Raw genomic sequence first — 55,588 nt, 5'->3', positions numbered from 1 at the left:
CTCTGGTACACGAACGTACTGGCGGAGCGGACGGCGGACGGGGCGGCCGGCTCGCTGCGGCAGAACTGGGAACGGAACCCGGGCGGGGCCGCCGCCCCGCAGGTCTCGGCGTTCGAACCCGGGGAGGGCTTCGCGATCCTCCACATCCCGAAGCTGGACGTGAAGGTGCCGGTGGCCGAGGGCGTCAGCAAGCCGAAGGTGCTCGACAAGGGCATGGTCGGGCACTACGCGGACGGCGCGCTGAAGTCGGCGATGCCGACCGACAAGCAGGGCAATTTCGCGCTGGCGGGCCACCGCAACACCCATGGCGAACCGTTCCGCTTCATCAACCGGCTGGTGCCGGGGGACCCGGTCGTGGTCGAGACGCGGGACGCCTACTACACGTACGAGATCACCTCGTCGCTGGCGCAGACCCCGCCGGCGAACGTCTCGGTGATCAAACCGGTGCCGGTGGGTTCGGGTTTCACCGCCCCGGGCCGGTACATCACGCTGACGACCTGCACCCCCGAGTTCACCAGCACCTACCGGATGATCGTATGGGGCAGGATGACCGACGAACGCCCCCGCAGCCAGGGTGCTCCGCCCGCGCTGGCCACCCCGTAAGGACGAACAAGCAGTGTCACGTGCCGCGTCGCCGCCCCAGAACCGCAGTGTGCTCGCCGGCTTCCTGAGCCTGCTGGGCGAGTTCCTGATCACCGTGGGCCTCGTCCTCGGCCTGTTCGTCGCGTACTCGCTGTGGTGGACGAACGTGCTCGCCGACCGGCAGGCGGCGGCGCGCGGCAACGAGATCCGCCAGCAGTGGCAGACGGCCCCGGGGGCGAACGGGTCCGCGGCGCCGGGGGCGCTGGACACCAAGGACGGCATCGGCTTCCTGCACGTACCGGCGATGAAGAACGGCGAGGTCCTGGTCAAGAAGGGCACGGCGCCGGACGTCCTCGACGACGGCGTGGCCGGGTACTACACGGACCCCGTGAAGGCGGCCCTGCCGTGGGAGGCGTCGGGGAACTTCTCCCTCGCGGCGCACCGGGACGGGCACGGCGCCAAGTTCCACAACATCGACAAGGTGAAGAACGGGGACGCGGTCGTCTTCGAGACGCGGGACACCTGGTACGTGTACAAGGTCTTCGCGGAGCTGCGCCAGACGTCGAAGTACAACGTGGACGTGATCTCGGCGGTCCCGAAGGAGTCGGGGCGGACGGCGCCGGGCCGCTTCATCACGCTGACGACCTGCACGCCGGTGTACACGTCGAAGTTCCGGTACATCGTGTGGGGCGAGCTGGTGCGCACGGAGAAGGTGGACGCGCAGCGGACCCTCCCGGCGGAGCTGCGCTGACGCACCGCTGGGACGGCTGGGACGGCTGACACGGAAAAGCCCCCGTGAGCGGCCCTGAGGCCGCCCACAGGGGCTTTTCCGTGTCTCTGCGGGAAGGAGCGCCGACTAGCGCCGCCCGCCGCCCGACAGGCCGCCGAAGAGCGTCCCGCCGTCGTTGCCGCCGTTCTGCTGGCCGCCCAGTGTCTGGACGTTGATGACCCGGCCCCCTTCGACGGGGGTGCCCGCCGGGGGATCGGTCGCCACGATGACCGCCTTGTCGTCCGTCGAGCCCGCGATGACCTGGAGGCTCAGGCCCCGGCTCGCGAGGTCCGCCTTGGCCTGGGCGACCGTCTTGCCGATCAGCTGCGGGACCTGGGTCTGCTGCGAGGCCTTGGCGATCTGGACGTTGACCGTCGTGCCCACCGCGAGCTGCTCGCCCGCCGGGTACTGCTGCTGGACGATCGTCTTCGGCGCGGCTCCCGGGGAGTCGATCTCCGTCTGGCTGCCGAGTTTGAGCTTGGCGTCGTTCAGCGCCTTGATCGCCTGCTCCCGGGTCTTCCCGAGGAGGTCCGGCATCTCGGACTTGGCCTGCTCCTTGGCGACCGTCAGCGTGACCGTCGAGCCCTTCTGGGCCTGGCCGCTCTTCGGGTCCTGGTCCAGGACGGTGCCGGCGGGCCGCTCGGACTCCTGGGTCTTCTTCTCGACGGCGAAGCCCTTGTCCTTGAGCGCCTTCTCCGCGTCCTCGAACTTCAGGTTGACGACGTTGGGCACCGGCAGGTTCGGGGCGCCCGAGGAGATCTTGACCTTGACCGTCGAACCCTTGTCGGCCTTGGTGTCGGGCTCCGGGTTCTGCGAGCAGATGTTGCCCTTGGGCTGGTTGTCGCAGGCCTCGTCGGCTTCCTTCTCGACCTTGAGGCCGACGTTGTCGCCGGTCTTCTGGGCCTGCTCGAGGGTCTGGCCGATGAGCTTGGGCACGTTGGGCCGGTTGTCGGCGTTGTTGCTGAAGAGGGAGCGGCCGATGAGGATCGCGCCGACCAGGACGAGGATGCCGGCCGTGACCAGCAAGATCGTCGAGGCCTTGCTCTTCTTCTGCTGGCGGCGGCCGTGCCCGCCCTGGTCGTAGCCGCCCTGGCCCTGGTCCCCGTAGCCGTATCCGCCGTCGCCCGGGGGCATCGGCGGGAGCATGGAGGTCTGGCCGGAGTCGGCGGGGCGCAAAGCGGTGGTGGGCTGGTCGTAGCCCTGGTGTCCGTACCCGTGGCCCTGGTCGGGGTAGCCGTAGCCGGGCGCGCCCATCGCGGCCGCGGCCGCGACGGGCTGGCCGTCGAGGCAGGCCTCGATGTCGGCGCGCATCTCGTCGGCGGACTGGTAGCGGTAGTCGGGGTCCTTGACCAGCGCCTTCAACACGATCGCGTCCATCTCGGGCGTGATCTCGGGGTCGAAGTTCGACGGCGGCTGCGGTTCTTCCCGTACGTGCTGGTACGCGACGGCGACCGGGGAGTCACCGATGAACGGCGGCCGGACGCTGAGGAGTTCGTACAGCAGGCAGCCCGCGGAGTAGAGGTCGGAGCGCGCGTCGACCTGCTCGCCCTTGGCCTGCTCGGGGGAGAGGTACTGGGCGGTGCCGATGACGGCCGCGGTCTGCGTCATGGTCATGCCGGAGTCGCCCATGGCGCGGGCGATGCCGAAGTCCATGACCTTGACCTGGCCGGTGCGGGTGAGCATCACGTTGGCGGGCTTGATGTCACGGTGCACGATGCCGGCGCGGTGCGAGTACTCGAGGGCCTGGAGGATGCCGATGGTCATTTCCAGGGTGCGCTCGGGCAGCAGCTTGCGCCCGGAGTGCAGGAGCTCGCGCAGGGTGGAGCCGTCGACGTACTCCATCACGATGTACGGGATGGAGATGTTGTCGACGTAGTCCTCGCCGGTGTCGTAGACCGCGACGATCGCCGGGTGGTTGAGCGACGCGGCCGACTGGGCCTCGCGACGGAACCGGGCCTGGAAGGACGGGTCGCGGGCGAGGTCGGCGCGCAGGGTCTTGACGGCGACGGTACGGCCGAGCCGGGTGTCGTGGGCGAGGTAGACCTCGGCCATGCCACCGCGGCCGAGCACGTGGCTCAGCTCGTACCGGCCGCCGAGGCGACGCGGCTCTTCCATAACGTTGCAGCCCTCTCCGTCAGTCCCGACCGCACCCGTGTGTGGTCCGGCGGTGTGCTGTTCGCGCAAAGGCTACCGGCCGATCGTCGGTGATCGGTTCGTGACCACAGCCTGATACCGGACCGGTACCGTACGCTCGGATCCGGGCGGGAACAGTGATGTGGATCACTCCGGTTCGGCTCTCGCGCCGCTGTCGGCCCCTTGCGTCCCTTCCGTCAGCCCTTGTTCTGGTTCTTGAGCACGGCTTCCATGACGGCCTTCGCGACGGGGGCCGCGAGACCGCCGCCGCTGATGTCCTCACGGTCGGCGTCGCTGTCCTCGATGACGACGGCGACGGCGACCGGGGAGCCCTTGTCGGTCTTGGCGTAGGCGATGAACCAGGCGTAGGGGCGCTTGGCGTTCTTCTCGCCGTGCTGCGCGGTGCCGGTCTTGCCGCCGACGGTGACGTCCTTGATCTTGGCCTTGCCGCCGGTGCCGTTCTCGTTCTCGACGACGTTGACCATCATCTGCTGGAGCTTCTGCGCGTTGGCGGGCGAGAGCGGGCGGCTCATCTCCTGCGGCTCGTGCTTCTCGATGACGTCGAGGTTCGGCGCGGTGAGCTGGTCGACCATGTACGGCTTCATCAGCTTGCCGTCGTTGGCGACGGCCGCGGCGACCATCGCCATCTGCAGCGGGGTGGCGGCGGTGTTGAACTGGCCGATCGCGGAGAGCGAGTTGCCCGGACGGTCCATGTTCTTGTCGTAGACGCTGGCGAACGCGCGGACCGGGGTGTCGATCTTGTCGTTGTTGAAGCCGAACTTCTGCGCCGTCTCCAGCATCTTGTCCTTGGTCACCTTGTCGGCGACGTTGGCGAAGACGGAGTTGCAGGAGACCTGGAGCGCGAAGTTGAGCGTCGCCTTCTCGCAGCCCTTGGCGTGGTTGACCATCGGGGTCTTGGTCGTCGGCAGGAAGAACGGCTCGGGGGTGTCCGTCGGCGCGTTGATGTCGGTGACGACACCGTGCTCCAGCGCGGCTGCGGCGGTGACGACCTTGAAGGTCGAGCCGGGCGGGTAGGTCTCGCGCAGGGCGCGGTTGACGAGCTTCTTCTCCGGGCTGTCCTTCAGCTCGACCCAGTTCTTCTCGTCGGTCTTGGAGTTGCCGGCGAAGAGGGAGGGGTCGTACGAGGGGGTGCTGACCAGCGCGAGGATGGCGCCGGTGCGCGGGTCGATCGCGGCGACGGCGCCCGTCTTGTCGCCGAGCTTCTCGTACGCGGCCTTCTGCGCGTCGGGCATCAGCGTGGTGACGACGTTGCCGCCGGCCTTCTTCTCGCCGGTGAACATGCCGATGGTGCGGTCGAAGAACAGCCGGTCGTCGTTGCCGGTGAGGATCTTGTCTTCCAGGGACTCCAGCTGGGTGGAGCCGAAGGCCTGGGAGGCGTACCCGGTCACCGGTGCCCAGAGGGCGCCCTCGTTGTAGACCCGCTTGTACTTGTAGTCGCTGCCGTCGGTGGCGGCGGACCCCGTGATGGCCTGGCCGCCCGCGACGATGATGTTGCCGCGCTGGGTGGCGTACTGGGCGATCTGGACCCGGCGGTTCTCCTTGCGGGTGCTGAGGTCCTCGGCCTGGACGTACTGGAGCCAGTTGGTCCGGATCAGCAGCGCGAGGACGAGCAGCCCGCAGAAGATCGAGATGCGGCGCAGGGGCTTGTTCATGACGGACGGACCACCTGGGTCATCTCGGAGTCGGGGGACGGTGCCGGTGCCGGGGCGGGGCGGCGTGCGGTGTCGCTGATCCGGATGAGGATCCCGATGAGGGCCCAGTTCGCGAGGACGGACGAACCGCCGGACGCGAGGAAGGGCATGGTCATGCCGGTCAGGGGGATGAGGCCCATGACTCCGCCGGCGACCACGAAGATCTGCAGGGCGAAGGCACCGGAGAGACCGATGGCGAAGAGCTTGCCGAAGGGGTCGCGGGCGGCGAGGGCGGTGCGCACACCGCGCTCGATGATCAGGCCGTAGAGCAGGAGGAAGGCCATGACGCCCGCGAGGCCGAGCTCCTCGCCGACCGTGGAGAAGATGAAGTCGGAGTTGGCGGCGAAGCCGATGAGGTCGGAGTTGCCCTGGCCCCAGCCGGTGCCGAGGACCCCGCCGGAGCCGAAGCTCATGATCGACTGGCCGACCTGCTCGCAGGCGCCCGACTTGGTGTAGCAGGCGAAGGGGTCGAGCCAGGCGGTGACACGGGCCTTGACGTGGCTGGCGGTCGCGCCGACGACGGCTGCGCCGGCCACGCTCATGACCAGGCCGATGACGATCCAGCTGGTGCGCTCGGTGGCCACGTACAGCATGATCACGAACATGCCGAAGAAGAGCAGCGAGGTGCCGAGGTCGTTCTCGAAGACGAGGACGAGCAGGCTCATCGCCCAGATCATCAGGATCGGGCCGAGGTCGCGGCCGCGCGGCAGGTAGAGGCCCATGAAGCGGCGGCTGGCCAGTGCGAGGGCGTCGCGCTTCACCATCAGGTAGCCGGCGAAGAAGATCGCGATGACGATCTTCGCGAACTCACCGGGCTGGATGGAGAAGCCGGCGACGCTGATCCAGATCTTCGCGCCGAAGACGTCGGCGCCGAGGCCCGGGATGACGGGCAGGATCAGCAGCACCAGCGAGGCGGCCATGGAGATGTACGTGAAGCGCTGCAGCGTGCGGTGGTCCTTGAGGAGCAGCAGCACGGCGGCGAACAGGGCGATGGCGAGTGCCGTGTACATCATCTGCCGGGGGGCCGACTCGGAGAACTGGCCGAACTGGCGCTTGGCCAGGTTCTGCAGCCGCTCCGACTGGTCGAGCCGCCAGATCAGGACGCAGCCGAGCCCGTTGAGCAGCGTGCCGATCGGCAGCAGCAGCGGGTCGGCGTACTTCGCGTAGCGGCGCACCACGAGGTGGGCGATGCCGGCGAGGACGGCCAGGCCGCCTCCGTACGCGACCATGCCCGGCGGCAGCTTGCCGTGGATCGACAGGCCCACGTTGGCGTAGGCGAAGATCGGGATGACCACGGCGAACGCGAGCAGCAGGAGCTCGGTGTTCCGCCGGCTCGGCAGCTCGATGGCGCCGATGGTGGTCGTGTTGGTGACAACGCTCATGGTGTGGCAGGCCCCCTGCGCCCGCGGGTGTGTACTACTGCTTGCCGCAGAGGCCGACCAGCGACTGCTCCGTGGGAGACAGGCTGGGGCCGAGTGCCGGTGGGTTCTGCGCTTCCGCGGCGCGGCGCTCCTCGTCCTTCTTGCACGCGGTGACCTGGACGCCGAGCTCGTCGATCTTCTGACGGGCGCCGTCGAGGCTGGTCTCGGTGATGGTGGCCTCGACCAGCTTCCGCTTGAAGGGCGGCAGGTACTTCAGTTCGATGTCGGTGCGATCGGTCTCCACCTTGGAGAGCTCCAGCGGCCCGAGATTCTGGCTGATGCCGCGGAAGAGCGCCACGTGCTCGCCCTTGACGCCGATGTAGTACTGCGTCTGGGTCCAGCGGTGGGCTGCGTAGAGACCGCCTCCGGCCACACCGGCGACGATCAGCAGGATCAGGGTGCGGGTGGTCCACTTGCGCCCTTTGCTGCGGCGCCGGCGGGGGCGGTCGTACGTGTCCTCGTAGCGCGAGTCGTCCTCGTACGGGTCGGGTTCGCCGAAGCTGCCGTACGTGCCGCCGCCGCCCTGGCTCTGGTCGGGGTATCCGTAGCCGGGTGCCTCGCCGCTTCCGGGGGGCCCGAAGGCGCCCGGCGGGGGGGCCTGGCGGCCCAGGCCGGAGGCGCGGCCCGCCGGGGTCTGCATGGCGTTGCCGTCGAAGAGCTGGTGCTGGTTCTCGGCGACCGCGCCGACGACGACCGGGGTGTCGTTCAGCTGGGCGGCGAGGGTGTCGCCGCTGTCGGTGTCGAGGACGTCCGCGACGATGCAGGTGATGTTGTCCGGTCCGCCGCCGCGCAGGGCGAGCTGGATCAGGGCCTGCACGGTCTCGTGGGGGCCGTGGTAGTCGGCGAGGGTCTCTTCCAGGGTCTGGTGGGAGACGACGCCGGACAGCCCGTCGGAGCAGATGAGGTAGCGGTCGCCGGTGCGGACCTCGCGGATGGAGAGATCGGGCTCGACGGTGTCACCGCTGCCGAGCGCCCGCATGAGGAGGGAGCGCTGCGGATGGGTGGTGGCTTCCTCTTCGGTGATGCGGCCCTCGTCGACGAGGCGCTGCACCCAGGTGTGGTCCTGGGTGATCTGCGTGAGGACGCCGTCGCGGAGCAGGTAGGCGCGGGAGTCGCCGACGTGGACGAGGCCGAGGCGCTGGCCGGTCCACAGGAGCGCGGTCAGGGTGGTGCCCATGCCCTCGAGCTGGGCGTCCTCCTCGACCATGACGCGCAGTTGGTCGTTCGCTCGCTGCACGGCGGTGGCGAGCGACGTGAGGATGTCGGAACCCGGGACGTCGTCGTCGAGCTGCACGAGGGAGGAGATCACCTCGGAGCTGGCGACCTCGCCGGCGGCCTGGCCGCCCATGCCGTCGGCGACCGCGAGGAGACGGGGACCGGCATAGCCGGAGTCCTCGTTGCCCTCGCGGATCATGCCCTTGTGGGATCCGGCGGCGAACCGCAGGGACAGACTCATGCGCACCTGCCCAGTCGATTCCTCCGGGTACAACCGGTCTCGAGCCACACTGCCCACCCTCCGGTCGGGAGCGCGCTCGGGTCCGTGTCCTGGGTGGTCCGGACTGCCGCGGCTCGCTCGCTCCGCTCGCTCATTCTCGTACTACTTCCGCAGCTCGATGACGGTCTTGCCGATGCGGATCGGGGCGCCCGGCGGAATGGGCGTCGGGGTGGTCAGCCGGGTCCGGTCGAGATACGTGCCGTTGGTGGACCCGAGATCCTCGACGATCCACTGGCCGTCACGGTCGGGGTAGATCCTGGCATGGCGGCTGGACGCGTAGTCGTCGTCCAGCACGATCGTTGAGTCATGTGCCCGGCCGAGCGTGATCGTCTGCCCGGCGAGGGCGACCGTGGTGCCCGTGAGGGTGCCCTCGGAGACGACGAGTTTGGTCGGCGCTCCGCGGCGCTGGCGCTGCTGTGGCGGCGCGGCGGCCTGGCGGCCGCCTTGCGCCGGCGCTCCGGACGCGTTCCCGCCGCGGCGTGAGCCGCGCTGCGTGACGCGCGTACCGAAGAGGTCGCTGCGGATGACCTGGACGGCCACGATGACGAACAGCCACAGAACGGCCAGGAAACCCAACCGCATGACCGTCAGGGTCAGCTCTGACATTGCCCCCGCTTCACCCTTCGGCTTGCCGGTAAATGATGGTGGTGCTGCCCACGACGATCCGCGAGCCGTCGCGGAGCGTAGCGCGGGTGGTGTGCTGCCCGTCCACCACGATGCCGTTGGTGGACCCGAGATCCTGGATCGTCGAGGGCGTTCCGGTCCGGATCTCACAGTGCCGGCGCGAGACGCCGGGGTCGTCGATCCGCACGTCGGCTTCGGTGCTTCGGCCGAGTACGAGCGTGGCGCGCGAGATCTGGTGGCGGGTGCCGTTGATCTCGATCCAGTGGCGCCGGGTGGCGCCTGCGGCGGGTACGGGGGCCGGTCCGGCGGCGCCCGGCCGGCGCGCGGCGGCGCCCGGGGGCGGTCCGGCCGGCATCGGCGGTGCGGAGACCGGCGGGTAGCCGTAGCCGCCCTGCTGGTTCTGGGGGGCTGCCTGCGGCGGCGCCTGGGAGGTGCTGGAGGCGAGCGTGCGGCTGCGGACCCGGTAGAGACCGGTGTCGAGGTCGTCGGCCTTCTCCAGGTGGACCTTGATCGGGCCCATGAAGCTGTAGCGCTGCTGCTTGGCGTAGTCGCGGACGAGGCCCGCGAGCTCGTCGCCGAGCTGCCCGGAGTAGGGGCTCAGACGCTCGTAGTCGCCGGTGCTGAGCTCGACGATGAAGTCGTTCGGGACGACCGTCCGCTCCCGGTTCCAGATCGTCGCGTTGTTGTCGCACTCGCGTTGGAGGGCGCCGGCGATCTCGACGGGCTGGACCTCGGACTTGAACACCTTGGCGAAGGTGCCGTTCACCAGACCTTCGAGTCGCTGCTCGAACCGCTTCAGGACTCCCATGGGGCACCTCCTCCGTCGTTGTCGCCCTGTACTGCTTACTGATCGTATCCACGCGTGGCGGATTCGGCTGGTTCCCCCTGGGTCCCATGCGCATGAGTGTTGGTACTCACAAGGGATCGTAGGGGCGCTCAGAGGACAGTGTCCCGCACCGGGAGCGCGGTGCGGGAGGGGCAATCGGACCCGGGCTCGGAGGTGCCGGGAAAGCGATGTGAATCCACCCTGTCCGACGTGCTAATCTTTCGACGTCGCCAGGGGAACGGCCCGAAAGGGAAGATCCACTGGAGAGCTGCTCGGGCGAGTGGCGGAACGGCAGACGCGCTGGCTTCAGGTGCCAGTGTCCTTCGGGACGTGGGGGTTCAAATCCCCCCTCGCCCACATCGACGAAACGGTCGTCATCGCGAAAGCGGTGGCGGCCGTTTCGCATTTCCCGTGCCCCGGTGGGGTGTTGATCGCGTGCGCGGCGATCCCGGGCCGTACGCGGGGAATTGGGGTGGCCCCGGAGTCCGCCGGACGACTTTCGTCGGGGAGGGCGCGACGAAAGAGGGCGGTCCTGCGGGGGCGGCGGTGTCTAGGGTCGGGCGCGTGGATGCGACGGCGAGGATGCGAGCGGGCTGGGACTGGCTGAAGGGGCCCGAGCCGTGGACCCCGCGGATGCTGGCGGGCGACCTGGTGCTCGCCGGGGTGATCGCGCTGCTCGGGCTGGGGGTCGAAGAGCTCGACAACGGCAGCGTGAAACGGATGGCGGCCAGCGCCGCGGTTGTGGTGCTGCTCACGTTGGGGCGGCGCCGGCTGCCGGCGACGACCCTGATCGTCGCGTCGGCGATCTCCCCGTTCCTGCCCGGCTCGTTCCTGGTCGCCATCCTGCTGGGCTGGTCGGCGGGGCGCCGGATCGTCGGGGTGGGCCGGGCGCTGACCGCGTTCACCGTGGCCTTCCTCGCCGCCGTGGGCTTCGGCGTGGCGCAGGCGTGGTCCGAACAACGGCCCGTGCTCGTCATCGTGTTCTCCACGCTGATGTTCCTCGCGATGACGGTCATGCCGGGTCTGGCCAGCCGCTACTGGTCGCAGCGCCGGACCCTGCTCCAGGCGCTCCAGGAGCGCAACGGGCAGCTGATGCGGGAGCGCGTGATGGTCGCCGGACAGGCCCGGCTGCGGGAGCGCCAGCGGATCGCCCAGGACATGCACGACAGCCTGGGGCACCAGCTGGCGCTGATCGCGGTGCACACCGGAGCCCTGGAAGTGGATCCGCACCTCACCGAGCGCCAGCGCGAGGCGGTGGGGGTGCTGCGGCAGGCCTCGGTCGCGGCGATGCACGAGCTGCGCGAGGTCGTCGGGATCCTGCGGGACGGCGTCGAGGCGCCGGCCCCGGCCGAGGAGGCGCAGCCGGCGGCGCGCGGGGTGGCCGGGATCGCGGGGATCGTGGAGGCGGCGCGGAGCGCGGGGACCGACGTGCGGATGGCCGTGTCGGGGCGGCCGAGGCCGCTGGTGGCGGCCTGTGACCACGCGGCGTACCGGATCGTGCAGGAGGCGCTGACCAACGCGTACAAGCACGCCCCGGGGGCGCCGATCACGGTGGAACTGCGGTACGAGGACGACTCGCTGGTGGTGGAGATCGCCAACGGGCCGGCGGCCGGGCCGGGCGTCGGCGCGGCGGTCTCGGGCGGGCAGGGACTGACCGGTCTGCGGGAGCGGGCCCGGCTCGTCGGCGGGATGGTGCACGCGAGCGGGACCGAGGACGGCGGCTTCCGGGTGGCCGGCGTGCTCCCGTACGGGGCCGAGCCGGCCGGGGTGGAGGACATCGCCGACGACTTCGGGCAGCAGGCACAGGCACAGGCGCAGGTCCAGGGGTTCGCGGTGGCGCCGCCGCCGATGGACTGGGCCGCCGTGGACCGGGAGCTGGCCGTACGGGGCCGCAGCCGGGTCGGGGGCGTCGCGATGGGCTGCGGGATCGCCGTCGCGGCGGTGGTGCTGCTGGTGATCGTGATCGGGGCAGGGGTGGTGCTGCTCGTGGGCTCGGCGGGCAGCGCGATGATCAGCCAGGCCGACTACGACAAGGTCCGGGTGGGCGAGTCGGAGGAGGCGGTCCGCAAGAAACTGCCCGACGGCGACAGCTTCATGACCGAGGGCCTGGACCGCAAGGGCCCGGAGCGGCCCGCGGGTACGGACTGTCTGGCCCTGCTGTCGTCGGACGATTCCAGGCTGGCCACCAGTACTGTTTTCCGGTTCTGCTTCAAGGACGGCAAGCTCGTCGACAAGCAGGCGTACGAGTCCGAGTAGTAGGAGCACGGGTGACAGCCAAGGTGATCCGCGTGGTGATCGCTGACGACGAGCCGCTGATCCGGGCGGGGATCAGGATGATCCTGACCTCGGCCCCGGACATCGAAGTCGTCGCTGAGGCGGCGAACGGCCGCGAGGCCGTGGACCTGGCCCGCGCGCACACGCCGGACGTGATGCTGCTCGACATCCAGATGCCGGTGATGGACGGGCTCACCGCACTCGGCGAGCTGGGGCGGGCGGCGCCTGAGGTCAGGGCGCTGATCCTGACCACGTTCGGGGAGAAGGAGAACGTGCTGCGGGCGCTGGGCTCGGGCGGCGCGGGGTTCCTGCTGAAGGACTCGGCGCCGGGCGAGCTGATCGGCGCGGTCCGGGCGGCCGCGGCGGGGGACGCGTACCTCTCGCCGGGCGCGACCCGGCACGTGGTCGACCAGCTGGCTTCGGGCCGGGGCGCTGCGCGCGGCGAGGAGGCCCGGCGGCGGGTGGCGGAGCTGAGCGAGCGGGAGCGCGGGGTGCTGGCGCTGCTGGGCGAGGGGCTGTCGAACGCGGAGGCGGGCAGGCGGCTGCACATGAGCGAGGCGACGGTGAAGACGTACGTGAGCCGGATCCTCTCGAAGCTGGGCTGCGAGAACCGGGTTCAGGCCGCCCTGCTGTCCAGGGACGCCGGGCTGTAGATACGGTCAGGCCGGATTGATGTTGTCCGGCCGGGCGAATTCATGTGGTCAGGCCGAAAAGCACGACGGGTACGGGCGGGGGCGGCACGGATGGTGGCGGTACCGGAGCAGCGGGTTGCGGAGCCGGACGGGGCGACGGGCCGGACGGCTTTCAGAGCGGCGGGAGCGCCGTCCGGTGGGCGAATACCGGCCGTCGGCGGGTTCGCGGCGCGGGTCGTCGCCGGCTCGCCCAAGGAGGCGGGCAAGGCCCTGCGCCTGCGGGTGCCGCGCTCGGCGCACGCTCACTTCGAGGCCCCGGCCGGACGGCCGGACGCGGTGCGGGCGGTCGAGGAGTCCAACGTCGGCCGGGTCCCCGAGCTGGCGCCGATCCGGGTCGGCCGGATGGCCGCCAACCCCTTCGCGTTCCTGCGCGGGGCGGCCGGGCTGATGGCGCACGACCTGTCCGGCGGCCCGGTGACCGGTGTCGGCGCACAGATCTGCGGCGATGCCCACGCGGCCAACTTCGGCCTCTACGGGGACGCCCGCGGCCGGCTCGTCATCGACCTGAACGACTTCGACGAGACCGTGTTCGGCCCGTGGGAGTGGGACCTGAAGCGGCTCGCGACCTCGCTGGTCCTGGCCGGACGGGTGGCCGGCGCCGACGAGGACACCTGCCGGGCCGCCGCGCACGACACCGTCGGTGCGTACCGCCGGACCATGCGGCTGCTGGCCAAGCTGCCGGCGCTGGACGCCTGGAACGCCATCGCGGACGAGGAGCTCGTCTCGCACACCGACGCCCGCGACCTGCTGGGCACCCTGGAGCGGGTCTCGGAGAAGGCCCGCAACAACACCTCGGCACGGTTCGCCGCCAAGTCCACCGAGGCCGGTGCGGACGGCGCCCGTCGCTTCGTGGACGCGCTGCCGGTGCTGCGCCGGGTCGGCGACGGGGAGGCGGCGGCCGTCGCGGCCGCGCTGGGCCCGTACCTGGAGACCCTCCAGGGGGACCGGCTGCCGCTGCTGGCCCGGTACGCGATCCATGACGTGGCCTTCCGGGTGGTGGGCACCGGGAGCGTCGGCACCCGCTCGTACGTGGTGCTGCTGCTGGACCACCGGGGCGAGCCGCTCGTGCTCCAGGTGAAGGAGGCGCGGCCGTCGGTGCTGCTGCCGTACCTGCCCGCGCTGGGCTTCGAGAGCGCGGCCGAGGAGCACGAGGGCCGCCGGGTGGTGGCCGGGCAGAAGCGGATGCAGGTGGTTTCGGACATCCTGCTGGGCTGGACCACGGTGGAGGGGCGTCCGTACCAGGTGCGGCAGTTCCGCAACCGCAAGGGCAGCGTGGACCCGGCGGCACTGGCCCCGGAGCAGATCGACGACTACGGGCGGATGACCGGCGCCCTGCTGGCCCGGGCGCACGCGCACAGCGCCGATCCGCGGCTGCTGGCCGGGTACTGCGGCAAGAACGACGAGCTGGACGAGGCGATGGCCACCTTCGCGGTGGCGTACGCCGACCGGAGCGAGGCGGACCACGCGGACCTGGTCGCGGCGGTGAAGTCCGGGCGGATCGAGGCGGAGGCCGGGGTCTGAGCGGGTCGGGGCGGTGGGCCTGGGGGCCCTGGGCAGGGGCACGTTCGCGGGTCACGTTGCGGGTCACGTTCGCGGGTCGATGTTTCACGTGAAACATCGGCCCAGGCCGACCGGCCTTAGGCTGGCCGGGTGAGCGAGCAGCAGACTGAAGAGACGGGCGACGAGCGACCCGAGGCGCGCCTGGAGCGAGCCGTCCGGGCCGCCGAGCAGGCGCTGATCGAGTTCGAGATCGCGGTGGAGACCTTCCGGGTGGAGGTGGAGAACTTCTCCCGGCTGCACCACCAGAAGCTCGGCCCGATGTACTCGCGGCTCGACGAGCTGGATGCGCTGATCGCCGAAGCGAAGGCGGAGCGCAGCGGTGATCCCGAGGATCTGCGACGGGCCCGGGACGCCCGCTCGCTGGTGATGCCGATGCCCGGGGTGGACGAGCTGTTCCACGACTGGATGGATACGGAGGGCATCTCCGACGACGCGTCCGCGATGCTCACCGACCGCCCGGTGCGGCCCCCGCAGCGGGTACGGCCGACGGAGGAGGTACGCCGCATCTACCGCGAGCTGGTCCGCCAGGCGCACCCGGACCTCGCCCGGGACGAAGCCGAGCGGGAACGCCGCGATGCTTTCATCGCGCGGGTCAACGCGGCGTACGGGCGGGGCGAGGAGCAGCTGCTGCGCCAGCTGGCCGAGGAGTGGGCGGCGGGTCCCGTTCCGGAGGCCGTACGGCAGCTCGACGAGAGCGAGGAGCTCTACGCCCGGCTGGAGTGGCTGGCACGGCGCAAGGAGCTGCTGTCGACGGTGGCACGCGAGCTGGAGGACAGCGCGATCGGATCGATGCTGCGGATGGCTCCGGAGGACCCGGACCGGCTGCTGGAGGAGATCGCGGAGCAGCTGCTCGCGGATGTCGCGAAGCGTGAGGCGGAGCTCGCCGCGCTCGTTGGATAGGTTTGGGAAACAGATCTGCGATGAGAGAAGGCGACGTATGAACTTCGGACCGCTTCCCTCGGTGGACGCCGCCGCGGTGCCCTCCGAAGGTTTTGTCCTCGACGTCCGTGAGGACGACGAATGGGCTGCCGGACACGTGGAAGGTGCCCTGCACATCCCGATGAGCGACTTCGTGGCCCGCTTCGGTGAGGTGACGGTGGCCGTCGAGGACGGCCGCCGTGTGCACGTGATGTGCCGGGTCGGCGGGCGCTCCGCGCAGGTCACCCAGTACCTGGTGCGCCAGGGCATCGACGCCGTGAACATCGACGGCGGCATGCAGGCCTGGGACGGCGCCGGGCGCCCGATGGTGACCGACAACGGGAACCCGGCCTTCGTGCTCTAGCTCCGTACGTCAGGCGAGGGCGTGGGCGGCCAGCAGGTCGCCCAGCGCCTCCTCGTGGGCTGCGGCCGGGCCCAGCTGGAGCTCCAGCTGCTTGGCCCACGCGTGGTAGCGGTGCAGCGCGTAGTCGGTGTCGGCGCCGAAGCCGCCGTGCAGGTGCTGTGCGGTCTGCACGACCCGGCGTACCCCCTCGGAGGCCCAGATCTTGGCGACGGCGACGTCCCCCGCGCTCGGCAGCGGGCCGCCGGCTCCGCCGGTCGCCGCGTCGATCCGCCAGGCGGCCTGCCAGAGGGTGACCTCCATGGCACGCAGGTCGATGTAGCGGTCGGCGGCCTGGACGGCGACGGCCTGGAAGGTGGCCACCGGGAAGCCGAACTGCTCCCGCTTGCCGGTGTACTGGCTGGTCATGGCGAGGACGTTCTCGCCGAGGCCGAGCGCCAGGGCGCAGGTCCCGGTGGCGAGGAGCTGCCGCAGCCGCTCCCAGACGCCCGGGGTCTCGATGAGGTGGCTCGCGGGCACCCGTACCCCGTCCAGGGCGAGTTCGGCGAGCCGTTCCCCGCTGGTGGAGACCTGGTCGGCCAGGGTGAGCCCCTCGGCGGTGCGCGGGACGAGCGCCAGGACGGCCTCCCCCTCGCCGGTGTGGGCCGGTACGGCGATCCAGTCGGCGCCGTGCGCCCACGGGACGGCCGTCTGCACCCCGTCGAGGGTCCACCGCGTGCCCTCGCGGCGGGCGGTGACGGCGAGTTCGGCGGGATCGTGGCCGCTGCGGCCGTGCGCGGCGGCGGTGAGGACGAGCGTCCCGCGCCCCGCACCGGGCAGCAGGGCGGCGGCCAGTTCGGGGCTGCCGTGAGCCTGGACGGCCATGGCGGTGGCGCAGTGCTCCAGCAGCGGAACCCGGGCCAGCACCTTCGCCGCCTCGCGCAGCACCAGGCACAGGGCGATCGCGTCGAGGCCGGCGCCGCCGTGTTCCTCCGCGAGGACCAGGCTCAGCAGGTCGGACGCGGCGAGCTTGGCCCACAGCGGCCGGTCGAAGTCCTCGGCGACGGCCCCCGGGGTCAGCGCGGGGCTGGGCACGCCGTCCGGGGCGACGTCCGCGAAGACGGCCTTCGCCGCCTCGACGGCGGCCTGCTGCTCCTCGGTGAAGGTGAAGTCCACTGCCTGTCCTCCCGCGCGCACCGGTCCCGGTCAGGCCCGGTCCGGACCTGACGGTGCGTCAAGATAGAGCAGGACGAGGGAAATGGACAGCGTGGGAGGACCACGGCCTCAGCGGTCGAAGTCGATCTCCACTTCCTCGGTCACCGCGTGCGACTGGCAGGCCAGCACGAATCCGGCCTCCGTCTCCTCCGACTCCAGCGCGAAGTTCCGGTCCATCCGGACCTCGCCCGTGACCAGGAACGCCCGGCAGGTACCGCAGACCCCGCCCTTGCAGGCGTACGGGGCGTCCGCGCGGTTGCGCAGCACGGCGTCCAGCAGGGACTCGCCGTCCTGGACCGGCCAGGTCCCGGAGCGGCCGTCGAGGCGGGCCGTGACCCGCACGTGGGACGGGGCCGCGGCAGGAGCCGGTGCGGCCGTGTCCTCGACGTGGAAGATCTCCTCGTGGATCCGGGTCCGGACCACGCCGAGCGCGCCCAGTGCCCGCTCCGCGCCCATGACCAGCCCGTACGGGCCGCACAGGTACCAGCCCGTCACCTCCGCGACCGGCAGCAGCGCGGGCAGCAGCGCCTTCAGCCGCTCCTCGTCGAGGCGGCCGGACGGCAGCCCGGCCTCCTGCTCCTCACGGGAGAGGACGGTCACCAGCTGGAAGCGGTCGGGGAAGCGGTCCTTGAGGTCGGCGACCTCGTCCAGGAACATCGTCGACGCGGCCGTACGGTCGCTGCGGACCAGGCAGAACCGGGCCTCGGGCCGCGCCGCCAGCAGCGAGGCGGCGATCGACAGCACCGGGGTGATCCCGCTGCCGCCGACGATCGCCGCGTAGTGCCCGCCGGCCGGGGCGGCGTCCGGCTCCAGGACGAACCGCCCGGCCGGGACCATCACGTCCAGCACGTCGCCGGCGGCGATCTCCTTGTGGGCGAACGTGGAGAACTCGCCGCCCTCCACCAGCCGCACGCCCACCCGCAGCACCGCCGGGCCCGGGCCCGCGGGGGCCGGGGCGGGCGAGCAGATCGAGTACGTACGGCGGACTTCCGTGCCCTCGGGGGTGCGGCGGCGCAGGGTGAGGTGCTGGCCGGGGGCGTGCAGGTACTCGCCGCGCAGCTCCTCGGGGACGCTCAGGGTCAGCGCCACGGAGTCGTCGGTGAGCCGGTCGACCGCCGCCACCGTCAGCGGGTGGAAGGCGCCGTGGCGCGCGGGGCGCCCGGAGCCCGACGTGGGCGACGGCGTGGACGCGGCCATCTACAGCTCCTTGAAGTGGTCGAACGGTTCACGGCAGGCGGTGCAGCGGCGCAGCGCCTTGCATGCGGTGGAGGAGAACCGGCTGAGCAGCTCGGTGTCGGTCGATCCGCAGTTCGGGCAGCGGACCGAGAGGGTGACCGGGACCGGTCCCCCGGCCGCGTGGGGGCGGGGCGGGGCGATGCCGAACTCGGCGAGCTTGCGCCGCCCCTCGGCGCTGATGTCGTCGGTGGACCAGGCCGGGGCCAGGACCGTGCGCACCCGCACGTCCGCGATGCCGTGGCCGGTCAGGACCCGCTCGATGTCGGCGGACATGGCCTCGATGGCGGGGCAGCCGGTGTAGGTCGGGGTCAGGGTGACCTCGACGTGGCCGTCCTCGTACATCCGCACCCCGCGCATCACGCCCAGCTCGGCGAGGCTGATGACGGGCAGCTCGGGGTCGGGGACGGAGCCGGCGAGCTCGGCCAGCTCCGCCTCCAGGCGGGTCGTGGCCTCGGGGGCCTCGGGCGCCTCGGGCCCGGCCGCGGGGGCCGCGGTGCGCGGCCGGTCCGTCACCATGACGCCCCCGGATGGCTGCGGTGCAGGTGCTGCATCTCGGCGAGCAGCCGGCCGAAGGACTCGGTGTGCAGGCCCTGGCGGCCCGCCCCGGCGGCCCAGGCGCCGGAGCGCGGGCCTTCGGGGAGCGTGAGCCCGGCCCGTTCCAGTACGCCGCCCACGGCGGCCAGCCAGCGGTCCTCCAGGGTGGCCCAGTCCACGCCGTCGACTCCGTCCACCGGCTGGAACATCTCGCCGGTGTACTTCCACAGCGCGTCGAGGGCGGCCCGCATGCGGGCGCGGCTCTCCTGCGTGCCGTCGCCGAGCCGCAGGGTCCACTGCTCGGCGTGGTCGCGGTGGTACGCGGTCTCTTTGACGGCCTTGGCAGCGAGCGGGGCGAACGGGCCGTCGCCGGCCGCGAGTTCCGCGTAGAGCTCGTGCTGGTGGAAGGAGAAGTAGAGCTGGCGGGCGATGGTGTGCGCGAAGTCCCCGTTCGGCTGCTCGACCAGCTGGAGGTTGCGGAAGGACCGCTCCTCGCGCAGGAAGGCCATCTCGTCCTCGTCGCCGGCCATGGACAGCAGGACGCGTGCCTGGCCGAGCAGGTCGAGCGCGATGTTCGCGAGGGCGACCTCCTCCTCCAGGACGGGGGCGTGCCCCGCCCACTCGCCGAGGCGGTGGGAGAGGATCAGCGCGTCGTCCCCGAGCGCGAGGGCCGCCGACGCCGTGACGTCGAAAGAAGTGGCATCGGTGTTGCTCACAGGTGGTGCACCCCCTCGGGGATCTCGTAGAAGGTCGGGTGCCGGTACGGCTTGTCGGCCGAGGGGGCGAAGAACGGGTCCCGCTCGTCCGGCGAGGACGCGGTGATCTCGGTGGAGGGCACCACCCAGATCGAGATGCCCTCGTTCCGCCGGGTGTAGAGGTCGCGGGCGTTGCGCAGGGCCATCTCGGCGTCGGGTGCGTGCAGGCTGCCCGCGTGCGTGTGCGAGAGGCCGCGGCGCGAGCGCACGAACACCTCCCACAGTGGCCAGTTCTGCGTCATACCCCTGCCTCCTCGTTCGTCGCCGTGCTCTGTACGGCGTGGTGTGCGCTGTGCTTTTCCGCGTACGCCGCGGCCGCCTCGCGGACCCAGGCGCCTTCCTCGTGGGCCCGGCGCCGCTGGCCGATCCGCTGCTCGTTGCACGGGCCGTTGCCCTTGAGCACGTCCCAGAACTCGGCCCAGTCGATCGCGCCGAAGTCGTGGTGCCCGCGCTCCTCGTTCCACTTCAGGTCCGGGTCGGGCAGGGTCAGGCCCAGTGCCTCGGCCTGCGGAACGGCGATGTCCACGAAGCGCTGGCGCAGCTCGTCGTTGGAGTGCCGCTTGATCCGCCAGGCCATGGACTGCGCGGAGTGCGCCGATTCGTCGTCCGGCGGGCCGAACATCATCAGCGAGGGCCACCACCAGCGGTCCACGGCGTCCTGAGCCATCGCGTGCTGCGCCTCGGTGCCCTTGGACAGGGCCATGAGGAGCTCGAAGCCCTGGCGCTGGTGGAAGGACTCCTCCTTGCAGATCCGGACCATCGCGCGGGCGTACGGCCCGTACGAGCAGCGGCAGATCGGCACCTGGTTGGTGATCGCCGCGCCGTCCACGAGCCAGCCGATCGCGCCGACATCGGCCCAGGTCAGGGTGGGATAGTTGAAGATCGAGGAGTACTTCTGCTTGCCGGAGTGGAGCTTGTCGAGCAGCTCGTCGCGGCTGGTACCGAGGGTCTCGGCGGCGCTGTACAGGTAGAGGCCGTGACCGGCCTCGTCCTGGACCTTGGCCATGAGGATCGCCTTGCGGCGCAGCGAGGGCGCGCGAGTGATCCAGTTGGCCTCGGGCTGCATTCCGATGATCTCGGAGTGGGCGTGCTGGGCCATCTGGCGGACCAGCGAGGCGCGGTACGCCTCGGGCATCCAGTCCCGCGGCTCGACGCGCTCCTCGGCCGCCACCGCGGCGTCGAAGGCCGCCGCGAGCTGTGCCCCGAGGTCAGCCTCGAGGCCTGAGTCCTGCCCCGTCTCCGGGGTCACTGCCACCATCCCGGCCCCCTGCCAGAGATTGTTGACCGCCCGACCGACCGATCGTTCGGTTCGTACTCTTCAATGGTGGGTCGGCGGCCCGTAGGGTGTCAACCTCTGAGGTCAACCCTGTGGACACCGGATGATCGGGGCGGGATGGAATCGAACGAGCGCGAGCCAGCGGAAGCAGCCGTTCCGCCGGCCGTTCCGCCGATCGATCCACCGGTCGCCACCGCGGCGGCCGCCCCCGTCCCGGCAGCCCGTCCGCCGGCGGATCCGCCGGTCGAGCCCGCTGCCGAGCCCGCTGCCGAGCCGCCCGCCGAAACGGCCGTCGAGCCCCCCGCCGAACGGGCGACGCCGCCGCGGGCTCCCGGGATCGCGGGCCTGTCCGCCCCGTACCGCGTCGTCACGTCCCTCGCCCTGGCCGCCGTGGGCCTCGCCGCCTGCGGTCACCTGGCGCTGGTCTTCCTGCACGTCGCCCCGTCCAACACGGTGAGCAAGCAGCACGCGCGGACGGTCGACGACTGGATCTACCCCGAGTTCGAACAGAACTGGAAGCTCTTCGCCCCCAACCCGCTGCAGCAGAACATCGCGGTGGAGGTACGGGCCGAGGTCCGCTCCGGCCTCGGCGGCGAGCTGGTCCCCGTCGGCTGGCGGGACCTGTCGGCCGAGGACGGCGCGGCCATCCGGCACAGCCTGCTGCCGAGCCATACCCGGCAGAACGAGCTGCGCCGGGCCTGGGACTTCTTCACCGGCTCGCACGACGAGGACAACAAGCCGATCGGCGAGCGCGGCGAACTGTCGGAGCGGTACCTGCGCCGGATCGCGCTGAACCGGCTCACGGACGACGGGACCGGCGCGCGGGGCGAGATCGTACGGATCCAGCTGCGCTCGGCGACGCGGGCGGTGCAGGCGCCGCCGTGGAGCGACGAGAAGACCGACACCCAGACGTACTACCGGGAGCTGCCGTGGTGGACGCTGTGAGGCGGGCACCGGCGGCCGCGCGTGCGGTCGCCGGTGCCCGCGCCGCCGGCGGGCGGGCGGTCGCCCGGGTCAGCGGGCGGGCACTGGGCCCGTACCAGAGCGCCGTCGTCCGGATCGGCTTCTCGGCGACCTGGTTGTTCTTCCTGCTGCGGGAGTTCCCGCACCGCGGCGAGCTGTACGGGCCGGACGGGCCCTGGAGCTTCGGTCTGGCGGAGCGCCTGGTCGCCTCGAACCACGCCTTCTCGGTGCTGATGTGGTCGGACTCGGGGCTGTGGTTCCAGACCGTCTACGCGGTGTCGGTGCTGTCGAGCCTGATGCTGATGCTGGGCTGGCGGACGCGGGCGACGTCCGTGGTGTTCATGGTCGGGGTGCTGTCGCTGCAGAACCGCAGCGTGTTCATGGGCGACGGCGGGGACAACGTCATCCACCTGATGGCGATCTACCTGGTGCTGACGCGGTGCGCGCGGGTGTGGTCCCTGGACGCGCGGCGCGCGCGGCTTCGGGGGTCGGCCTCTGCGGGGGCGGCCGGACCGGTGCTGTGGGGTGTGCTGGGCGCGGTGTTCGCGTACGGGGCGGTGACGGAGCGGTTCAGCCATGGCTGGCTGGCTGCGTTCGCTGCGCTGTGGACCGTGTGCGCGCTGTGGTGGATGGTGGACCGGTACGAGCCGGAGGGCGAGGGACGGGCCGTCCTGGACGTCCTGGCGAACCTGGTGCACAACGCGGGGCTGCTGGTGATCATGGCGGAGGTCTGCCTGATCTACGCGACGGCCGGCTGGTACAAGATCCAGGGGTCGCGGTGGCAGGACGGCACCGCGCTGTACTACCCGCTCGGGCTGGACTACTTCTCGCCGTGGCCGGGACTGTCCGGGGTCCTGGCGGGGAGCGGGACGATGGTGATGCTGCTGTCGTACGGGACGGTGGCGGTACAGGTCGCGTTCCCGTTCACGGTGTTCAACCGGCGGATCAAGAACGTGCTGCTGGCGTTGATGATGCTGGAGCACGCGGGGATCGCGGTGCTGCTGGGGCTGCCGTTCTTTTCTCTGGCGATGATCGCCGCTGACGCGGTGTTCCTGCCGACGGCGTTTCTGGTCTGGCTGGGAGCCAGGGCCTCCGGCGGGGTGCCCCGGGTGGTTCCCGCGCCGGACGCCGCGAGCCCGGCCTGATCCACAAGACACCCCCCGGGGGCAAGGGCGGGCAGGGGGCGGAACGCCCGGGCCGCGGCCCGTACGCTCGGCGGTATGACTGAGCAGCACGGGAGTCCCGACGAGACCGCACGGCAGTGGCGGGAGGCCGCCGGGCGGGAGGACCTCGTACTCCTCGACGGGTTTCACGCGCTGAAGCACGCGCTGCGGTTCGGGGCCGACGTGCGCATGGTCGTGGCCGACGATCCCGACGGCGTACGGGCGCTGGCCGCCGAGCTGGCTCCGGACGTGGCGGCGGACGTGGCCCGGCTCGTGCGCGCGGGGGAGCTGCGGACGCTCGTGAACCGGGTGCATCCCACCGGGGTCGCGGCGCTGGCCGTGCGGCCCGACCGGGCCGAGGGGCGGGCCCGGCTCGACCGGCGGCCGCGGACCGCGCCCGTGGTCGTACTCGACAACCCCCGCAACCTCGGCAACGTCGGCGCCGTCGTCCGGCTCGCCGCGGGCTTCGGCGCCACCGGCGTCGTCACCCGCGGCGACCTCGACCCCTGGCACCCCAACGTGGTCCGCGCCGGAGCCGGTCTGCACTACGCCACCACCGTGGACCGGGTGGACCTCGACACCCTGCCCGCCGGGCCGGTGTACGCGCTCGACCCGGAGGGCGAGGACATCCGCGCCCTCACCCTCCCGGACGACGCCCTGCTCGCCTTCGGCTCGGAGCGCCACGGCATCTCACCCGAGCTGCGCGAACGGGCCGACCATCTGGTCTCCCTCCCGATGCGTCCGCAGGTCTCCAGCTACAACCTGGCCACCAGCGTGGCGATGACCCTCTTCCACTGGGGCGGGCCGAAGGTCATGCCTCAAGACTGACCGGCATCAGGAGCGAGAAGGCGTCCTCGACGTCGGGGCGCAGCAGGACGAGCGGGGCCTTGGGCCCGATGTACTCCAGCAGCAGTTCGTCCCCGGCGGCCAGCGCGTCGAGCAGGAAGGCGGGATTGACCCCCACCCGGTCCCCGGCCGAGTCTTCGTCGCCGACGGCCACCGTGTCCGTGAGGACGAGGACGCACACCTCGCCGTCCTGCTCGCCGAGGGCCTGCCGCAGGGCCGGTACGTCCAGGGTGAGGCGGCGGCCCTCGGGCAGCCGGGTGAGGCGGCGGTAGTCGGGGAACTCCTCGCCGAGGCTCTGCCCGGCGGCCTGGCGGCCCTGGGTCTCCAGCTCCACCGTGCCCCCGTCCACGGTGAGGCGGGCCGGGGCTTCGCCGGTCAGCAGGGCGCGCATCGCGTCGGCGAGCGGGGTGGGCACGGTCACCTGGACCCGGCCGCCGGCGTGGCCGGCGGTGGGCGTACGGGCGACGGACATCCGGTAGCGGTCCGTGGCCACGAGGTGCAGGGCGTCGCCCTCGATGTCGAAGTGGATCCCGCCGAGCACCGGCAGCTCGGGGTCGGTTCCGGCGGCGTGGCGTACGGCGTCCAGGGCGGCCGCGAGCTCGCTGCCCGGCACCGTCAGCCGGGTGCCGGTGGTGGCGGTGGTCATGGAGGTCTCCTTGTGTCCGAGTAGGGCTCGTACCGTGGAGAGTTCCTCGCGGGCGTCGGCCAGCCCGCGTTCGAGCCGCCGCAGATGCCCGTCGAGCAGCCGGGGCACCAGGCCGGTGTCCCCGCCGGCCCAGCCGGCCAGCACCAGCCGGATGTCCGCGAGCGGCATTCCGGAGCGCCGCAGCCGGGCCAGCAGCCGGGCCTCGCCGAACTGCTCGGGCGCGTACCAGCGGTACCCGGTCACCGGATCCACCCACGCCGGTACGAGGACGCCCGCGCGGTCGTAGAACCGCAGGGCGCTCACCCCCAGCCCGCTGTCCCGGCCCATCTCGCCGATGCTGCGCATGTCGCTCTCCACACCCACGACTCTGGGACCTCCACCAGGTCGAGGGTCAAGCGGGCCCGGCGCCGCCACGCCGGGCCCGCTCCTGCCGTGGCCGTCAGGCCTGGCGGCGGATCTCCACCATGCGGAAGCGGTTCGAGACGAAGGCTCCGTCACACAGGGCCGCGTTGGCCGCCGGGTTGCCGCCCGAGCCGTGGAAGTCCGAGAAGGCCGCGGTCTGGTTGACGTAGACCCCGCCCGTCAGGTTCAGGGAGAGCTGAGCCGACTCCTCCAGGCAGACCTCCTCGATGGCCCGCTCGGTGTCCGCCGACGTGGTGTAGGCGCCGACCGTCATCGCACCCTTCTCGCGCACCGTGCGGCGCAGGAGGTCCAGGGCGTCCGCCGTGGAGTCCACGGCCACCGCGAAGGACACCGGGCCGAAGCACTCCGACAGGTACGGGGCTTCCGGGTCCGGCTTGGACGCGTCCAGCTTGACCATCACCGGGGTGCGGACCACCGCGTCCGGGAATTCCGGGTTCACCACCTCGCGCGAGGCCAGTGCCACCTCGCCGAGGCCGGCCGCCGCCTCCAGGCGGGTCTTGACGTCCGGATTGACCAGGGCGCCGAGCAGCGCGTTGGCCCGGGCGTCGTCGCCCAGCAGGCCGCCGACCGAGGCCGCGAGGTCGGCGACGACCTCGTCGTACGACTTGTGGCCGGCGTCCGTCTCGATGCCGTCGCGCGGGATCAGCAGGTTCTGCGGGGTGGTGCACATCTGGCCGCTGTACAGGGACAGCGAGAACGCCAGGTTGGAGAGCATCCCCTTGTAGTTCGAGGTCGAGTCGACGAGGACCGTGTTGACGCCGGCCTTCTCCGTGTAGACCTGCGCCTGTCGGGCGTTGGTCTCCAGCCAGTCGCCGAACTCGGTCGAGCCGGTGTAGTCGATCAGCTTGATCTCGGGGCGGACGGCCAGGGTCTTGGCGATGCCCTCGCCCGGCCGCTCCACGGCCAGCGCCACCAGGTTCGGGTCGAAGCCCGCCTCGGCGAGGACCTCGCGGGCCGTCTTCACGGTCAGCGCCAGCGGGAGCACGGCGCGCGGGTGCGGCTTGACCAGCACCGCGTTGCCCGTGGCCAGGGAGGCGAAGAGGCCCGGGTAGCCGTTCCAGGTCGGGAAGGTGTTGCAGCCGATCATCAGAGAGATGCCGCGCGGGACGGCGGTGAAGGTCTTGCCGATCTCCAGCGGGTCCTTCTTGCCCTGCGGCTTCGACCAGTCGGCCTGGCCGGGGACGCGGGTCTGCTCCTCGTACGCGTACGCCACCGCCTCCAGGCCGCGGTCCTGCGCGTGCGGGCCGCCCGCCTGGAACGCCATCATGAAGGCCTGGCCGCTGGTGTGCATGACCGCGTGCGCGAACTCGTGCGTCCGCGCGCCGATCCGGGCCAGGATCTCGATGCAGACCAGGGCGCGCGCCTCGGGCCCGGCGTCCCGCCAGGCGCCCATGCCGGCCTTCATCGCGGGCAGCAGTACGTCCGGGTCGGCGTGCGGGTACTCGACGCCCAGCTCGGGGCCGTACGGGGACACCTCTGCGCCGGTCCAGCCGTCGGTTCCGGGCTGGTCCAGGTCGAACCGGGTGCCGCGGACGGCCTCGAAGGCGGCCAGCCCGTCGGCCGGGGCGGTATCGCCGTAGGCCTTGGGGTGCTCCGGATGCGGGGACCAGTAGGCGCGGCTGCGGATGGCCGCCAGGGCCTGGTCCAGTGTGGACCGGTGCTTGTCGGACAGCTGGGGGACGGTGAGCTCGGCGGCCATCAGGGACCAACTCCTCGTTGAGCCGGGCAAGATCAGGCTGGGTCACAGACTGAGATCAGGCAGGGGCGGGTGAAGAAGAGCAGACTGGAGTTAGAGTAACCGAACGATCGGTCGGGACAAGAGGGCCCGGCAGGCCTGTGGATAACCCGGTGCGGGAGGATCAGGACATGACAGCAATCGAGCGGTCCCTCACTGTGGCGGTCGTCGGCGCCGGCACCATGGGGCAGGGCATCGCCCAGGTCGCCCTCCTCGCAGGTCACCGGGTGCTGATCTACGACATCAACGCCGGGCTCGCCGCCGGCGGTGTCGGGATCGTCCAGGACCGCGTCGACCGCATGGCAGCGAAGGGCCGCCTCGATCGCGCCGACGCCGAGGACGCGATCGGCCGGATCGAGGCGGCCTCCGCCCTCGCCGACCTCGCGGACGCCGCGCTCGTCATCGAGGCCGTCGTCGAGGACGCCACCATCAAGCGCGCGCTCTTCGAAACCCTCGAAGAGGTGGTTTCGCCGGACGCCCTGCTGGCGACCAACACCTCCTCCCTCTCCGTCACCGAGCTCGCCGCCGGTCTCGCGCACCCCGGCCGCTTCCTCGGCCTGCACTTCTTCAACCCGGCCCCGCTGCTCCCGCTCGTCGAGGTGGTCAGCGGTTTCGCGACCGACCCGGCCGCCGCCGAGCGCGCGTACCGCACCGTGCTGGGCTGGGGGAAGACGCCGGTCCGCTGCGCCGACACCCCCGGCTTCATCGTCAACCGGATCGCCCGCCCCTTCTACGCCGAGGCCTTCGCGGTGTACGAGGAGCAGGGTGCCGACCCGGCCACCATCGACGCCGTTCTCCGCGAGAGCGGCGGCTTCAAGATGGGCCCGTTCCAGCTGACCGACCTGATCGGCCAGGACGTCAACGAGGCCGTCACCCGCTCCGTGTGGGAGTCGTTCTTCCGCAGCCCCAAGTTCACCCCGTCCCTCGCGCAGCGCCGGCTGGTCCAGTCGGGCCGCCTGGGCCGCAAATCGGGGCACGGCTGGTTCCCGTACGGCCCGGACGCCGAGGCCGCGGCCCCGCACACCGCCGGTCCCGAGGAGGCCCCGGAGAAGGTCACCGTGGTCGGCGACCTCGGTCCCGCCGCCGGGCTCGTCGAGCTGCTGGAGGAGGCCGGGATCGCGGTCACCTCCACCGGGCACGGGGGTCCGTACATCCAGCTGCCCGGCGAGGGCCAGCTGGTGCTCGCGGACGGCAAGACCTCGATCGAGTTCGCCGACGTCGTCTACTTCGACCTCGCGCTCGACTACCGCGGGGCCACCCGGATCGCGCTCTCCACCGGCGGGGACACCAGCGAGCGGACGCTCGCCGAGGCGGTCGGCCTCTTCCAGAAGCTCGGCAAGAAGGTCTCCGTCATCGGCGACGTGCCCGGCATGATCGTGGCCCGCACCGTCGCGATGCTGATCGACCTGACCGCCGACGCCGTCGCGCGCGGCGCGGCCACCGCCGAGGACGTCGACACGGCGATGCGGCTCGGCGTCAACTACCCGCTGGGTCCGTCCGAATGGCACGACCGGCTCGGCCGCGACTGGGCGTACGACCTGCTGCACCACCTCGACGAGCGCTGTCCCGGCGGCCGCTACGCGCCCTCGCTGGCGCTGTTCAAGCTCGGCTACACCGAGGGCGAAGAAGGCGACGACAGCGACGAGCGCGACGAGGGCGCCGCGGAGGAGACTGCATGACCACCGCCAAGCGGGACACCTACACCCCCGAGACGCTCCTGTCCGTCGCCGTCCAGGTCTTCAACGAGCGCGGGTACGACGGCACCTCCATGGAGCACCTCTCCAAGGCGGCGGGCATCTCGAAGTCCTCGATCTACCACCACGTGGCGGGCAAGGAGGAGCTCCTGCAGCGGGCCGTCAGCCGCGCGCTCGACGGGCTCTTCTCCGTACTGGAGGAGCCGGGCGCGGTACGCGGCCGGGCGGTCGAGCGGGTCGAGTACGTCACGCGCCGCACGGTCGAGGTCCTGCTCGCCGAGCTCCCGTACGTGACGCTGCTGCTGCGGGTACGGGGCAACACGCGGACCGAGCGCTGGGCCCTGGAGCGCCGCCGCGAGTTCGACCACCAGGTCGCGGAGCTCCTGAAGGCCGCGGCGGCGGACGGGGACCTGCGGGCGGACGTGGACATCCGGCTGGCCACCCGCCTGCTGTTCGGGATGGTGAACTCGCTGGTCGAGTGGTACCGCCCGCACCCCGGTACGACGGTGGACCAGCTGGCCGACGCGGTGGTCCACATGGCCCTGGACGGTCTGCGGACAGTGCGCGGCTAGTTCCCCGTCATGATGCGTACGATCTTGCCGAATATTTTCTGATGAACTGCTGTGCGAATTCTGTACGATGAGCGAGCTTTCGAACGCGTTCAAGCAGTAACAGAAAATGGGGGGCCGGTGCGCAGTCGCCGTCTTGTAGTTTCCGCTGCCGTTGTCGTCGCGGCCAGCGTTGGTTTCATCCCGGGTCCGGCCCAGGCGGCCGGTCCGGCCGCGGGTTCGTCCGCGCCGGTGGCCAAGGGGGTGTCCGCTCCCGCAGCGGACCTGGCCAAGCTCGGCACGGCTGATGCCAAGACCTTCCACAGCCCGAAGGGGAACTCGGTCCGCAAGGCCCTGCCCGCAGCCAAGGGCAAGGCTGCCGCGAACGCGACCGCGCAGGGCGCGGAGACCGCCGCCGCCGGCAACCCGGAGCTGGGCCTCGTCCTCGACGCGAAGAGCTTCTCCGCGCACGGCATCGAGCTGCGCGCCCAGGTCGTCAGCGTCGCGGGCGCCACGCTCAAGGTCACCTACGACTGGGGCGACGGTACGACCGACGGCACCGACGCCTACCCGGGCCAGGAGGTGTCGCTCAAGCACAGCTACGCCGAGCTCGGCGAGTACAAGGTCAAGGTCACCGTCACGGACACCGTGAACCAGGCCGAGTCCGTCAACGAGCTGCCGCTCTCGACGGTCGGCTCGGAATTCACCCCGTACGCCCCGACCCGCCTCCTGGACACCCGGGACGGCACCGGAGCCCCGCGGAGCATGGTCCAGGGCTACTCCACGGTCAAGCTGAAGGTCGCCGGCAACGGCAAGATCCCGGCGGGCGTCACGGCCGTCGCCCTGAACGTCACCGCCACCGACACCGCCAACCCGGGACACATCACCGTGTACCCCGGGGGCACCACGCGTCCGACGACGTCCAACGTCAACTTCGTGACGGCCCAGACCGTCCCGAACATGGTGATCGTGCCGGTCGGCAAGGACGGCACCGTCGAGCTGTACAACGGCAGCTGGACGCAGGTCAACCTGATCGCCGACATCACGGGCTACTTCACCCGCACCGCGGCCAGCGGCTACACGCCGATGACCCCGGTCCGCGTCGTGGACACCCGCTCCGGCCAGGGAGCGCCCCAGGGCCAGGTCGGCGGCCGCAAGTCGATCGGCGTGCAGCTCGGCGGCTGGTACGTGCCGAACAACGCCACCGCCGTGGCGCTGAACGTGACCGCCACCAACCCGCGCGAGGACGGCCACCTGACGGCCTACCCGAGCGGTCAGTCGGCCCCGAACACGTCCAACGTGAACTTCAAGGCCAAGCAGACCGTCGCCAACTCGGTGATCGTCCCCGTCGGTTCCGACGGCAAGGTCAACATCTTCAACGGCGCCTGGGCGGGCACCGACGTCATCGTCGACGTCGTCGGCTACTACAGCCCGGACAGCTCGGGTGCCTTCATGTCCCTGGCGCCGCGCCGCATGCTCGACACGCGCGCCTGGGGCTACGGCCCGATGTACGCCCGCGGCTACATCTGGATGCCGATCTCCACGGACGAGGAGGGCATCGCCGGCTACGTCCTGAACACGACGGTGACCAACACGAAGCAGGACGGGTTCCTGTCGGTCGCCCCGGACCCGAACCACCCCAACGACTACGACAAGGGCACCGACGTCACTCCGGCGCGGCCCACGTCGTCCACCCTCAACTGGACGGCCGGCCAGACCGTCCCGAACCTGGTCCAGGCGAGCTCGGGCGGCGTCAACGGCGTCGTCGACTTCTGGAACCAGAGCTGGGACACCACCGACCTGATCGTCGACATGTTCGGCTACTACGAGACCAAGTAATCGCGTAACCGGTCTCGTGAAGAGCCCCGGGAAGGCCCTCACGGCCTTCCCGGGGCTCTGCCGTTCCCCCCGGCCGCTTCCGGGGCCCGGCTACTCCTCGGAGATGGCCTGGGCGCTGTTCGGGCCGCGGCCGGCATCGAGCAGGTCCGTTTCCTCGAACACCAGCAGGGTGCGCGTCGACAGGACCTCCGGGATGGACTGGAGGCGGGTCAGGACCAGCTCGCGCAGCGTGCGGTTGTCCGGGGTGTGGACCAGCAGCAGGACGTCGAAGTCCCCGCTGACCAGGGCAATGTGGGCCGCGCCCGGGAGCTCGCGGAGCTTCTCGCGGACCGTGCGCCAGGAGTTCTGGACGATCTTCAGGGTGATGTACGCGGAGGCGCCCTGGCCCGCCCTCTCGTGGTTGACGCGGGCCGTGAACCCGCGGATCACGCCGTCGTCGATCAGGCGGTTGATCCGGGCGTAGGCGTTCGCGCGCGAGACGTGGACCTGCTCGGCCACCGAACGTATCGACGCGCGGCCGTCCGCCTGGAGCAGGCGCATGATCGAACGGTCGATGGGATCGAGGGGACGCGGCGGGGTGGGCGGGGTCTGTGGGGCCGAAGGTGCACCGCCCGGTGGCACCGGTACGGAACCCGGCGTGGAACCCGATGCGGCCATTTGTTCATCCGGCATTGCCCACTGCCTCCCTCTCCTGGACGTCCTGCACCCATCCCAGGGCCCCGGCGCCACTTTGTCCACAGCCTGGAGCCGCCTGTAGCCAAATTGCGCCATCGACCGAACAATCGGTTGGTGAGGCGCCTCACAACCCCCGGCCACCGCCGGGGGTACCCCCGGGCGCCCAGACGACTTCCCACGAGGAGGTGTACGCCGCCATGACGGTCCAAGAGCTGCCCGGTGCCGGTGCGTCCCACCGATCCACCCCGCCGCCCGCCTGGAGGCCCCGTACGGATGCCGCCCCGCTGCTCCCGGACCCCGAGCCGTACCGGGTGCTGGGCACGCCGGCCGCCGAGAAGCTCGACGCCGCGCTGATGCGCCGCTGCTACGCCGAGCTGGTGCGCGGGCGCCGGTACAACGCCCAGGCCACCGCCCTCACCCGGCAGGGCCGACTGGCCGTGTACCCCTCCACCGTCGGCCAGGAGGCCTGCGAGATCGCGGCCGCGCTGGTCCTGGAGGAGCAGGACTGGCTCTTCCCGAGCTACCGCGACACCCTCGCGGCCGTGGCGCGCGGCCTGGACCCCGTCCAGGCGCTGACCCTCCTGCGCGGCGACTGGCACACCGGGTACGACCCGCGCGAGTACCGCATCGCACCGCTGAGCACCCCGCTCGCCACCCAGCTGCCGCACGCGGTCGGCCTGGCGCACGCGGCCCGGCTGCGCGGCGACGACGTGGTCGCGCTCGCCATGGTGGGCGACGGCGGCACCAGCGAGGGCGATTTCCACGAGGCGCTGAACTTCGCCGCCGTCTGGCAGGCCCCGGTGGTCTTCCTCGTCCAGAACAACGGCTTCGCCATATCGGTCCCGCTGGCCAAGCAGACGGCCGCCCCCACCCTGGCCCACAAGGCCGTCGGGTACGGGATGCCCGGCCGCCTCGTCGACGGCAACGACATCGCCGCCATGCACGAGGTGCTGTCCGAGGCCGTCCGGCGGGCCCGGGCCGGCGGCGGACCGACGCTGATCGAGGCGGTCACGTATCGCATCGAGGCCCACACGAACGCCGACGACGCGACCCGCTACCGCGGTGACGCCGAGGTCGAGGCATGGAAGGCGCACGACCCGGTGGACCTGCTGGAGCGCGAGCTGACCGCCCGCGGCATGCTGGACGAGGCGGGCATCCAGGAGGCCAGGGACGCCGCCGAGGTGATGGCCGCGACCCTGCGCGACCGGATGAACGCCGAGCCCGTGCTCGACCCGATGGACCTGTTCGAAAACGTCTACGCGGAGCAGACCGGCCGGCTCCGCGAGCAGGCGGAGATGCTGCGCGCCGAGCTCGACGCGGAGGAGCAGTCGTGACCACGGTGGCCTTGAAGCCGGCGACGATGGCGCAGGCGCTGCAGCGGGCCATGCGCGACGCGATGGCGGAGGACCCGACGGTCCACGTCATGGGCGAGGACGTCGGCACGCTGGGCGGGGTCTTCCGGATCACGGACGGCCTCGCGAAGGAGTTCGGCGAGGAGCGCTGCACGGACACCCCGCTCGCGGAGGCCGGCATCCTGGGCGCCGCGGTGGGCATGGCCATGTACGGGCTGCGGCCGGTCGTGGAGATGCAGTTCGACGCGTTCGCGTATCCGGCGTTCGAGCAGCTGATCTCGCACGTGGCGAAGATGCGCAACCGGACGCGCGGCGCGATGCCGCTCCCGATCACCATCCGCGTGCCGTACGGCGGCGGGATCGGCGGGGTGGAGCACCACAGCGACTCCTCCGAGGCGTACTACGTGGCCACGCCCGGTCTGCACGTGGTGACCCCGGCGACCGTCGAGGACGCGTACGGGCTGCTGCGCGCGTCGATCGCGAGCGACGACCCGGTGATCTTCCTGGAGCCGAAGCGGCTGTACTGGTCGAAGGCGCAGTGGGACCCGGCGGCGCCGGCGGCCGTACCGGGGATCGGGAAGGCACTCGTCCGGCGTACCGGCACGAGCGCCACGCTGATCACGTACGGCCCCTCGCTGCCGGTGTGCCTGGAGGCGGCCGAGGCGGCGCGCGAGGAGGGCTGGGACCTGGAGGTCGTGGACCTGCGCTCCCTCGTCCCGTTCGACGAGGAGACGGTCGTGGCCTCCGTACGCCGCACAGGGCGCGCGGTGGTGGTCCACGAGGCGAACGGCTTCGGCGGACCGGGCGCGGAGCTCGTCGCGCGCATCCAGGAGAAGTGCTTCCACCACCTGGAGGCGCCGGTGCTGCGGGTGACGGGCTTCGACATCCCGTACCCGCCGCCGATGCTGGAGAAGCACCATCTGCCCGGTGTGGACCGGATCCTGGACACCGTGGCCCGCCTGCAGTGGGAGAACTGATGCCGCAGGTAATGGAGTTCAAGCTCCCCGACCTCGGGGAGGGACTGACCGAGGCCGAGATCGTCCGCTGGCTGGTGGCGGTGGGCGACGTCGTCGCCATCGACCAGCCGGTGGTCGAGGTCGAGACGGCCAAGGCGATGGTGGAGGTGCCGTGCCCGTACGGCGGTGTGGTCACCGCCAGGTTCGGGGAGGAGGGCACGGAACTCCCCGTCGGAGCACCACTGATCACGGTGGCGGTGGGTGCGGGGGCGGACGAGGTGGTGGAGCCCGAGGACTCCGGCTCGGGCAACGTCCTGGTCGGCTACGGGACGGACCACTCGCGCACGGCGCGTCGGAGGCGGGTGCGACCCGGCTCCGCAGCGCCGGCTGTCGCCGCCGCTCCCACGCCCGCTCCCGCTGCCGTCGTGACGAGTCCTGTCGTGACGGGGCCTGTCGTGACGGGGCCGGTGGCCGTGATCTCGCCGCTCGTGCGCAAGCTGGCGCGGGACCACGGGATCGACCTGCGCGCGCTGCGCGGGTCGGGGCCCGAGGGGCTGATCCTGCGTGCGGACGTCGAGGCGGCGCGCCGGGCGCCGGAGCCGGCCCCGGTCGCCGCCCCCGCGGCGGCTGCCCCGGAGGGTGAGCGGGTACCGCTGAAGGGCCTGCGGGGCGTGGTGGCCGAGAAGCTGTCGCGCAGCCGCCGGGAGATCCCGGACGCCACGTGCTGGGTCGACGCCGATGCGACCGAGCTGATGGCGGCGCGGGCCGCGATGAACGCCGTGGGCGGTCCGAAGATCTCCGTGCTGGCGCTGCTGGCCCGGATCTGCACAGCCGCGCTGGCGAAGTACCCCGAGCTCAACTCGACCGTGGACCTCGCGGCGAACGAGATCGTACGGCTGCCCTCCGTGCACCTGGGCTTCGCGGCGCAGACGGAGCGCGGGCTGGTCGTCCCGGTCGTCCGGGACGCGCAGACGCGGAACCCGGAGTCGCTGTCGGCGGAGTTCGCCCGCCTCACCGAGGTGGCCCGGGCCGGGAAACTGGCCCCGGCCGACCTCACCGGGGGCACCTTCACCCTGAACAACTACGGGGTGTTCGGCGTGGACGGCTCCACGCCGATCATCAACCACCCGGAGGCGGCGATGCTCGGCGTCGGCCGGATCATGGCGAAGCCGTGGGTCCACCAGGGCGAGCTGGCGGTGCGCCAGGTCGTCCAGCTGTCCCTGACCTTCGACCACCGGGTCTGCGACGGCGGCACGGCGGGCGGCTTCCTCCGCTACGTGGCGGACTGCGTGGAGTCCCCCGCGGTGCTGTTGCGCTCGCTGTAACGGGGGCCCTGCGGTCCTTCTCCCCCACCTGCTCTTCGCCCGTTCCCCGGGGAACGGCGCAAAAAGGCGGGGTGGGGAGAAGGACCCGCGCAGCGGGACCGGTCACGTGGTGAGCAGGAGCTTGCCCACGTGTGTGCTCGATTCCATCGTGCGGTGTGCCTCGGCGGCGTCCGCCATGGGGAAGGTGGCGTGGACCACCGGATTCACCCGGCCCGCGGCCACCAGCGGCCAGACGTGTTCCCGTACGGCCGCGACGATGGCGGCCTTCTCCTCCAGCGGCCGGGCCCGCAACGAGGTGGCGGTGATGGCCGCCCGCTTCGCCAGCAGCGCGCCCAGGTTGAGCTCCGCCTTCACCCCGCCCTGCAGCCCGATCACCGCGAGCCGGCCGTTCACGGCCAGCGCGTCCAGGTTCCGCGCCAGGTACTTCGCTCCCATGATGTCCAGGATCACGTCCGCCCCGGCGCCGCCCGTCGCGGCCCGCAGCTCCGCCACGAAGTCCTGCTCTCGGTAGTCGATCAGGATGTCCGCGCCCAGCTCCTTGCAGCGCGCCAGCTTCTCCGGGCCGCCCGCGGTCACCGCCACCGTCGCGCCGACCGCCTTCGCCAGCTGGATCGCCATCGTGCCGATGCCGCTGGATCCGCCGTGCACGAGCACCGTCTCGCCGGGGCGCAGGCCCGCCACCATGAACACGTTCGACCACACGGTGCAGGCCACCTCGGGCAGCGCCGCCGCCGTCACCAGGTCCACGCCGGCCGGGACCGGCAGCAGCTGGCCCGCAGGGACGGCCACCCGCTCCGCGTACCCGCCGCCGCCGAGCAGGGCGCACACCTCGTCGCCCACCGCCCAGCCGGACACGCCCGGCCCGAGGGCGGCGATCCGCCCCGAGCACTCCAGGCCGGGGTGGCGGGAGGCGCCGGGCGGGGGATCGTAGAACCCCTGGCGCTGGAGGACGTCGGCGCGGTTCACGGCGCTCGCCGCGACGTCGACGAGGACCTCGCCCTCGCCGGCCACCGGATCGGGTACCTCGGCCCAGACGAGGGCTTCGGGGCCGCCGGGCTGTTCGATGGTGATCGCATGCATGGCCCGGAGGGTACGCCACCTCGGCGCTCCATCGGCCAAGGCCCGTCTAGCCGGCAGGCCCCTTGGCCATCGGCGGCGAGGCGGGCGATGCCGCGCGCACGATGGTGATGAGACGGTCCGTCAGCTGGAGCGGGCTCGCGTGCGGGTCGTCGTAAGCGAGCAGCCGGTGCCCGCGCAGCACGCTCACCACCAGGTCCTCCGTCTCCCGTACGCCCTTGCCGACCTCGGCCTTCCGTACGGGCCGTTCGATCAGGTCCAGTCCGCTGCCCTGCTGGATCAGGTCCTCCATCACCGTGCCCGCGCTGGGGCTCAGCACCGAGAGTCCCAGCAGCCGGCCGGCCGCGCTCGCGCTCGTGATGACCGCGTCCGCACCCGACTGGCGCAGCAGCGGCGCGTTCTCCTCCTCGCGGACCGCCGCGACGATCTTCGCGCCGCGGTTCATCTGCCGAGCCGTCAGTGTGACCAGCACGGCGGTGTCGTCCCGCTGCGTCGCGATGACGATCTGACGGGCCTTCTGCAGCTCGGCACGGAGCAGCACATCGGAGCGCGTGGCATCCCCCACGACTCCGGTGAAGCCCTCCGCGTTGGCCGTGTCGATCACCTTGGCGCTCGGGTCCACGATGACGACCTGCTCCTTCCGGAGGCCGGTGGCCAGCAGCGTCTGCAGGGCCGAGCGGCCCTTGGTGCCGAAGCCGACGACGACCGTGTGCTCACGCAAGTTCTTCCTCCAGCGGCTCAGCCGCCACTCTTCGCGGGTCTTCTCGGTCAGGACTTCCAGCGTGGTTCCGACCAGGATGATCAGGAAGAGCACGCGCAGCGGCGTGATCAGCAGGATGTTGGTCAGCCGCGCGCTGTCGCTGTAGGGGACGATGTCGCCGTATCCGGTCGTCGACAGGGTCACCGTGGCGTAGTAGACGCAGTCGAGGAAATCGACGCTCTCGTTGGCGTTGTCGTGGTATCCGTCGCGGTCCAGCCACACGATCATGACCGTCAGGAACAGGACGAACAGGGCCATCAAAAGGCGTTTGCCGACCTGACGGAGCGGCTTCTCCACGACGCGCTTGGGCAGTTTGATGCGCCGTGAGACGAGTTTCTCGTCGGCGGCCCGGGCCATCGCGTCGTGGCCGTGGAGTTTCACGTGAAACATCCTCCTGAGACCCACGGCAGATCCAGGATCTCCAGGTCCTGTCCGTCGCGCGCGCCGTGCGGCGGTACGACGGCCAGCCCGTCGGCCGCGGCGACGCCGCGCAGCATCGCGGGACCGTTGTAGCGCAGCGGTACGGCGTGTTCGTCGGTCAGCAGCACCGGCACGAGCCGGGTGTCGTACGGGTGGCCGGGTACGTCGCCCTGCACCGGGACGGTGTACCGGGGCCGCTGGCGGCGGCCGGCCAGGGCGCGCAGCAGCGGTTCCGCGAGGGTCAGCAGTGCGGAGACGGCGGCGAGCGGGTTGCCGGGCAGGCCGACCAGGTGGCGTCCGTCGGTGCGGTCGCCGAGCCGGGCCAGCAGCATCGGGTGTCCGGGGCGTACGGCGACCCCGTCGACGAGCAGTTCGGCGCCGGCCTCGCGCAGGACCGGGTGGACGTGGTCGACGGGGCCGGAGGCGGTGCCGCCGGTGGTGATGACCAGGTCGGCGTCGGAGTCCGTGACGGCGGCCAGCAGGGCCTTGGCCCCGGCCGGGTCGTCGCCGAGCCGCCGGGTGGCGGTGACCTCGGCGCCGAGCCGCGTGAGCCAGGGGCCGAGCATGGGGCTGAGGGCGTCCCGGATCAGGCCGTCGTGCGGGCGGCCTTCGGTGAGCAGTTCGTCCCCGAGCACCAGGATCTCGACGCGGGGCCGGGGCCGGGTGGTGAGCTCGTCGTACCCGGCGGCCGCGGCGAGGCCCAGGACGGCCGGGGTGACGAGGGAGCCGGCGGGCAGCAGCAGGTCGCCGGAGCGGCATTCCTGGCCGCGCGGGCGGATGTCCTGGCCGGTGAGGACGGCCCGGTCGGCATGGAGCTGGGTGCCGGACTCGCGCGAGTGCTCGGTGCGGATCACGGCGGTGGTGTCGGCGGGGATCCGCGCGCCGGTCGCGATCCGTACGGCCTCGCCGTCGGCCAGCGGTTCGGGGCGGTCGGACCCGGCCAGCACCCCGGCGCCCGTGCGGATCGTCCATGGACCGGGGCCGGCCACGGCCCAGCCGTCCATGGCGGAGCTGTCGAAGGACGGCAGGTCGGTGAGCGCGTCCAGGGGCTGGGCCAGCACCTCGCCGAGCGCGTCCCCGAGGGGGACCCGGTGGGCGCGCGCCCTGATGCCGGAGCCGGCGCGGACGGCGGCCTCCCGCGCCTGCGGCCAGGCGGTGGCGCGGTGACGGCCGCCGCCGGCGGCGGGGTCGCCGGCGGCGGGGTCACGGCTGACCAGGGCCAGGGCCTCGTCGAGGGCCCGGAGGGCGTGGTCGGCGTCGGTGGGGGTCATCCTGAGCCGTTCTCTCGGGCCTCGGTCTTGCCTTCGGCGGCGGTCCTGCCCTCGGACGCAGCCTCGGCTTCGGCTTCGGCGGCCCAGCGCAGGGCCAGGTCGGCGGCCTTGCGGGAGGCCTCGGCGACGGCGGTGGCGGGGTCGGCACCTGCGGCTTCGGCCCGGGCGGCCGCGTAGCCGACCAGGAAGGTGGTCAGGGGGGCGGCGGGCCGGGCGACGCCGTGTGCGGCGTCACGGGCGAGGTCGAGCAGAATCTTGGTGTCGACGGCGATGTCGATGCCCAGCTCGGTCTTGGCGGCGTTGATCCATTGGTCCAGCACGTTTCCATGCTCCCTGATCCGGGCTCGGGCGACTGCGAGATCCTCCCAGGTGTCGCAGTCGAAGGAGGCGAGTGGTGCAGATTCCGTCACCTTGGCCAGGTCGAGCTCCGCGGTGAGCGAGCGCAGGGGGAGGCCGGAGAGGGTGCCGTGCTCGGTCGCCAGGAGGGCGATCTCGCGGCGCAGGGGTTCGGCGCGGTAGACGGCGACGAGGGGCTGGTCGCGGCCGGTGGGATCGCGCAGCAGGGCGCCGTCGCCTCCGGGGGCCGGGGCCCGGAGCAGCGTCCGGACCGTGTCCCGGTCGAGGAACGGCAGGTCGGCGGAGAGGACGAGGACCAGCTCGGCGGTGGTCGCGCGCAGGCCGGCGTCCAGGGCGGCGACGGGGCCGGCGCCGGGCGGGTCCTCCCGGGTCCAGCGGACCGGGCGGGCGGTGGGGCGGCGGCCGCCGACCACGACGGTGGTGGCGGCGTCGGCGCACGCGTCCAGGACGCGGTCGAGGAGAGCGCGCCCGCCGACCTGGAGGGCGGGCTTGTCCGCGCCCCCGAGTCGCCGCGCAGCGCCGCCGGCCAGGACGATCGCGTCGTAGGTCATACCTGTGAGTATGCGCGGCCCATGTCCCCGGCGGGGAGCTGCACTTACCACGGGCTTGTTCACGGGACCGGGGTCCTTGCTCATGGGACCGGGGTCCCGGGGCCGAAGCCCCGGGACCCCGGTCCTCATGTCACGTCGTCGCTTACAGGTAGGGGCCCGACCGGATGGCGCCGTGGCCGTCTTCCTCGTCCGTCGGGGCGCCCGGCGGGAGGGCGCGGCGCATCTGTTCCAGCTGGGCCCGCGCGGCCATCTGCTGCGCGAACAGCGCCGTCTGGATGCCGTGGAACAGGCCTTCCAGCCAGCCCACCAACTGGGCCTGGGCGATCCGCAGTTCCGCCTCGGAGGGGATGGCCTCCTCGGTGAAGGGGAGTGACAGGCGCTCCAGTTCCTCCACCAGTTCCGGAGCCAGACCGTCCTCCAGCTCCTTCACGGACGCTGCGTGGATGTCTTTCAGACGGACCCGGCTGGCCTCGTCCAGAGGTGCGGCGCGGACCTCTTCCAGAAGTTGCTTGATCATGCTGCCGATCCGCATGACCTTGGCGGGCTGTTCGACCATCTCCGTCACCGGGACCTCGCGCGACTCGTCATCGGCGCCGCCGACCGGCATCCCGTCCTGTCCCACGATCAGGCCGGGCGGGGGGCTGTCCTGCGACCGTTCACTCCTCGGCATCTCCATGCCGTCATTCTCTCGCACACCGTCTTACTCACACGGTGTGCCCCCGTACGGGCGTGATCCACCCTGTACGGGGGCGAGAACGCACAGTGACCGTCAGCCCGCCTCGCGCCGCGCCATGGCGCCGCTGGACTTGGTGACCAGGGCGGCCAGCAGGGCCGCGCCGAGCGGGACCACGACGAGCAGCCCGCCGAGGGTCTCCCACGGCACCGCGATCGGCACGTACAGCTTGTCGTTCGCGTCGCCGGCCATCTCCAAGAGGTGTTCGGTCTCCCGCCGCTGGACCAGCCGCAGGCCGACCGCCGGCAGGATGCCCGCCGCCGAGCCCAGGACCACGCCCATCAGGGCCACCACCCCGCACTGGAAACCGCTGAGCGTGCGCCGCACCCGTGGCGGTGCGCCGACCGCCGCCAGGGTCTTCAGATCGGCCTCGGCATCGGCCTGCGCGAGTCCGGTGGCGATGCCGGCCGCGCCGATGGTGACCAGGCCCGCGAAGATGGTCAGGGCCAGCATCGTCAGGTCGGCCTGGGCCTGGTAGCCGGCCTCGACGGTGACGGGGGCCTCCACGCCGATCTGGTCGATCCGCGCCGCCACCCGCTGCTTCTGCCGGCTGGTGGCCGTGCCGTCCAGGGTGAAGTACGAGGCGTACGGCAGGGTGGTCAGTCCGGCGCTCTTGGCCGCGGTGGGCGGCAGGACGAGCTCCAGGCCGTACCCCTCGGCGGTGTCGGGGGCCTGGTGGACGGCGAAGACCTTGTCCTCCCCCTTCGGGTCGACCCCCGGCTCGAAGGCGTCCTGCTTGTTGTCGATCAGCCGGAGGGTGACCTTGCCGTCCTTGACGTTGCGCTTGTCGAAGGAGACGCCCTTGCCCTCCTTCAGGGCGGACACCGCGCCCGGATCGGTGACCGCGAGCGCCGTCAGCAGCTTCTCGTCGGCGACGACCACGTCGAACTGCGCGGAGTGGCGGTTGTACACGCACCGCGGGTCCTTGCGCAGCCTCCTCTGCTCGGCGCGGTCGAACGAGTCGATCCCGTCCTTGGCCTCGTAGAGCGGGCAGCGCTGCTCCTTGGGCCGCATGATCTCGGTCCGGCCGCAGCCCTCGGGGCCGGTGAACCGCTCGCAGCCGGGCTTGCCGTACGAGATGTGGTCCACGTCCGCCCGTACGGCCAGCGGGAGTTCCTGTGCCAGGGCCTCGCGGACGGCGGGCACGTCCTTGCTGCGGCCGAGCTCGTGGATCGCCACCATCCCGGCGCCGTCCGGGAGATCGGCGACGTACTCGTGGCGGGCCTGGATCTCCGCGCTGTGCTGGTACGTGGCCACTGCGACGGTGCCGGCGACGGCGGCCAGGACGGCGGCCACGGCGGGGGCCGTACGGCCCCGGTTGCGCACGGCGTCGCGCAGCGCGAGCCGCGGCGACAGCGGCAGCCAGCGACCGAGCCGCCCGAACAGGCCGACCAGCACCGGGGTGAGGGCGACGATGCCCAGTTCGGCGATGGCGCTGCCGCCCGCGACGACGGTGGAGCCCATCCGGGAGGCCGTGCCGTAGAGGGCGATCGCGGCGCCGCCGGCGAGGGCGAGGAGGCCGAGGACGGGCAGTACCCGGTTGGCCCGGCGGGTCCCGCGACGGCCGGTGAGCGAGGCCAGCACGGTCTGCCGGGAGGCGGTGACGGCCGGGGCGATCGCGGCGAGCAGGCCGGTCACGACGGCGAGCAGGGCGATGCCGAAGATCTCCAGCGGGCGGAACGTGAACCCGCCGAAGCGCGAGCCGAGATACTCCTCCAGCGTCGACCGCAGCCCCAGGGTGAGGGCGACGCCGAGGACCGTGCCGATGACGGCGGCCGCGGCGCCGATGACGATGCCGCCGGAGAGCACGATGGCCCGGATGTGGCGCCGGTCGCCGCCGTTGGCGCCGACCAGGCCGAGCTGGCGGCGCGAGCGCCGGGCGCCGACCGCGAAGGCGGGGCCGGCCAGCAGGCAGATCTCCAGCATCGCGAGGCCGACGACCGTGGCCAGGACGGCCAGTTCGGTGGTCGGGAGCCCGTTGTCCCGGTTGTAGTAGCCCAGTTCCTTCTGCTGGACGATGTACGGCACGTCGGACTCGGCCGGCGGGTCGAGCTGCACGGCGCGGGAGACGACCTGCACGCTCTTCGTGTTGAGCGCCTTGACCATGTTCCACGTGAAACCATCGCCGCCGACCTTGACCAGGTAGGTGTCGGTGGCGACCACGCCGGGGACCCCGGCGGCCTGGAAGGCCTTGTCGAGCGGGGCCAGCAGGGTGCCGGGCGGGGCGAGGATCTCGCTCTTCCTCAGCTCGGACGGCAGCTCGTACGCGCCCACGATCCGGTACCAGGCGTTCGAGCCGCGCGCGCGGAACTCGGAGCCCACGAAGAACCCGGACTCCTCCAGGAAGGCGGTCGTGGCGACGACCTCGCCCGCCTCCTGCGGCAACTGTCCCCGCTGCAGCTCGATCATGCCCTTGACCAGCGGACTGGCCGCGTCGATCTCCCGCAGGTCGGTTTCCAGCAGGCCGTACCGGGTGCGGATCTTGGTGTGCGCCGTGCTGTCCTTGAGGGACTGGGCACCCGGCGGGATCGCGGAGGTCAGGAGGTTGGGATCCGTGTCCGACCTGGGGGTGTACTTGTCGTACCCGCCGACCGGCATGGAGTTCTTGCCCTCGACGTCCTGGTAGACGGGCCCGCTCAGCTCCGACTCCTTCAGCCGGGCGTCGGCCGCGCCGATGGCACGGGAGACCGTCTGCTCGGGGGAGAGCTGCGCGCTGCGCGTGGTGAGATCGGCGGCGCTCACGCCGACGATCGGCAGGGCGATCATCGCGAGGACGAGGGTGCTGCGGCCCTTGGCCCGCCAGGCATCGCGGCGGGCGATCCGGATGGCCGCGATCCACGCGTGGTACGAGGACTTCACCGGCCGGCCTGCCCGGAGAGCAGGGAGTCGGCCTGGCTGCGCAGGGTCTCGTCGACCACACTGCCGTCGCGCAGGAAGACCACGCGGTCCGCCCACGCGGCGAACCGCGGTTCGTGGGTGACGAGGATTCCGGCGGCGCCCGCGTCGCAGCGCGAGCGCAGCAGGGCGAGGACGGATTCGCCGGTCTCGGAGTCGAGGGCGCCGGTGGGCTCGTCCGCGAGGACCAGACGGCGGTCGCCGACGAGGGCCCGGGCGATGGCCACGCGCTGCTGCTGGCCGCCGGACATCTCGTCGGGGAAGCGGTCGGCGAGCTGCCCGAGGCCCATCTCCTCCAGCGCGGCCAGGGCCGAGACGCGGGCCTTGCGGGCGGAGATCCCGTCGAGCTCCCGGGGCAGTGCCACGTTCTCGGCGGCGGTGAGGGCCGGGATCAGGTTGTAGTCCTGGAAGACGTACCCGATGCTGCGGCGGCGCAGCGCGGCCAGCTGCTTGCGGCTCGCGGTGGTGATGTCCGTGCCCTCGACGATGACGTGGCCGCTGGTGGGCGTGTCGAGGCCGCCGGCCAGGGTGAGCAGCGTGGACTTGCCGGAGCCGGAGGGGCCCATGACGGCGACGAGCTCGCCGGGGTACACGGACAGGTCGATGCCGCGCAGGGCGTGCACCTCGGTGGCGCCGCTGCCGTGCGTGCGGACGAGCCGGGTGAGCTGGAGCACCGGCCGTTCCGACGGCGCGGGCGGTATGTGGGGCGCTGACTGCTGGTCGGGCATGGGTCCCCCCTGGGACGGTGGTGGCTTCAGCCGCGCGGCGTGCGGAAGGCGCGGGGCTTCGGTGCGGCGGTGGCCGCGGGGGCGTCTGTGTCTGCGGCCTGGGGTGGTTCGGGTTCGGCTCTCCGGTCGGCCGGCAGGGAGAGCCGTACGAGGCGTGATTCGGAGTGGTCGAGCCAGCGGGCCTCGGCCTCGGTCTGGAAGATCAGCTGCTCCAGGACCAGCAGCCAGGCCACGTCGTCGCGTTCGCGGGACTTCCCGCTCTCGATCGCGGCGAGGGCCTGCGCCTTGAGCCGGGTGTAGTCCTGCATCGCCTTGATCGTGGCGTGCCGCTGGGCCTGGATGACGGCGCGGATGTCCACTCCGGGGGCGCCCACGGCCATGGCGAGCTTGATGGACAGCTCGTCACGGGGCGGGTTGGTGCGGTCGACGGGGCGCTCGTACCACTGGTGCAGTTCAGCGCGTCCGGAGTCGGTGATGGCGTAGAGGGTGTGCCCGGCGGAGTCCTCGCCGCCGGGTGCGACGAGGCCGTCGCGTTCGAGGCGGGCGAGGGTGGTGTACACCTGCCCGACGTTGAGCGGCCAGGTGGAGCCGGTGCGGGATTCGAACTCGGTACGCAGCTGAGAGCCGTACCGAGGACCCCTTTCCAGCAGGGCGAGGAGGCCGTGGCGGATCGACATACTCAGTATGTATACCGAGTATGCAGGGCCGCGCAACCATCCTGAGGCGTAGGCCGCAGGAGGGACGGGCGCCCCCGCCTCCGGCTCGGGACGGGTTCGCGGGGGCGTCAGAGGCCCTTGCGCAGCCGCATCCCGAGGTAGCCGAGCCCCAGCCCCATCAGGGCGAATCCGGTGCCGAGCGGCAGTATGTGCGCGGCCAGGTCGGCAGCGCGCTCGTTCGGCCCGGTGCCGATCGCGGTGACCACGGGCGGGGGGCTCGGCGCGGGTGGCGGCTGTACCGGCTGCGGGCTGGCCGGACGATGGTGCGGGCGGGCCGGGAGGAGGGGGCGGGCGGCGAGCACGGTCTCCGGGTTCGCCGGCTCGGCGGCGGGCCTCCCGGGCCGCTCCCGCCCGACCCCGGCGGCGCTGCCGGCGAGCTCCTCGTACGCCTCGTGCGGTACGTCGGCCACCGGATCGGGCTCGGTGTCGTCGGTCTTCGGCGCGGCGGCGGGAGCCCTGCCGGGGTGGGGCGCGGTGAGGGGGCGGACGGCCGCGGACCGGCCGGCCGGGGACGAGGCGGCGGCGGAGGCCGCGGACACGGCGGACGCGGCAGGGGCGGCGGGGGACAGCGCGGCGGCGGCCACTGCCGCCCCGGCCAGCCAGCGCTGCGCGCGGAGGCGTTGAGTCACGGGGAGCCCCTCCCGTCCCGAGCAGCCGAGATGTTGGGCTCAGGTTCACACACCGGGGCAAAACAGGCATCCCGGGCGCCCCATCAAGGGCGCCCGGGATGCCGGGACGGACCAACTGCTCCGGACTGCTCCGGACTGCTGCTCCGGACTACTCCGGATTGCCGGTCGACACGGTCAGCGTGTACTCCGTGCCTTCCTTGTCGATCTTCTCTCCGGCGCGGGGGTTCTGCTCGAGCACCGTGTCCTTGCCGTACACGGCCTCGTCCTTCTCGACGATCTTGTACTTGCCGCCGGAGGCCTGGATGCACGCCTTGACCGAGAGCAGGTTCTTGTAGGTCAGGTCCGGCGCCGAGTACTTGTTGGCGTCGTTGTAGGACTTCACCGGCTCCTTGCACTTGGCCGGGTCGATCGTGCGCGAGGTGTCCGGACCCTTGAAGCCGCCCTTGGCCGAGCCCGAGGCGGCCGCGGAGGCCCCCGGCGACGAGGCCGTGTCGCCGGTCTTGTCCTTGTCGCCGTTGCCGTTCATCGAGATCGCCGCGATCAGACCGCCGATGGCCAGCACCGCCACCGCGATCGCGCCGATGACCACCGGCATGTTCCGCTTGTCGCCGCCCCCTCCGGAGGCGGTCGTGGAGCCCGCCGGGGAGATCGTGAACGGCGGCGGGGTCTGCGGGGCGTACTGCTGCTGGTGCGAGACCGGCTGCTGCTGCGGCGGGTAGGCGTACCCGCCCTGCCCGTGCTGCTGCTGCGCCGTCGGCGCCGCGGTCTGCGGGGCGTACGGGGACGGCGTCGGGGTCGGCGCGTACGGCTGCTGCAGGGACTGGGCCGGCGGGGCCTGGAACCCGGAGTCCACCGGCGGGAACACGGCCGAGCCGACGCCCGCGCCGCTGCCGCCCGTGTGCGCGCCCGGAACGATGGCCGGGGCCCCGGCCTGGCCGGCCGACATCACCCGGGCGACCTCGTCGCGCATGGCCGCGGCCGTGGGGAAGCGCTCGTTCGGGTTCTTCTTCAGGGCCCGCGCCACGAGCGCGTCCATCGCCGGGGTGACCGAGCGGTTGATGGAGGAGGGAGCGACCGGCTCCTCCTGCACGTGCGCGTACGCGATGGCCAGCGGCGAGTCCGCGTCGAACGGGATCCGGCCGGTCAGCAGCTGGAACAGCATGATGCCGACCGAGTACAGGTCGGACCGGGCGTCGACCCCGCGCCCCAGCGCCTGCTCGGGCGAGAGGTACTGGGGGGTGCCGACGACCATGCCGGTCTGCGTCATCGAGGTGACCCCCGACTGCATGGCGCGGGCGATGCCGAAGTCCATCACCTTGACCAGGCCGCGCTTGGTCATCATCACGTTGCCGGGCTTGATGTCGCGGTGGACCAGGCCCATCTCGTGGCTGACCTCCAGCGCGGCCAGTACGTCGGCCGTCACCTTCAGCGCCTTGTCGGCCGGCATCGCCCCGTACTGGCGGATGTCCGCCTCCAGGACCGAGCCCAGGGGCCGGCCCTCCACGTACTCCATGACGATGTACGGCATCACCGAGGCGTCGCCCGCCCCGGGGCCGCTGAACGTCACTTCGCCCTCGCCCGTGTCGAAGACCGAGACGATGTTCGTGTGCGACAGTTTCGCAACAGCCTGCGCTTCACGGCGGAAGCGCTCGCGGAACGACTGCTCCCGGCCGAGATCGCTGTGCAGGGTCTTGATGGCGACCTGCCGGTCGAGCGCCGAGTCGTACGCCAGGTAGACGGACGCCATGCCGCCCGCACCCAGCAAGTCCCTTAGCTGGTAACGGCCACCGGCCAGAGAGCCGCCCGCGTACTGGCCCTGAGTGCCGTCCTGGCTCATGACTGTTGCTTCCCCTCGGGATGTGTCCCAACGCCTCTGGCTGAGCGCATGTGGCGCCCAGTCTGCCGGAGGGCAAGCACACGTCAAGCCAGGTGCCCGTTCCGTGACCACGGGGGCACGGCGCGCCATTGTCCGAACGGCGACCTGTTCCGAGGCTGTAGCGTTCATCGGAGCACCCGAAAAGGACCTACCGCTGAGCGGCGGCCGAGAGAGACGACGGCGAGGACTGATGGCACCCGAACCCGAGGGAAACGGCGCCGGGATGGCCGATGGTCCTGAGCATTGGGGCGCCGGCGGCCTGGTCGGCGACGGCCGCTACCGGCTCACCCACCGCCTGGGCCGCGGCGGCATGGCGGAGGTGTTCGCCGCCGAGGACGTCCGGCTGGGCCGGACCGTCGCCGTGAAGCTGCTGCGCGCCGACCTCGCGGAGGACCCGGTCTCCAAGGCCCGCTTCACGCGTGAGGCGCAGTCGGTCGCCGGGCTCAACCACCACGCCGTCGTCGCCGTGTACGACTCCGGCGAGGACAAGGTCGGCCCCAACACCGTCCCGTACATCGTGATGGAGCTGGTCGAGGGCCGCACCATCCGCGATCTGCTGATCAGCGCCGAGGCCCCGGGCCCGGAGCAGGCGCTCATCATCACCGCGGGCGTGCTCGAAGCGCTCGCGTACTCGCACCAGCACGGCATCGTGCACCGCGACATCAAGCCCGCCAACGTCATCATCACCGAGACCGGCGCGGTCAAGGTCATGGACTTCGGCATCGCGCGCGCCCTGCACGGCGCCCAGTCGACGATGACCCAGACCGGCATGGTCATGGGCACCCCGCAGTACCTGTCGCCCGAGCAGGCGCTCGGCAAGGCGGTGGACCACCGCTCCGACCTGTACGCGACCGGCTGCCTGCTGTACGAACTGCTCGCCCTGCGGCCCCCGTTCACCGGTGAGACCCCGCTGTCGGTGGTCTACCAGCACGTGCAGGACGCGCCGGTTCCGCCCTCGCAGCTGCCGGAGGGCCACCACATCCCGCAGGAGCTCGACGGGCTCGTCATGCGCTCCCTCGCCAAGGACCCGGACGACCGGTTCCAGAGCGCCGAGGAGATGCGCGGGCTGGTCCAGTACGCGCTCCAGATGCTGCACGACCAGGGCGCGAACACCGGCACCTGGAACACCGGTCCGGTCACGATGGCCCTGCCGCACGGGCGCGGCGGGGCCGCGCAGACCACGGCGATGCCGATGGGCCAGACCGGTGGGCAGCAGCCGTACGGGGCACACGCCACGACCTCGCAGTTCCAGCAGCCGATGGTGCCGCCGCTGAACCCGGACGACGGCTCGGCCTTCCCCGGCGGGGGCGGGTACGACAACCACGGCCACGGCGGCGGGCAGGGCGGCCGCGACGGGTACGAGGCCTACGACGACCGCGGCGGCAGCCGCTGGAAGCTGTGGCTGTTCGCGGTGCTGGCCATCGTCGCGATCGCGGGCGGCGTGGCGTACGCCGTCAACTCGGTGTCGGGCAAGAACAACGACGACAGCACTCCGCCGGCCGTCCAGAGCTCTTCGAGCGGCCAGCAGAGCACCCCGTCCGACCAGCAGGTGACTCCCTCGCAGGAGACGCCGTCGACGCGCCAGTCGGAGGAGCACGTGCCGTCGCCGAGCCGTAGCAAGTTCACCCAGAGCGCCACGCCGTCCACGTCGCCTTCGACCAGCCCGTCGACTTCGGCGTCGAGCAGTCCGTCGAAGTCCCCGTCGAAGTCGGCGTCGCCGTCGAAGAGCGTGTCTCCGCCGGTGGACCCGCCGAATAACCCCCTGGAAGACCAGTAAGCGGAATTCGCAGCTCAGAGGGCGTGCTGGTACTCCCTGTCCGGATTTCCGGCCAGGGAGTGCACGGTGACGAACTGGGGCTCGATGCGCATGTGGACGGGGTCGAAGACCGCGCCGTCCACGAAATGCGGAACCGGTCCGAACAGTTCCAGTTCCCGGGTGGTCGGCTCGACGACCTGGGCCGTTCCGGTGAACTGCACGGACCACAGTCGGGAGTCGGCGGAATTGAAGTTGTCGGCGCCGTAGGCCACCACGCTGCCGTTGCACGCCTGGTGGTAGCCGAAGCCCGCGTGCATTCTCAGCACGACGTTGCCGTCCACCACGATGTGGCGGGCGAGGGCGAGGAAGGGCAGCGCGCGCATGCTGGTGGCCACCCTGCCGTACGGCACCCGGCGCAGCAGTTCGATGGCGTGGAGTTCCTCCGGAGACATGCGTCTACTGTCCGGTACGGACGCTCCGCCGAAAAGAGGAAGCCGCCCCGATGATCGGGGACGTTGGTCCCGAGTGAAACGGCTCCCCGGTCGATCGGGTGTGTCGGGTGTATCGGGTGTGCCGTCGGTCAGGCGCGCTTCTCGGCCTGCAGCCGGGCCACGTACGCCGCGGCCTGGGAGCGGCGCTCCATGCCCAGCTTGGACAGCAGGCTGGAGACGTAGTTCTTGATGGTCTTCTCGGCCAGGTGCAGCCGCTCGCCGATGACGCGGTTGGTCAGGCCCTCACCGATCAGGTCGAGGATCTTCCGCTCCTGCTCGGTGAGGTTGGACAGGCGGTCGTCGCCCTTGCCGTTCTTGCCGTCGCGCAGCCGCTCCAGCACCCGCGCCGTGGCGACGGGGTCGAGCAGCGACTTGCCGGCCGCCACGTCCCGTACGGCGCTGAGCAGCTCATTGCCGCGGATCGCCTTGAGCACGTAGCCCGAGGCCCCGGCCATGATCGCGTCGAAGAGGGCCTCGTCGTCGGCGAACGAGGTCAGCATCAGGCACTTGATGTCCTCGTCCTGGGAACGGACCTCGCGGCAGACCTCCACACCGCTGCCGTCCGGCAGGCGCACGTCGAGCACGGCCACGTCGGGACGGGTGGCGGGGATGCGTACCAGGGCGTCCGCGGCGGTGCCGGCCTCGCCGACGATCTCGATGTCGTCTTCGACCGAAAGGAGCTCATGGACACCCCGACGTACCACTTCGTGGTCGTCCAGGAGGAATACCTTGATTTTTCCGTCTTCGCGCACGAACTCAGTTTCACACACTCACCCCTTCCCTGGCGTCGTTACCCGGGATAACGTGCCGTTGTTCCGGCCCCCTGCAAGGCTGTGACCAGTGGTTGTTCCCCGCCCTGCCGATTTACTTGGAAATCCAAGCAAAAACGCAGGTCAAGTGGGGTTTCGCAGTTATGCGGCGCACTGGGTAACGTGCATTGCGCAGGGCACTTGCCGGGGCACCTGTCACGCCCGAATCCGTACATGACGCGCACCCACCCTTGTGCGCTGGTACAGATTCGGGTGAGCCGCACTGGACCCCGGAGAACCCGGGAGCCGGACCGACGGAGGAGCAACACGTGACCGTGGAGAGCACTGCCGCGCGCAAGCCGCGACGCAGCAGCGGCACCAAGCGGGCGGCAGGCGCGGCGAGCGCCGCCAAGGCCCCCGCTGCCAAGGCTGCCGCCACCGCGCAGAACGCCGAGCCCCAGCTCGTACAGCTGCTGACGCCCGAAGGGGAACGGGTCAGCGCAGCGGACAATCCCGACGCCGCGGAGTTCCTCTCCTTCGTCGAGGACATCACCACCGAGGACCTGCGCGGGCTCTACCGCGACATGGTCCTGACCCGCCGTTTCGACGGCGAGGCGACCGCCCTGCAGCGCCAGGGCGAGCTGGGCCTGTGGGCCTCGCTGCTCGGGCAGGAGGCCGCCCAGATCGGCTCCGGCCGCGCGCTGCGCGACGACGACTACGTCTTCCCGACGTACCGCGAGCACGGCGTGGCCTGGTGCCGCGGAGTCGACCCGACGAACCTGCTCGGCATGTTCCGCGGCGTGAACCACGGCGGCTGGGACCCGAACACCAACAACTTCCACCTGTACACGATCGTCATCGGCTCGCAGACGCTGCACGCGACCGGTTACGCGATGGGTGTGGCCAAGGACGGCGCGGACTCCGCGGTCATCGCCTACTTCGGCGACGGCGCGTCCAGCCAGGGCGACGTGGCCGAGGCGTTCACCTTCTCGGCCGTCTACAACTCCCCCGTGGTGTTCTTCTGCCAGAACAACCAGTGGGCGATCTCCGAGCCGACCGAGCGCCAGATGCGCGTGCCGCTGTACCAGCGCGCCCAGGGCTTCGGCTTCCCGGGCGTCCGCGTGGACGGCAACGACGTCCTGGCCTGCCTCGCGGTCACCCGCTGGGCGCTGGCGCGGGCCCGAGCGGGCGAGGGCCCGACCCTGGTCGAGGCGTTCACGTACCGCATGGGCGCGCACACCACCTCCGACGACCCGACGAAGTACCGGCGGGACGAGGAGACGCAGGCCTGGGAGGCGAAGGACCCGATCCTGCGCCTGAAGACCTACCTGCTGGCCAGCGGCGGGGCCGACGAGGCCTTCTTCGAGGGCCTGGAGGCCGAGAGCGAGACGCTGGGCAAGCGGGTGCGCGAGGTCGTGCGCGCCATGCCCGACCCGGACACCATGGCGATCTTCGAGAACGTCTACGCGGACGGGCACGCGCTCGTCGACGAGGAGCGCGCCCAGTTCGCCGCCTACCTCGCTTCCTTCGAGTCGGCCGAGGAGGGCAACTGATGGCTGTCGAGAAGATGTCGATCGCGAAGGCGCTCAACGAGTCCCTGCGCAAGGCCCTGGAGCAGGACCCGAAGGTCCTGATCATGGGCGAGGACGTCGGCAAGCTGGGCGGTGTCTTCCGGATCACCGACGGCCTGCAGAAGGACTTCGGCGAGGAGCGGGTCATCGACACCCCGCTCGCCGAGTCCGGCATCGTCGGCACGGCGATCGGCCTGGCGCTGCGCGGCTACCGGCCTGTGGTGGAGATCCAGTTCGACGGGTTCGTCTTCCCCGCGTACGACCAGATCGTCACGCAGCTCGCGAAGATGCACGCGCGGGCGCTGGGCAAGGTCAAGATGCCGGTCGTCGTGCGCATCCCGTACGCCGGCGGCATCGGCGCGGTGGAGCACCACTCGGAGTCCCCCGAGGCGCTGTTCGCGCACGTCCCGGGCCTGAAGGTGGTCTCGCCCTCGAACGCGAGCGACGCGTACTGGATGCTCCAGCAGGCGATCCTCAGCGACGACCCGGTGATCTTCTTCGAGCCGAAGCGGCGCTACTGGGACAAGGGCGAGGTCGACACCGACGCCATCCCCGGCGAGCTGCACAAGGCGCGCGTGGCGCGCGAGGGCTCCGACATCACCCTGGCGGCCTACGGCCCGATGGTGAAGGTCTGTCTGGAGGCGGCGGCCGCGGCGGCCGAGGAGGGCAAGTCGGTGGAGGTCGTGGACCTGCGCTCGATGTCCCCGATCGACTTCGACGGGCTGCAGGTCTCGGTGGAGAAGACCCGCCGGCTCGTGGTCGTCCACGAGGCCCCGGTGTTCCTGGGCACGGGCGCGGAGATCGCCGCCCGCATCACGGAGCGGTGCTTCTACCACCTGGAGGCGCCGGTGCTGCGCGTGGGCGGCTTCCACGCCCCGTACCCGCCGGCCCGCCTGGAGGACGAGTACCTGCCGGGCCTGGACAGGGTGCTCGACGCCGTCGACCGCTCGCTTGCGTACTGAGGAGAGCGTTCCCGTGACGATCCGCGAATTCAAGATGCCCGACGTGGGCGAGGGCCTGACCGAGGCCGAGATCCTCAAGTGGTACGTCCAGCCGGGTGACACCGTCACCGACGGCCAGGTCGTCTGCGAGGTCGAGACGGCGAAGGCGGCCGTGGAGCTGCCGATCCCGTTCGACGGGGTCGTGCACGCGCTGCTGTTCGAGGAGGGCACCACGGTCGACGTCGGCCAGGTGATCATCTCGGTGCAGACGGGTGCGGCGGAGGCTCCCGTGGCCGCCGCTGCCGCCGCCGTCGAGGCTCCTGTCGCGGCCGAGGCCGCCGAGGAGCCGGCCGCCCCCGCCCGCCAGCCCGTCCTGGTCGGCTACGGGGTCTCCCAGGCCTCGACGAAGCGCCGCCCGCGCAAGGCCGCGCCGGCCGCGCAGAACGGCAGCGCCCCGGTGGCGCTGCCGGCCGTACCGGCCCAGCCGGAGGCGGCTCCGGCCGCCGCCGCCGGGCTGAACGGCAACGGCACCGGCCACGCCGCCGGGGAGCGCCCGCTGGCGAAGCCGCCGGTGCGCAAGCTGGCCAAGGACCTCGGCATCGACCTGGCCTCCGTGGTGCCCACCGGCGAGGGCGGGGTCGTGACCCGCGAGGACGTGCACGCCGCCGCGGCGGCCGCGATCACCCCGCAGGCGGCGGTGCCCGCGCCGGCCCAGGCCGTATCGGTACCCGTACCGGTCCAGGCCGAGGCACCGGTGGCCGGGGGCGCCCGGGAGACCCGTATCCCGGTCAAGGGCGTCCGCAAGGTCACGGCGCAGGCGATGGTCGGCTCGGCGTTCACCGCGCCGCACGTCACCGAGTTCATCACCTTCGACGTGACCCGCACGATGAAGCTGGTCCAGGAGCTCAAGGAAGACCCGGACCTCGCCGGTCTGCGGATCAACCCGCTGCTGCTCATCGCCAAGGCGGTGCTCGTGGCCATCCGCCGCAACCCGGACGTCAACGCGTCCTGGGACGAGGCGGCCCAGGAGATCGTGCTCAAGCACTACGTCAACCTGGGCATCGCGGCGGCCACCCCGCGCGGCCTGATCGTCCCGAACATCAAGGACGCGCACGCCAAGACCCTCGGCGAGCTGTCGACGGCCCTGTCCGAGCTGGTCGCCACGGCCCGCGACGGCAAGACCTCCCCGGCCGACATGCAGAACGGCACCATCACCATCACCAACGTCGGCGTCTTCGGCGTCGACACCGGTACGCCCATCCTGAACCCCGGCGAGTCCGCAATCCTCGCGGTCGGCGCGATCAAGCTCCAGCCGTGGGTCCACAAGGGCAAGGTGAAGCCGCGCCACGTCACCACCCTGGCGCTGTCGTTCGACCACCGCCTCATCGACGGCGAGCTCGGCTCGAAGTTCCTGGCGGACATCGCGTCCGTCCTGGAACACCCGCGCCGCCTGATCACCTGGGCGTAGCCCGGTCCTGATCGATCCGGTACCCGAAGCCCCCCTCGCCACCGCACCGCGAGGGGGGCTTCGGCGTGACGCAGACGTCCTGGGCAGAACCCCCGGCCCCGGGGGATGATCACCGTATGAGATGTGGCCTGGCCGACCTTCCGGACGGCACGGAGATCCGCCCGGTCCCGGAGCCGGAGGCGTAGCCGTGCGATGGGACCGGTACGTCGCGAACGGCGACGTCTTCGCGCCGTACTACGACGAGGTGCCCGATCTGGCCGGCGTCCGGCTGCGGTCGGTGCGCCTGGACGGCTGGGCCCCGTCCGTCGTCCTGCGGCTCGACCTGCCGAGGTACCCGGACCGCTGGGACGGCGGCGGGCCGGGCGACACCCTGCAGTGCCAGCTCGCGTTCTCGCACGTGGAGGACTTCGAGATGGCGGGCTGGCAGCCGCCGGTCACGGCCGACGTCGCCCTGACCGCCCTGCCCCGGCACCGGCTGGCCGTACGGATCACGGCGGCGGGCGCGGACGTGTCGTTCACGGCGAACGCATCGGTCCAGGCCGGCACCCTGAGCGTCTTCACCCGCTCCGACGACGGCTCCGACGACGGACCGCACCAGCGCACGAACGCGTTCTGGCAGCGCCGCCATCCGACGGTGCCGCCGACGTACGAGAACATCTACTACCGGCGGGTCATGGGATGAACACCTGGCCCGAGTTGACGGCGCTCTACGAGGTCCTGCCGGAGCTGGGCTCGTGCGCCCTCTACGACGTCCACATCGACGAGCGGGACACCTCCGTCACCCTCGGCTTCGAGACGGCCCACCTCCCCGACCACCCGCTCCCCGAATGGGGCGAGCCGGGAACGGCGTACAACACCCTCTACTTCACCCTCGTGTTCACCGGTGTACGGGACCTGCGGATCTCGGGGATCCTCGCGGAAGCCGAACGCACGGTCCGCATCACCGAGGCGGCCACGGGCCGGTGTGAGGTTGCGGTGGCCGGCGGGACGCGCTCGATCCGCTTCTCGGCGGCCGGGTCGCGCGTGACCCGGGTCCGCGTCGGGCTCCAAGGGGCGCTCTGACACCCGCAGGCGGTAGCCTCCCGGCCGGGGAAGGGGGGCCGGGAGTGGCCATCGCCGAGCTGCAGGTGTACTCCGTCGAGGAGGCCGACGTCACGGGCGGGGTGTGCGTGGTGCGGTGCCTCGGCGGGGTCGCGCGCGCCGGGCAGGTCTACGCCGTCGGGGAGTTGCGGCTCGGGCTGCGGCGGATCGAGCGGTACGGGCGCAGCGTGGCCTTCTTCGACGCGGGGCACGTGGCCAAGGTCCACCTCACCGGAGCCCTGGTGGCGCTGCTCACCCGGGGGCAGGTGCTGACGGCCGTCCCGCCCGGCGGGCACGCGCTGGAGGACATCGAGGCCTGGCTGGCCACCGACCCCCCGCTGCTCGACGAGCCGCATCCGCTGACCCTGCGGGCGCTGGCCGTGGGCCGGATGCAGGGGGACCGGCTGCCCGAGGGGACCCGGCTGCGCTGGGGCGGGGTGGCGCTGGCCGCGACGTACCGCAAGGCGGACTGGGAGGGCTCGCACCCGCTGGACCGCGCGGTCGAGGTGGCCGCCGTACGGGGCTACCTGATCGGGCAGTTCGGCCCGGGCCGCGGCGGCGACCCGGAGCAGCTGTGCCGCGACGCGCTCGCGCTGATCGACCTGACCCCGGCGGAGGCGGCCGCGGAGGCCCGCACCTGGCGCGACCTGCCGCGGCCCCGCATCCAGCACCTGCGGCGCATCAAGCTCCTGCTGCCCTGGATGGCCCTCGTACGGCCCCACCTCGCGGACGGCGACCCGCTCGCGGTGGCGGTCGACGCCTGGTCGGCGGTCCGCCCGCGGCTGCCGTAGCGCCGGCCGGGAAGCGGCTAGGGTCTGTTGCGAAAGTGGATCTTGTTCGTTCATGATCACGTCTTGTGGGACGTGGAGATCTGACGAACGGCCAGTGGGCCCGGCTTGAGCCGCTGCTGCCGCAGGGCATCAAGCCGGGCCGGCCGCAGGTGTGGACGCGTCGGCAGCTGATAGACGGCATACGGTGGCGGATCCGCACTG

General features: G+C 71.8%; 51 protein-coding genes and 1 tRNA gene (1 of these 52 cut by a window edge). 25 read left to right on the top strand and 27 right to left on the bottom strand.

Annotated elements, in window-relative coordinates:
- Nucleotides 1-603, top strand: partial view of a class E sortase gene (locus ACFXGI_RS09095; protein ID WP_384704799.1) — the 3' portion only. Its footprint begins 78 nt before the window's first position; 603 of the gene's 681 nt are visible here — the last part of the coding sequence; its start codon lies beyond the left edge, outside the window; its stop codon occupies nucleotides 601-603.
- 13 nt (nucleotides 604-616) lie between these two features.
- Nucleotides 617-1,333 carry a class E sortase gene (locus ACFXGI_RS09090; RefSeq protein WP_384704798.1) on the top strand — a complete coding sequence of 239 codons (717 nt, stop codon included), beginning with the start codon at nucleotides 617-619 and terminating at the stop codon, nucleotides 1,331-1,333.
- 105 nt (nucleotides 1,334-1,438) lie between these two features.
- On the opposite strand, the gene pknB is transcribed toward ACFXGI_RS09090, so the two are convergent.
- The 6 genes from pknB to ACFXGI_RS09060 all read right to left on the bottom strand — a co-directional run bounded on the left by pknB (nucleotide 1,439) and on the right by ACFXGI_RS09060 (nucleotide 9,544).
- Nucleotides 1,439-3,466 carry a Stk1 family PASTA domain-containing Ser/Thr kinase gene (pknB, locus tag ACFXGI_RS09085; RefSeq protein WP_384704797.1) on the bottom strand — a complete coding sequence of 676 codons (2,028 nt, stop codon included), beginning with the start codon at nucleotides 3,464-3,466 and terminating at the stop codon, nucleotides 1,439-1,441.
- Nucleotides 3,467-3,681: 215 nt separating this feature from the next.
- Nucleotides 3,682-5,157: a peptidoglycan D,D-transpeptidase FtsI family protein gene (locus ACFXGI_RS09080; protein ID WP_384704796.1), complete on the bottom strand. Its 1,476-nt coding sequence runs from the start codon at nucleotides 5,155-5,157 to the stop codon at nucleotides 3,682-3,684.
- A complete protein-coding gene (locus ACFXGI_RS09075) occupies nucleotides 5,154-6,578 on the bottom strand; it encodes an FtsW/RodA/SpoVE family cell cycle protein (RefSeq protein WP_384704795.1) in 1,425 nt (474 codons plus the stop codon). Before ACFXGI_RS09075 ends, ACFXGI_RS09080 begins: the two co-directional genes overlap by 4 nt.
- Before the next feature lie 34 nt (nucleotides 6,579-6,612).
- On the bottom strand, nucleotides 6,613-8,073 hold the full coding sequence (locus ACFXGI_RS09070; RefSeq protein ID WP_384704794.1) for a Stp1/IreP family PP2C-type Ser/Thr phosphatase: 1,461 nt from the start codon (nucleotides 8,071-8,073) through the stop codon (nucleotides 6,613-6,615).
- A gap of 141 nt (nucleotides 8,074-8,214) precedes the next feature.
- Nucleotides 8,215-8,718, bottom strand: a complete 504-nt coding sequence (locus ACFXGI_RS09065; RefSeq protein ID WP_030857660.1) for an FHA domain-containing protein — start codon at nucleotides 8,716-8,718, stop codon at nucleotides 8,215-8,217.
- A 10-nt stretch (nucleotides 8,719-8,728) separates the two neighbouring features.
- Complete coding sequence (locus ACFXGI_RS09060) at nucleotides 8,729-9,544, bottom strand: FhaA domain-containing protein (RefSeq protein ID WP_384704793.1); 816 nt, start codon at nucleotides 9,542-9,544, stop codon at nucleotides 8,729-8,731.
- Between the two features lie 292 nt (nucleotides 9,545-9,836).
- On the opposite strand from ACFXGI_RS09060, the gene ACFXGI_RS09055 reads away from it, so the two are divergent.
- The 6 genes from ACFXGI_RS09055 (at nucleotide 9,837) to ACFXGI_RS09030 (ending at nucleotide 15,370) form a co-directional block, all read left to right on the top strand.
- Nucleotides 9,837-9,919 (top strand) — tRNA-Leu (locus ACFXGI_RS09055).
- 207 nt (nucleotides 9,920-10,126) lie between these two features.
- Nucleotides 10,127-11,818, top strand: a complete 1,692-nt coding sequence (locus tag ACFXGI_RS09050) for a sensor histidine kinase (protein ID WP_384704792.1) — start codon at nucleotides 10,127-10,129, stop codon at nucleotides 11,816-11,818.
- Nucleotides 11,819-11,829: 11 nt separating this feature from the next.
- The gene (locus tag ACFXGI_RS09045; RefSeq protein WP_384704791.1) at nucleotides 11,830-12,489 is read left to right on the top strand and encodes a response regulator; all 660 of its coding nucleotides are present in this window, start codon (nucleotides 11,830-11,832) and stop codon (nucleotides 12,487-12,489) included.
- 90 nt (nucleotides 12,490-12,579) lie between these two features.
- Nucleotides 12,580-14,049 carry a DUF2252 domain-containing protein gene (locus tag ACFXGI_RS09040; RefSeq protein WP_384704790.1) on the top strand — a complete coding sequence of 490 codons (1,470 nt, stop codon included), beginning with the start codon at nucleotides 12,580-12,582 and terminating at the stop codon, nucleotides 14,047-14,049.
- A gap of 129 nt (nucleotides 14,050-14,178) precedes the next feature.
- Nucleotides 14,179-14,988, top strand: coding sequence for a J domain-containing protein (locus tag ACFXGI_RS09035; protein WP_384704789.1), 810 nt, complete (start codon nucleotides 14,179-14,181; stop codon nucleotides 14,986-14,988).
- A 37-nt stretch (nucleotides 14,989-15,025) separates the two neighbouring features.
- Entirely contained in the window at nucleotides 15,026-15,370 is a 345-nt protein-coding gene (locus tag ACFXGI_RS09030) for a rhodanese-like domain-containing protein (RefSeq protein ID WP_384704788.1), read from the top strand.
- Between the two features lie 9 nt (nucleotides 15,371-15,379).
- Here the strand turns inward: ACFXGI_RS09030 and ACFXGI_RS09025 are convergent, their stop codons facing one another.
- From ACFXGI_RS09025 to paaA, 6 genes are all read right to left on the bottom strand, one after another.
- Nucleotides 15,380-16,522: an acyl-CoA dehydrogenase family protein gene (locus ACFXGI_RS09025; protein ID WP_384704787.1), complete on the bottom strand. Its 1,143-nt coding sequence runs from the start codon at nucleotides 16,520-16,522 to the stop codon at nucleotides 15,380-15,382.
- Nucleotides 16,523-16,630: 108 nt separating this feature from the next.
- A complete protein-coding gene (locus tag ACFXGI_RS09020) occupies nucleotides 16,631-17,758 on the bottom strand; it encodes a 2Fe-2S iron-sulfur cluster-binding protein (protein ID WP_384704786.1) in 1,128 nt (375 codons plus the stop codon).
- A complete protein-coding gene (paaD, locus tag ACFXGI_RS09015) occupies nucleotides 17,759-18,313 on the bottom strand; it encodes a 1,2-phenylacetyl-CoA epoxidase subunit PaaD (RefSeq protein ID WP_384704785.1) in 555 nt (184 codons plus the stop codon). It abuts the gene before it with no gap.
- Nucleotides 18,307-19,047 (bottom strand): 1,2-phenylacetyl-CoA epoxidase subunit PaaC, encoded by a 741-nt coding sequence (gene paaC, locus ACFXGI_RS09010; protein WP_384704784.1) that lies wholly within the window; start codon nucleotides 19,045-19,047, stop codon nucleotides 18,307-18,309. The genes paaD and paaC overlap by 7 nt, the downstream gene beginning before the upstream one ends.
- The gene (paaB, locus tag ACFXGI_RS09005; RefSeq protein WP_030857641.1) at nucleotides 19,044-19,328 is read right to left on the bottom strand and encodes a 1,2-phenylacetyl-CoA epoxidase subunit PaaB; all 285 of its coding nucleotides are present in this window, start codon (nucleotides 19,326-19,328) and stop codon (nucleotides 19,044-19,046) included. The genes paaC and paaB overlap by 4 nt, the downstream gene beginning before the upstream one ends.
- A complete protein-coding gene (gene paaA, locus ACFXGI_RS09000) occupies nucleotides 19,325-20,344 on the bottom strand; it encodes a 1,2-phenylacetyl-CoA epoxidase subunit PaaA (protein ID WP_384704783.1) in 1,020 nt (339 codons plus the stop codon). The genes paaB and paaA overlap by 4 nt, the downstream gene beginning before the upstream one ends.
- A 135-nt stretch (nucleotides 20,345-20,479) precedes the next feature.
- On the opposite strand from paaA, the gene ACFXGI_RS08995 reads away from it, so the two are divergent.
- From ACFXGI_RS08995 to ACFXGI_RS08985, 3 genes are all read left to right on the top strand, one after another.
- A complete protein-coding gene (locus ACFXGI_RS08995; protein ID WP_384704782.1) occupies nucleotides 20,480-21,307 on the top strand; it encodes a DUF5819 family protein in 828 nt (275 codons plus the stop codon).
- A complete protein-coding gene (locus ACFXGI_RS08990) occupies nucleotides 21,292-22,470 on the top strand; it encodes an HTTM domain-containing protein (protein ID WP_384704781.1) in 1,179 nt (392 codons plus the stop codon). Before ACFXGI_RS08995 ends, ACFXGI_RS08990 begins: the two co-directional genes overlap by 16 nt.
- A gap of 75 nt (nucleotides 22,471-22,545) precedes the next feature.
- Complete coding sequence (locus ACFXGI_RS08985; protein WP_384704780.1) at nucleotides 22,546-23,316, top strand: TrmH family RNA methyltransferase; 771 nt, start codon at nucleotides 22,546-22,548, stop codon at nucleotides 23,314-23,316.
- Here the strand turns inward: ACFXGI_RS08985 and ACFXGI_RS08980 are convergent.
- Entirely contained in the window at nucleotides 23,300-24,325 is a 1,026-nt protein-coding gene (locus ACFXGI_RS08980) for a MerR family transcriptional regulator (RefSeq protein WP_384704779.1), read from the bottom strand. The two genes, ACFXGI_RS08985 and ACFXGI_RS08980, sit on opposite strands and share 17 nt — an antisense overlap.
- 94 nt (nucleotides 24,326-24,419) lie before the next feature.
- On the bottom strand, nucleotides 24,420-26,102 hold the full coding sequence (gene paaN / locus ACFXGI_RS08975) for a phenylacetic acid degradation protein PaaN (protein ID WP_384704778.1): 1,683 nt from the start codon (nucleotides 26,100-26,102) through the stop codon (nucleotides 24,420-24,422).
- Nucleotides 26,103-26,269: 167 nt separating this feature from the next.
- Between paaN and ACFXGI_RS08970 the strand changes: the two genes are divergently transcribed.
- The 3 genes from ACFXGI_RS08970 to ACFXGI_RS08960 all read left to right on the top strand — a co-directional run bounded on the left by ACFXGI_RS08970 (nucleotide 26,270) and on the right by ACFXGI_RS08960 (nucleotide 30,219).
- The gene (locus tag ACFXGI_RS08970) at nucleotides 26,270-27,817 is read left to right on the top strand and encodes a 3-hydroxyacyl-CoA dehydrogenase (protein ID WP_384704777.1); all 1,548 of its coding nucleotides are present in this window, start codon (nucleotides 26,270-26,272) and stop codon (nucleotides 27,815-27,817) included.
- Complete coding sequence (locus tag ACFXGI_RS08965) at nucleotides 27,814-28,404, top strand: TetR/AcrR family transcriptional regulator (RefSeq protein WP_384704776.1); 591 nt, start codon at nucleotides 27,814-27,816, stop codon at nucleotides 28,402-28,404. The genes ACFXGI_RS08970 and ACFXGI_RS08965 overlap by 4 nt, the downstream gene beginning before the upstream one ends.
- 240 nt (nucleotides 28,405-28,644) lie before the next feature.
- On the top strand, nucleotides 28,645-30,219 hold the full coding sequence (locus tag ACFXGI_RS08960; protein WP_384704775.1) for a PKD domain-containing protein: 1,575 nt from the start codon (nucleotides 28,645-28,647) through the stop codon (nucleotides 30,217-30,219).
- 90 nt (nucleotides 30,220-30,309) lie between these two features.
- On the opposite strand, the gene ACFXGI_RS08955 is transcribed toward ACFXGI_RS08960, so the two are convergent.
- Nucleotides 30,310-30,891, bottom strand: coding sequence for an Lrp/AsnC family transcriptional regulator (locus tag ACFXGI_RS08955; RefSeq protein ID WP_384704774.1), 582 nt, complete (start codon nucleotides 30,889-30,891; stop codon nucleotides 30,310-30,312).
- Nucleotides 30,892-31,091: 200 nt separating this feature from the next.
- Here ACFXGI_RS08955 and pdhA (ACFXGI_RS08950) point away from each other — a divergent pair, with 200 nt between their 5' ends.
- The 3 genes from pdhA (ACFXGI_RS08950) to ACFXGI_RS08940 are packed head-to-tail and all read left to right on the top strand — an operon-like array spanning nucleotide 31,092 to nucleotide 34,527.
- Nucleotides 31,092-32,228, top strand: a complete 1,137-nt coding sequence (gene pdhA, locus ACFXGI_RS08950) for a pyruvate dehydrogenase (acetyl-transferring) E1 component subunit alpha (RefSeq protein ID WP_384704773.1) — start codon at nucleotides 31,092-31,094, stop codon at nucleotides 32,226-32,228.
- Nucleotides 32,229-32,254: 26 nt separating this feature from the next.
- Nucleotides 32,255-33,223 (top strand): alpha-ketoacid dehydrogenase subunit beta, encoded by a 969-nt coding sequence (locus tag ACFXGI_RS08945; protein WP_384704932.1) that lies wholly within the window; start codon nucleotides 32,255-32,257, stop codon nucleotides 33,221-33,223.
- Nucleotides 33,223-34,527 carry a dihydrolipoamide acetyltransferase family protein gene (locus tag ACFXGI_RS08940; protein WP_384704772.1) on the top strand — a complete coding sequence of 435 codons (1,305 nt, stop codon included), beginning with the start codon at nucleotides 33,223-33,225 and terminating at the stop codon, nucleotides 34,525-34,527. Before ACFXGI_RS08945 ends, ACFXGI_RS08940 begins: the two co-directional genes overlap by 1 nt.
- 102 nt (nucleotides 34,528-34,629) lie before the next feature.
- Here the strand turns inward: ACFXGI_RS08940 and ACFXGI_RS08935 are convergent, their stop codons facing one another.
- From ACFXGI_RS08935 to ACFXGI_RS08890, 10 genes are all read right to left on the bottom strand, one after another.
- The gene (locus ACFXGI_RS08935) at nucleotides 34,630-35,607 is read right to left on the bottom strand and encodes an NAD(P)H-quinone oxidoreductase (RefSeq protein ID WP_384704771.1); all 978 of its coding nucleotides are present in this window, start codon (nucleotides 35,605-35,607) and stop codon (nucleotides 34,630-34,632) included.
- A gap of 46 nt (nucleotides 35,608-35,653) precedes the next feature.
- The gene (locus ACFXGI_RS08930) at nucleotides 35,654-36,754 is read right to left on the bottom strand and encodes a potassium channel family protein (protein ID WP_384704770.1); all 1,101 of its coding nucleotides are present in this window, start codon (nucleotides 36,752-36,754) and stop codon (nucleotides 35,654-35,656) included.
- The gene (locus tag ACFXGI_RS08925) at nucleotides 36,742-38,055 is read right to left on the bottom strand and encodes a molybdopterin molybdotransferase MoeA (protein ID WP_384704769.1); all 1,314 of its coding nucleotides are present in this window, start codon (nucleotides 38,053-38,055) and stop codon (nucleotides 36,742-36,744) included. The genes ACFXGI_RS08930 and ACFXGI_RS08925 overlap by 13 nt, the downstream gene beginning before the upstream one ends.
- The gene (locus ACFXGI_RS08920; protein WP_384704768.1) at nucleotides 38,052-38,963 is read right to left on the bottom strand and encodes an NTP transferase domain-containing protein; all 912 of its coding nucleotides are present in this window, start codon (nucleotides 38,961-38,963) and stop codon (nucleotides 38,052-38,054) included. The genes ACFXGI_RS08925 and ACFXGI_RS08920 overlap by 4 nt, the downstream gene beginning before the upstream one ends.
- 142 nt (nucleotides 38,964-39,105) lie before the next feature.
- The gene (locus tag ACFXGI_RS08915) at nucleotides 39,106-39,639 is read right to left on the bottom strand and encodes a bacterial proteasome activator family protein (protein ID WP_030857605.1); all 534 of its coding nucleotides are present in this window, start codon (nucleotides 39,637-39,639) and stop codon (nucleotides 39,106-39,108) included.
- A 93-nt stretch (nucleotides 39,640-39,732) separates the two neighbouring features.
- Nucleotides 39,733-42,555, bottom strand: a complete 2,823-nt coding sequence (locus tag ACFXGI_RS08910; protein WP_384704767.1) for an FtsX-like permease family protein — start codon at nucleotides 42,553-42,555, stop codon at nucleotides 39,733-39,735.
- Complete coding sequence (locus tag ACFXGI_RS08905) at nucleotides 42,552-43,319, bottom strand: ABC transporter ATP-binding protein (RefSeq protein WP_384704766.1); 768 nt, start codon at nucleotides 43,317-43,319, stop codon at nucleotides 42,552-42,554. The genes ACFXGI_RS08910 and ACFXGI_RS08905 overlap by 4 nt, the downstream gene beginning before the upstream one ends.
- A gap of 26 nt (nucleotides 43,320-43,345) precedes the next feature.
- Nucleotides 43,346-43,996 carry a PadR family transcriptional regulator gene (locus ACFXGI_RS08900; protein ID WP_384704765.1) on the bottom strand — a complete coding sequence of 217 codons (651 nt, stop codon included), beginning with the start codon at nucleotides 43,994-43,996 and terminating at the stop codon, nucleotides 43,346-43,348.
- 107 nt (nucleotides 43,997-44,103) lie between these two features.
- Entirely contained in the window at nucleotides 44,104-44,664 is a 561-nt protein-coding gene (locus ACFXGI_RS08895) for a hypothetical protein (RefSeq protein ID WP_384704764.1), read from the bottom strand.
- A gap of 148 nt (nucleotides 44,665-44,812) precedes the next feature.
- Entirely contained in the window at nucleotides 44,813-46,501 is a 1,689-nt protein-coding gene (locus tag ACFXGI_RS08890; protein WP_384704763.1) for a protein kinase, read from the bottom strand.
- A 229-nt stretch (nucleotides 46,502-46,730) separates the two neighbouring features.
- On the opposite strand from ACFXGI_RS08890, the gene ACFXGI_RS08885 reads away from it, so the two are divergent.
- Complete coding sequence (locus tag ACFXGI_RS08885; RefSeq protein ID WP_384704762.1) at nucleotides 46,731-48,317, top strand: protein kinase; 1,587 nt, start codon at nucleotides 46,731-46,733, stop codon at nucleotides 48,315-48,317.
- A gap of 14 nt (nucleotides 48,318-48,331) precedes the next feature.
- Here the strand turns inward: ACFXGI_RS08885 and ACFXGI_RS08880 are convergent, their stop codons facing one another.
- Complete coding sequence (locus ACFXGI_RS08880; RefSeq protein ID WP_384704761.1) at nucleotides 48,332-48,748, bottom strand: pyridoxamine 5'-phosphate oxidase family protein; 417 nt, start codon at nucleotides 48,746-48,748, stop codon at nucleotides 48,332-48,334.
- Nucleotides 48,749-48,876: 128 nt separating this feature from the next.
- Nucleotides 48,877-49,539 (bottom strand): response regulator, encoded by a 663-nt coding sequence (locus ACFXGI_RS08875; RefSeq protein ID WP_384704760.1) that lies wholly within the window; start codon nucleotides 49,537-49,539, stop codon nucleotides 48,877-48,879.
- A gap of 326 nt (nucleotides 49,540-49,865) precedes the next feature.
- On the opposite strand from ACFXGI_RS08875, the gene pdhA (ACFXGI_RS08870) reads away from it, so the two are divergent.
- From pdhA (ACFXGI_RS08870) to ACFXGI_RS08840, 7 genes are all read left to right on the top strand, one after another.
- Nucleotides 49,866-51,089 carry a pyruvate dehydrogenase (acetyl-transferring) E1 component subunit alpha gene (gene pdhA, locus ACFXGI_RS08870; protein WP_384704759.1) on the top strand — a complete coding sequence of 408 codons (1,224 nt, stop codon included), beginning with the start codon at nucleotides 49,866-49,868 and terminating at the stop codon, nucleotides 51,087-51,089.
- A complete protein-coding gene (locus tag ACFXGI_RS08865) occupies nucleotides 51,089-52,069 on the top strand; it encodes an alpha-ketoacid dehydrogenase subunit beta (RefSeq protein ID WP_030857582.1) in 981 nt (326 codons plus the stop codon). The genes pdhA (ACFXGI_RS08870) and ACFXGI_RS08865 overlap by 1 nt, the downstream gene beginning before the upstream one ends.
- A gap of 34 nt (nucleotides 52,070-52,103) precedes the next feature.
- Nucleotides 52,104-53,516: a dihydrolipoamide acetyltransferase family protein gene (locus tag ACFXGI_RS08860; protein WP_384704931.1), complete on the top strand. Its 1,413-nt coding sequence runs from the start codon at nucleotides 52,104-52,106 to the stop codon at nucleotides 53,514-53,516.
- 187 nt (nucleotides 53,517-53,703) lie between these two features.
- The gene (locus tag ACFXGI_RS08855; RefSeq protein WP_384704758.1) at nucleotides 53,704-54,198 is read left to right on the top strand and encodes a hypothetical protein; all 495 of its coding nucleotides are present in this window, start codon (nucleotides 53,704-53,706) and stop codon (nucleotides 54,196-54,198) included.
- A complete protein-coding gene (locus tag ACFXGI_RS08850) occupies nucleotides 54,195-54,578 on the top strand; it encodes an Imm50 family immunity protein (RefSeq protein ID WP_384704757.1) in 384 nt (127 codons plus the stop codon). Before ACFXGI_RS08855 ends, ACFXGI_RS08850 begins: the two co-directional genes overlap by 4 nt.
- 44 nt (nucleotides 54,579-54,622) lie before the next feature.
- A complete protein-coding gene (locus ACFXGI_RS08845; RefSeq protein ID WP_384704756.1) occupies nucleotides 54,623-55,387 on the top strand; it encodes a hypothetical protein in 765 nt (254 codons plus the stop codon).
- A gap of 65 nt (nucleotides 55,388-55,452) precedes the next feature.
- On the top strand, nucleotides 55,453-55,588 hold a 136-nt coding region (locus ACFXGI_RS08840; protein WP_384704930.1), incomplete at its 3' end, for a transposase.

Origin of the sequence: Streptomyces sp. NPDC059355 (assembly GCF_042752335.1) — a bacterium.
Lineage (GTDB): Bacteria > Actinomycetota > Actinomycetes > Streptomycetales > Streptomycetaceae > Streptomyces.
The sequence above is the reverse complement of the archived record's forward strand: the minus strand, read 5'-3'. Positions and strand labels throughout refer to the sequence as shown.

Excerpts from the sequence above, each read along its gene's own strand:
- ACFXGI_RS08945 (WP_384704932.1), top strand. The coding sequence starts at position 32,255 with ATGGCGCAGGCGCTGCAGCGGGCCATGCGCGACGCGATGGCGGAGGAC.
- ACFXGI_RS09065 (WP_030857660.1), bottom strand. The coding sequence starts at position 8,718 with ATGTCAGAGCTGACCCTGACGGTCATGCGGTTGGGTTTCCTGGCCGTT.
- ACFXGI_RS08970 (WP_384704777.1), top strand. The coding sequence starts at position 26,270 with ATGACAGCAATCGAGCGGTCCCTCACTGTGGCGGTCGTCGGCGCCGGC.
- ACFXGI_RS08925 (WP_384704769.1), bottom strand. The coding sequence starts at position 38,055 with ATGACCCCCACCGACGCCGACCACGCCCTCCGGGCCCTCGACGAGGCC.
- ACFXGI_RS09060 (WP_384704793.1), bottom strand. The coding sequence starts at position 9,544 with ATGGGAGTCCTGAAGCGGTTCGAGCAGCGACTCGAAGGTCTGGTGAAC.
- ACFXGI_RS08890 (WP_384704763.1), bottom strand. The coding sequence starts at position 46,501 with ATGAGCCAGGACGGCACTCAGGGCCAGTACGCGGGCGGCTCTCTGGCC.
- ACFXGI_RS08885 (WP_384704762.1), top strand. The coding sequence starts at position 46,731 with ATGGCACCCGAACCCGAGGGAAACGGCGCCGGGATGGCCGATGGTCCT.
- ACFXGI_RS08900 (WP_384704765.1), bottom strand. The coding sequence starts at position 43,996 with ATGTCGATCCGCCACGGCCTCCTCGCCCTGCTGGAAAGGGGTCCTCGG.
- paaB (WP_030857641.1), bottom strand. The coding sequence starts at position 19,328 with ATGACGCAGAACTGGCCACTGTGGGAGGTGTTCGTGCGCTCGCGCCGC.
- paaN (WP_384704778.1), bottom strand. The coding sequence starts at position 26,102 with ATGGCCGCCGAGCTCACCGTCCCCCAGCTGTCCGACAAGCACCGGTCC.
- ACFXGI_RS09040 (WP_384704790.1), top strand. The coding sequence starts at position 12,580 with ATGGTGGCGGTACCGGAGCAGCGGGTTGCGGAGCCGGACGGGGCGACG.
- ACFXGI_RS08935 (WP_384704771.1), bottom strand. The coding sequence starts at position 35,607 with ATGCATGCGATCACCATCGAACAGCCCGGCGGCCCCGAAGCCCTCGTC.
- ACFXGI_RS08915 (WP_030857605.1), bottom strand. The coding sequence starts at position 39,639 with ATGGAGATGCCGAGGAGTGAACGGTCGCAGGACAGCCCCCCGCCCGGC.
- paaD (WP_384704785.1), bottom strand. The coding sequence starts at position 18,313 with ATGGTGACGGACCGGCCGCGCACCGCGGCCCCCGCGGCCGGGCCCGAG.
- ACFXGI_RS08905 (WP_384704766.1), bottom strand. The coding sequence starts at position 43,319 with ATGCCCGACCAGCAGTCAGCGCCCCACATACCGCCCGCGCCGTCGGAA.
- pdhA (WP_384704773.1), top strand. The coding sequence starts at position 31,092 with ATGACGGTCCAAGAGCTGCCCGGTGCCGGTGCGTCCCACCGATCCACC.
- ACFXGI_RS09080 (WP_384704796.1), bottom strand. The coding sequence starts at position 5,157 with ATGAACAAGCCCCTGCGCCGCATCTCGATCTTCTGCGGGCTGCTCGTC.
- ACFXGI_RS08880 (WP_384704761.1), bottom strand. The coding sequence starts at position 48,748 with ATGTCTCCGGAGGAACTCCACGCCATCGAACTGCTGCGCCGGGTGCCG.
- ACFXGI_RS09070 (WP_384704794.1), bottom strand. The coding sequence starts at position 8,073 with ATGAGTCTGTCCCTGCGGTTCGCCGCCGGATCCCACAAGGGCATGATC.
- pknB (WP_384704797.1), bottom strand. The coding sequence starts at position 3,466 with ATGGAAGAGCCGCGTCGCCTCGGCGGCCGGTACGAGCTGAGCCACGTG.
- ACFXGI_RS08865 (WP_030857582.1), top strand. The coding sequence starts at position 51,089 with ATGGCTGTCGAGAAGATGTCGATCGCGAAGGCGCTCAACGAGTCCCTG.
- ACFXGI_RS08920 (WP_384704768.1), bottom strand. The coding sequence starts at position 38,963 with ATGACCTACGACGCGATCGTCCTGGCCGGCGGCGCTGCGCGGCGACTC.
- ACFXGI_RS09020 (WP_384704786.1), bottom strand. The coding sequence starts at position 17,758 with ATGGCCGCGTCCACGCCGTCGCCCACGTCGGGCTCCGGGCGCCCCGCG.
- ACFXGI_RS08860 (WP_384704931.1), top strand. The coding sequence starts at position 52,104 with ATGCCCGACGTGGGCGAGGGCCTGACCGAGGCCGAGATCCTCAAGTGG.
- paaA (WP_384704783.1), bottom strand. The coding sequence starts at position 20,344 with ATGGTGGCAGTGACCCCGGAGACGGGGCAGGACTCAGGCCTCGAGGCT.
- ACFXGI_RS08940 (WP_384704772.1), top strand. The coding sequence starts at position 33,223 with ATGCCGCAGGTAATGGAGTTCAAGCTCCCCGACCTCGGGGAGGGACTG.
- ACFXGI_RS08985 (WP_384704780.1), top strand. The coding sequence starts at position 22,546 with ATGACTGAGCAGCACGGGAGTCCCGACGAGACCGCACGGCAGTGGCGG.
- ACFXGI_RS08980 (WP_384704779.1), bottom strand. The coding sequence starts at position 24,325 with ATGCGCAGCATCGGCGAGATGGGCCGGGACAGCGGGCTGGGGGTGAGC.
- ACFXGI_RS08995 (WP_384704782.1), top strand. The coding sequence starts at position 20,480 with ATGGAATCGAACGAGCGCGAGCCAGCGGAAGCAGCCGTTCCGCCGGCC.
- ACFXGI_RS09030 (WP_384704788.1), top strand. The coding sequence starts at position 15,026 with ATGAACTTCGGACCGCTTCCCTCGGTGGACGCCGCCGCGGTGCCCTCC.
- ACFXGI_RS09075 (WP_384704795.1), bottom strand. The coding sequence starts at position 6,578 with ATGAGCGTTGTCACCAACACGACCACCATCGGCGCCATCGAGCTGCCG.
- ACFXGI_RS08955 (WP_384704774.1), bottom strand. The coding sequence starts at position 30,891 with ATGCCGGATGAACAAATGGCCGCATCGGGTTCCACGCCGGGTTCCGTA.
- ACFXGI_RS08965 (WP_384704776.1), top strand. The coding sequence starts at position 27,814 with ATGACCACCGCCAAGCGGGACACCTACACCCCCGAGACGCTCCTGTCC.
- ACFXGI_RS08850 (WP_384704757.1), top strand. The coding sequence starts at position 54,195 with ATGAACACCTGGCCCGAGTTGACGGCGCTCTACGAGGTCCTGCCGGAG.
- ACFXGI_RS08930 (WP_384704770.1), bottom strand. The coding sequence starts at position 36,754 with ATGTTTCACGTGAAACTCCACGGCCACGACGCGATGGCCCGGGCCGCC.